The organism is Alloscardovia criceti DSM 17774 (assembly GCF_000376885.1).
In the GTDB taxonomy this organism is placed as follows: Bacteria; Actinomycetota; Actinomycetes; order Actinomycetales; family Bifidobacteriaceae; genus Alloscardovia; species Alloscardovia criceti.
In genome coordinates, this window is record NZ_AQXR01000011.1 from 1 (window position 1) to 56783 (window position 56783).

Annotated in this window: 62 protein-coding genes and 5 tRNA genes (1 of these 67 running past the window's edge); 60 read left to right on the forward strand and 7 right to left on the reverse strand. The window is 50.3% G+C overall.

All coding sequences use genetic code 11. The features are described from left to right. Positions 1–164 precede the first annotated feature (164 nt). Positions 165–956, forward strand: a complete 792-nt coding sequence (locus D570_RS0105380; protein ID WP_018142449.1) for a hypothetical protein — start codon at positions 165–167, stop codon at positions 954–956. A 474-nt stretch (positions 957–1430) separates the two neighbouring features. Here D570_RS0105380 and D570_RS09550 read toward each other — a convergent pair whose 3' ends face one another. The 3 genes from D570_RS09550 to D570_RS0105395 form a co-directional block, all read right to left on the reverse strand. After that, positions 1431–1658 (reverse strand): hypothetical protein, encoded by a 228-nt coding sequence (locus D570_RS09550; protein ID WP_018142448.1) that lies wholly within the window; start codon positions 1656–1658, stop codon positions 1431–1433. After that, on the reverse strand, positions 1655–1876 hold the full coding sequence (locus D570_RS08580) for a ClbS/DfsB family four-helix bundle protein (protein ID WP_018142447.1): 222 nt from the start codon (positions 1874–1876) through the stop codon (positions 1655–1657). The genes D570_RS09550 and D570_RS08580 overlap by 4 nt, the downstream gene beginning before the upstream one ends. Before the next feature lie 251 nt (positions 1877–2127). Beyond that, positions 2128–2201, reverse strand: a tRNA-Gly gene (locus D570_RS0105395). Between the two features lie 76 nt (positions 2202–2277). Here D570_RS0105395 and D570_RS0105400 point away from each other — a divergent pair. From D570_RS0105400 to D570_RS0105485, 18 genes are all read left to right on the forward strand, one after another. Then, positions 2278–3528: a DUF1972 domain-containing protein gene (locus D570_RS0105400; RefSeq protein ID WP_018143373.1), complete on the forward strand. Its 1251-nt coding sequence runs from the start codon at positions 2278–2280 to the stop codon at positions 3526–3528. Between the two features lie 48 nt (positions 3529–3576). Continuing rightward, the gene (locus D570_RS0105405; protein WP_018143374.1) at positions 3577–4203 is read left to right on the forward strand and encodes a hypothetical protein; all 627 of its coding nucleotides are present in this window, start codon (positions 3577–3579) and stop codon (positions 4201–4203) included. A gap of 228 nt (positions 4204–4431) precedes the next feature. Beyond that, positions 4432–4842 (forward strand): large conductance mechanosensitive channel protein MscL, encoded by a 411-nt coding sequence (gene mscL / locus D570_RS0105410; protein WP_018143375.1) that lies wholly within the window; start codon positions 4432–4434, stop codon positions 4840–4842. A 240-nt stretch (positions 4843–5082) separates the two neighbouring features. Further along, a complete protein-coding gene (gene rpsO / locus D570_RS0105415; RefSeq protein WP_018143376.1) occupies positions 5083–5352 on the forward strand; it encodes a 30S ribosomal protein S15 in 270 nt (89 codons plus the stop codon). Between the two features lie 134 nt (positions 5353–5486). Beyond that, entirely contained in the window at positions 5487–8186 is a 2700-nt protein-coding gene (locus D570_RS0105420) for a polyribonucleotide nucleotidyltransferase (protein ID WP_018143377.1), read from the forward strand. 193 nt (positions 8187–8379) lie between these two features. Next, positions 8380–9252: an aldo/keto reductase gene (locus D570_RS0105425; RefSeq protein ID WP_018143378.1), complete on the forward strand. Its 873-nt coding sequence runs from the start codon at positions 8380–8382 to the stop codon at positions 9250–9252. A 69-nt stretch (positions 9253–9321) separates the two neighbouring features. Then, positions 9322–10305: a polyphenol oxidase family protein gene (locus D570_RS0105430; protein WP_156812253.1), complete on the forward strand. Its 984-nt coding sequence runs from the start codon at positions 9322–9324 to the stop codon at positions 10303–10305. A gap of 58 nt (positions 10306–10363) precedes the next feature. Then, a complete protein-coding gene (locus D570_RS0105435) occupies positions 10364–11011 on the forward strand; it encodes a pyroglutamyl-peptidase I (RefSeq protein WP_018143380.1) in 648 nt (215 codons plus the stop codon). Positions 11012–11144: 133 nt separating this feature from the next. Further along, on the forward strand, positions 11145–12596 hold the full coding sequence (locus D570_RS08585; protein WP_018143381.1) for a hypothetical protein: 1452 nt from the start codon (positions 11145–11147) through the stop codon (positions 12594–12596). Between the two features lie 130 nt (positions 12597–12726). Further along, positions 12727–14058: a C1 family peptidase gene (locus D570_RS0105445; RefSeq protein WP_018143382.1), complete on the forward strand. Its 1332-nt coding sequence runs from the start codon at positions 12727–12729 to the stop codon at positions 14056–14058. A gap of 97 nt (positions 14059–14155) precedes the next feature. Further along, positions 14156–15289 carry a 3-deoxy-7-phosphoheptulonate synthase gene (locus D570_RS0105450; RefSeq protein ID WP_018143383.1) on the forward strand — a complete coding sequence of 378 codons (1134 nt, stop codon included), beginning with the start codon at positions 14156–14158 and terminating at the stop codon, positions 15287–15289. 5 nt (positions 15290–15294) lie between these two features. Then, positions 15295–16575, forward strand: coding sequence for a 3-deoxy-7-phosphoheptulonate synthase (locus D570_RS0105455; protein ID WP_018143384.1), 1281 nt, complete (start codon positions 15295–15297; stop codon positions 16573–16575). 43 nt (positions 16576–16618) lie between these two features. Further along, positions 16619–17305 carry a 5'-methylthioadenosine/S-adenosylhomocysteine nucleosidase gene (gene mtnN / locus D570_RS0105460; RefSeq protein ID WP_018143385.1) on the forward strand — a complete coding sequence of 229 codons (687 nt, stop codon included), beginning with the start codon at positions 16619–16621 and terminating at the stop codon, positions 17303–17305. A gap of 274 nt (positions 17306–17579) precedes the next feature. Beyond that, positions 17580–18101 carry a 50S ribosomal protein L10 gene (gene rplJ / locus D570_RS0105465; protein WP_018143386.1) on the forward strand — a complete coding sequence of 174 codons (522 nt, stop codon included), beginning with the start codon at positions 17580–17582 and terminating at the stop codon, positions 18099–18101. Positions 18102–18192: 91 nt separating this feature from the next. Then, positions 18193–18576 (forward strand): 50S ribosomal protein L7/L12, encoded by a 384-nt coding sequence (gene rplL / locus D570_RS0105470; RefSeq protein WP_018143387.1) that lies wholly within the window; start codon positions 18193–18195, stop codon positions 18574–18576. A 248-nt stretch (positions 18577–18824) separates the two neighbouring features. Then, positions 18825–20000, forward strand: a complete 1176-nt coding sequence (locus D570_RS0105475; protein ID WP_156812254.1) for an FHA domain-containing protein — start codon at positions 18825–18827, stop codon at positions 19998–20000. Continuing rightward, a complete protein-coding gene (locus D570_RS0105480; protein WP_018143389.1) occupies positions 20000–23608 on the forward strand; it encodes a hypothetical protein in 3609 nt (1202 codons plus the stop codon). The genes D570_RS0105475 and D570_RS0105480 overlap by 1 nt, the downstream gene beginning before the upstream one ends. Beyond that, complete coding sequence (locus tag D570_RS0105485) at positions 23608–23802, forward strand: hypothetical protein (RefSeq protein WP_018143390.1); 195 nt, start codon at positions 23608–23610, stop codon at positions 23800–23802. Before D570_RS0105480 ends, D570_RS0105485 begins: the two co-directional genes overlap by 1 nt. Positions 23803–23845: 43 nt before the next feature. Here the strand turns inward: D570_RS0105485 and D570_RS0105490 are convergent, their stop codons facing one another. Further along, positions 23846–24415, reverse strand: coding sequence for an SAF domain-containing protein (locus tag D570_RS0105490; RefSeq protein WP_156812255.1), 570 nt, complete (start codon positions 24413–24415; stop codon positions 23846–23848). Positions 24416–24874: 459 nt separating this feature from the next. After that, positions 24875–25069 carry an FmdB family zinc ribbon protein gene (locus D570_RS0105495; protein WP_026181916.1) on the reverse strand — a complete coding sequence of 65 codons (195 nt, stop codon included), beginning with the start codon at positions 25067–25069 and terminating at the stop codon, positions 24875–24877. A 181-nt stretch (positions 25070–25250) separates the two neighbouring features. Here D570_RS0105495 and D570_RS0105500 point away from each other — a divergent pair, with 181 nt between their 5' ends. The 11 genes from D570_RS0105500 (at position 25251) to fdxA (ending at position 33599) form a co-directional block, all read left to right on the forward strand. Further along, positions 25251–26390 carry a hypothetical protein gene (locus D570_RS0105500; RefSeq protein ID WP_018143393.1) on the forward strand — a complete coding sequence of 380 codons (1140 nt, stop codon included), beginning with the start codon at positions 25251–25253 and terminating at the stop codon, positions 26388–26390. A 94-nt stretch (positions 26391–26484) separates the two neighbouring features. Then, positions 26485–26778 carry a co-chaperone GroES gene (gene groES / locus D570_RS0105505; RefSeq protein ID WP_018143394.1) on the forward strand — a complete coding sequence of 98 codons (294 nt, stop codon included), beginning with the start codon at positions 26485–26487 and terminating at the stop codon, positions 26776–26778. Between the two features lie 382 nt (positions 26779–27160). Next, on the forward strand, positions 27161–27649 hold the full coding sequence (gene nrdI / locus D570_RS0105510; RefSeq protein ID WP_018143395.1) for a class Ib ribonucleoside-diphosphate reductase assembly flavoprotein NrdI: 489 nt from the start codon (positions 27161–27163) through the stop codon (positions 27647–27649). Positions 27650–27842: 193 nt separating this feature from the next. Further along, a complete protein-coding gene (gene nrdE, locus D570_RS0105515) occupies positions 27843–29993 on the forward strand; it encodes a class 1b ribonucleoside-diphosphate reductase subunit alpha (protein ID WP_018143396.1) in 2151 nt (716 codons plus the stop codon). 240 nt (positions 29994–30233) lie between these two features. Next, entirely contained in the window at positions 30234–31232 is a 999-nt protein-coding gene (nrdF, locus tag D570_RS0105520; protein ID WP_018143397.1) for a class 1b ribonucleoside-diphosphate reductase subunit beta, read from the forward strand. A 184-nt stretch (positions 31233–31416) separates the two neighbouring features. After that, a tRNA-Tyr gene (locus D570_RS0105525) sits at positions 31417–31498 on the forward strand. A 1-nt stretch (position 31499) separates the two neighbouring features. Continuing rightward, positions 31500–31574: transfer RNA gene (locus tag D570_RS0105530), tRNA-Thr, on the forward strand. Position 31575: 1 nt separating this feature from the next. Then, a tRNA-Met gene (locus D570_RS0105535) sits at positions 31576–31649 on the forward strand. A 39-nt stretch (positions 31650–31688) separates the two neighbouring features. Beyond that, the gene (gene rpmG / locus D570_RS0105540) at positions 31689–31856 is read left to right on the forward strand and encodes a 50S ribosomal protein L33 (protein ID WP_018143398.1); all 168 of its coding nucleotides are present in this window, start codon (positions 31689–31691) and stop codon (positions 31854–31856) included. Positions 31857–32026: 170 nt separating this feature from the next. After that, the gene (locus tag D570_RS0105545; protein WP_018143399.1) at positions 32027–33232 is read left to right on the forward strand and encodes an FAD-binding protein; all 1206 of its coding nucleotides are present in this window, start codon (positions 32027–32029) and stop codon (positions 33230–33232) included. Between the two features lie 22 nt (positions 33233–33254). Continuing rightward, a complete protein-coding gene (gene fdxA / locus D570_RS0105550; RefSeq protein ID WP_018143400.1) occupies positions 33255–33599 on the forward strand; it encodes a ferredoxin in 345 nt (114 codons plus the stop codon). 59 nt (positions 33600–33658) lie between these two features. Here fdxA and dinB read toward each other — a convergent pair whose 3' ends face one another. Further along, positions 33659–34939 (reverse strand): DNA polymerase IV, encoded by a 1281-nt coding sequence (dinB, locus tag D570_RS0105555; RefSeq protein ID WP_018143401.1) that lies wholly within the window; start codon positions 34937–34939, stop codon positions 33659–33661. A 150-nt stretch (positions 34940–35089) separates the two neighbouring features. Here dinB and D570_RS08590 point away from each other — a divergent pair, with 150 nt between their 5' ends. The 3 genes from D570_RS08590 (at position 35090) to D570_RS08595 (ending at position 37701) form a co-directional block, all read left to right on the forward strand. Beyond that, positions 35090–36100 (forward strand): EamA family transporter, encoded by a 1011-nt coding sequence (locus D570_RS08590; protein WP_156812256.1) that lies wholly within the window; start codon positions 35090–35092, stop codon positions 36098–36100. Positions 36101–36205: 105 nt separating this feature from the next. Further along, positions 36206–36292: transfer RNA gene (locus D570_RS0105565), tRNA-Ser, on the forward strand. Positions 36293–36867: 575 nt separating this feature from the next. Then, on the forward strand, positions 36868–37701 hold the full coding sequence (locus tag D570_RS08595) for a TMEM175 family protein (RefSeq protein ID WP_018143403.1): 834 nt from the start codon (positions 36868–36870) through the stop codon (positions 37699–37701). An 11-nt stretch (positions 37702–37712) separates the two neighbouring features. On the opposite strand, the gene D570_RS0105575 is transcribed toward D570_RS08595, so the two are convergent. Next, a complete protein-coding gene (locus D570_RS0105575) occupies positions 37713–39332 on the reverse strand; it encodes a DHH family phosphoesterase (RefSeq protein WP_018143404.1) in 1620 nt (539 codons plus the stop codon). Positions 39333–39450: 118 nt separating this feature from the next. Between D570_RS0105575 and D570_RS09090 the strand changes: the two genes are divergently transcribed. From D570_RS09090 to rplF, 27 genes are all read left to right on the forward strand, one after another. Continuing rightward, positions 39451–40926, forward strand: a complete 1476-nt coding sequence (locus D570_RS09090) for an Mbeg1-like protein (protein ID WP_018143405.1) — start codon at positions 39451–39453, stop codon at positions 40924–40926. Next, positions 40927–41559: a YigZ family protein gene (locus tag D570_RS0105585; protein WP_018143406.1), complete on the forward strand. Its 633-nt coding sequence runs from the start codon at positions 40927–40929 to the stop codon at positions 41557–41559. It abuts the gene before it with no gap. A gap of 18 nt (positions 41560–41577) precedes the next feature. Then, positions 41578–42171 carry a hypothetical protein gene (locus tag D570_RS0105590; RefSeq protein WP_018143407.1) on the forward strand — a complete coding sequence of 198 codons (594 nt, stop codon included), beginning with the start codon at positions 41578–41580 and terminating at the stop codon, positions 42169–42171. Between the two features lie 257 nt (positions 42172–42428). Then, positions 42429–42878, forward strand: coding sequence for a 50S ribosomal protein L13 (gene rplM, locus D570_RS0105595; protein WP_026181919.1), 450 nt, complete (start codon positions 42429–42431; stop codon positions 42876–42878). Positions 42879–42898: 20 nt separating this feature from the next. Further along, positions 42899–43387: a 30S ribosomal protein S9 gene (gene rpsI / locus D570_RS0105600; RefSeq protein ID WP_018143409.1), complete on the forward strand. Its 489-nt coding sequence runs from the start codon at positions 42899–42901 to the stop codon at positions 43385–43387. Between the two features lie 97 nt (positions 43388–43484). Continuing rightward, positions 43485–44372: a TM2 domain-containing protein gene (locus D570_RS09655; RefSeq protein ID WP_018143410.1), complete on the forward strand. Its 888-nt coding sequence runs from the start codon at positions 43485–43487 to the stop codon at positions 44370–44372. A 219-nt stretch (positions 44373–44591) separates the two neighbouring features. Further along, complete coding sequence (adhE, locus tag D570_RS0105610; RefSeq protein WP_018143411.1) at positions 44592–47309, forward strand: bifunctional acetaldehyde-CoA/alcohol dehydrogenase; 2718 nt, start codon at positions 44592–44594, stop codon at positions 47307–47309. Positions 47310–47500: 191 nt separating this feature from the next. Beyond that, complete coding sequence (locus tag D570_RS09745) at positions 47501–47821, forward strand: TetR/AcrR family transcriptional regulator (RefSeq protein ID WP_083907407.1); 321 nt, start codon at positions 47501–47503, stop codon at positions 47819–47821. After that, complete coding sequence (locus tag D570_RS08905; protein ID WP_018143412.1) at positions 47739–48599, forward strand: hypothetical protein; 861 nt, start codon at positions 47739–47741, stop codon at positions 48597–48599. The genes D570_RS09745 and D570_RS08905 overlap by 83 nt, the downstream gene beginning before the upstream one ends. Before the next feature lie 147 nt (positions 48600–48746). Continuing rightward, positions 48747–48872: a hypothetical protein gene (locus tag D570_RS09705; RefSeq protein WP_306718441.1), complete on the forward strand. Its 126-nt coding sequence runs from the start codon at positions 48747–48749 to the stop codon at positions 48870–48872. A gap of 421 nt (positions 48873–49293) precedes the next feature. Then, a complete protein-coding gene (rpsJ, locus tag D570_RS0105620; RefSeq protein WP_018143413.1) occupies positions 49294–49602 on the forward strand; it encodes a 30S ribosomal protein S10 in 309 nt (102 codons plus the stop codon). Positions 49603–49613: 11 nt separating this feature from the next. Next, the gene (gene rplC, locus D570_RS0105625) at positions 49614–50264 is read left to right on the forward strand and encodes a 50S ribosomal protein L3 (protein WP_018143414.1); all 651 of its coding nucleotides are present in this window, start codon (positions 49614–49616) and stop codon (positions 50262–50264) included. Positions 50265–50268: 4 nt separating this feature from the next. After that, a complete protein-coding gene (rplD, locus tag D570_RS0105630; protein WP_018143415.1) occupies positions 50269–50925 on the forward strand; it encodes a 50S ribosomal protein L4 in 657 nt (218 codons plus the stop codon). 5 nt (positions 50926–50930) lie between these two features. Beyond that, a complete protein-coding gene (gene rplW / locus D570_RS0105635; RefSeq protein ID WP_018143416.1) occupies positions 50931–51227 on the forward strand; it encodes a 50S ribosomal protein L23 in 297 nt (98 codons plus the stop codon). A 31-nt stretch (positions 51228–51258) separates the two neighbouring features. Further along, on the forward strand, positions 51259–52089 hold the full coding sequence (gene rplB, locus D570_RS0105640; protein ID WP_018143417.1) for a 50S ribosomal protein L2: 831 nt from the start codon (positions 51259–51261) through the stop codon (positions 52087–52089). 15 nt (positions 52090–52104) lie between these two features. Further along, complete coding sequence (gene rpsS, locus D570_RS0105645; protein WP_018143418.1) at positions 52105–52383, forward strand: 30S ribosomal protein S19; 279 nt, start codon at positions 52105–52107, stop codon at positions 52381–52383. After that, positions 52384–52743: a 50S ribosomal protein L22 gene (gene rplV / locus D570_RS0105650; protein ID WP_018143419.1), complete on the forward strand. Its 360-nt coding sequence runs from the start codon at positions 52384–52386 to the stop codon at positions 52741–52743. Beyond that, the gene (gene rpsC / locus D570_RS0105655) at positions 52743–53555 is read left to right on the forward strand and encodes a 30S ribosomal protein S3 (protein WP_018143420.1); all 813 of its coding nucleotides are present in this window, start codon (positions 52743–52745) and stop codon (positions 53553–53555) included. Before rplV ends, rpsC begins: the two co-directional genes overlap by 1 nt. Positions 53556–53561: 6 nt before the next feature. Beyond that, positions 53562–53981 carry a 50S ribosomal protein L16 gene (gene rplP / locus D570_RS0105660; RefSeq protein WP_018143421.1) on the forward strand — a complete coding sequence of 140 codons (420 nt, stop codon included), beginning with the start codon at positions 53562–53564 and terminating at the stop codon, positions 53979–53981. Next, positions 53982–54215: a 50S ribosomal protein L29 gene (gene rpmC / locus D570_RS0105665; protein ID WP_018143422.1), complete on the forward strand. Its 234-nt coding sequence runs from the start codon at positions 53982–53984 to the stop codon at positions 54213–54215. Between the two features lie 19 nt (positions 54216–54234). Beyond that, positions 54235–54501, forward strand: a complete 267-nt coding sequence (gene rpsQ / locus D570_RS0105670) for a 30S ribosomal protein S17 (RefSeq protein ID WP_018143423.1) — start codon at positions 54235–54237, stop codon at positions 54499–54501. A 116-nt stretch (positions 54502–54617) separates the two neighbouring features. Continuing rightward, a complete protein-coding gene (gene rplN / locus D570_RS0105675; RefSeq protein ID WP_018143424.1) occupies positions 54618–54986 on the forward strand; it encodes a 50S ribosomal protein L14 in 369 nt (122 codons plus the stop codon). Beyond that, on the forward strand, positions 54986–55318 hold the full coding sequence (gene rplX / locus D570_RS0105680; RefSeq protein ID WP_018143425.1) for a 50S ribosomal protein L24: 333 nt from the start codon (positions 54986–54988) through the stop codon (positions 55316–55318). The genes rplN and rplX overlap by 1 nt, the downstream gene beginning before the upstream one ends. After that, entirely contained in the window at positions 55318–55890 is a 573-nt protein-coding gene (rplE, locus tag D570_RS0105685; RefSeq protein ID WP_018143426.1) for a 50S ribosomal protein L5, read from the forward strand. Before rplX ends, rplE begins: the two co-directional genes overlap by 1 nt. 3 nt (positions 55891–55893) lie before the next feature. Then, positions 55894–56079, forward strand: coding sequence for a type Z 30S ribosomal protein S14 (locus tag D570_RS0105690; protein ID WP_018143427.1), 186 nt, complete (start codon positions 55894–55896; stop codon positions 56077–56079). Positions 56080–56144: 65 nt separating this feature from the next. Then, positions 56145–56543, forward strand: a complete 399-nt coding sequence (gene rpsH / locus D570_RS0105695; protein ID WP_018143428.1) for a 30S ribosomal protein S8 — start codon at positions 56145–56147, stop codon at positions 56541–56543. A 14-nt stretch (positions 56544–56557) separates the two neighbouring features. Further along, positions 56558–56783, forward strand: partial view of a 50S ribosomal protein L6 gene (gene rplF, locus D570_RS0105700; RefSeq protein ID WP_018143429.1) — the start only. Its footprint extends 314 nt past the window's final position; only the first 226 of its 540 coding nucleotides appear in the window; its start codon is at positions 56558–56560; its stop codon lies beyond the right edge, outside the window.

Here is a 56783-nt window from a genome sequence, read left to right on the forward strand (position 1 = left end):
CGGGTGGCGTCCTTGCCGGCGTTCATCTTTTCGACCAACGGCTGGGGTTTCGCGCCTGAACGTACGCGTCGTCCGCCCCCTGTGGGTTCCGTCTTTGGCCATAGGTCACCTCCCGTTTGTATAATAATCGTGCTTTTCGGTTCTGGGGTCTATGTGAGGTGCGGGTGGTTGGGTCTTTCAAACTGTTTATTCGTACCTATGTGTATTGGGTAGGGTTCATCCTCGGCTTTGCGATATTTCCCGGTTATCTGCTCTTCGCTACCGGACTCACCTTGGTGAACCCTTCATTGTGGCTTGCACCTCTGGCCGGGCTGCTTCTCCTTGTCATTGATCGACCATCAGCATGGGAGACGCCGCAGTGGCGATCATGGCTGATCCGAGTGCTTGGTGCAGGATTCGCGACCGCCGTGCTCGTCGCGTATGTATCCGTTTCTGCCCGCTACGGTTCTCGCCACTGGTTTGAAACGTCCCTATCTCTCGGTCTGGGTTGGGTTGTCTTCGCTGTCGTGTCAGGACACATGCTTAAGGGCCGCTCCGCCCGACTCGACGTTCCCGCCCGCATGGGAAGGGATGCGCTCCGTGCATACGCGGCATGGGGCGGGATCGCTTTCGGGATTTTCTATATCCCGGCTACGGGTCTGTCTGCGGCCGGCACCCTTTGGATGATTCTTCCCCTTTTGGGCACGTTCTTCGTCGGTATCGTCCTTTTGGCGGCCGACCCGCCACGTCGATGGCCGCAACCCCGATTCGTGTCGCTGTGGATACGACTTCTTGCTAGCGGGGCCGCGGCATTCCTATTCACCGTAACGAGCTCGGTGTATTGCGATGCGCGCACACACGAGGTCTACATCGGCGACTGGCAGGAAAACCTGGTCTTCTGCATGGGCGCTTGGGGACTTTATGCTGCAATGGCTACGATAGTATCGCTTATGCGGAATGTCAGCCAGAAACCATAGGCAACCTCAGTAGATGAATTCGGCCAAGGCTTGGCACGCTGCCTTCTTGACTTCTTCGCTGGGTTTAACGCCCGAGTAGCCGTATGTACCCCTGAAGCCACCTGTAAGAAGATCGACATACCTGTCATCCAACGGACCTTCAAGTTCTTGTAGAGCCTGTTTTTTGCGGTTCCTTTATCGCTTGCACCGATGCTCTCCGGGATTGCCTTGAATCGCTGGGATAGCGAAACGAGATTGTTGTAGTAACCCCTCAGCGTACGGGACAGAAGGTTCGAGTCATCGGCTCTTGAGCCTTTCAGCATCGCAGTCAGTCTGATTGACTCCCTGTCGCTACATAGGTCGGAGTAGTTACAGTTGTTCGGCAGATTATCGGGGATGGTCAAACCGCGAAGTCCGGTATGGTTCCTGTCGTCCTCCCTTGGCCAACGAGCGCCCGAGCGATTGCGACGGCATTTGAACCCGGATTCGGGTCGACTACCCTTGAATCGGGCCGAGTGCCGACGCCAAATCGCTTGCCCAGCCAGTCCATTTATCTGGAACAAACGGGTTAACATTGATGTAGCCCAGAGTGGTCACGCTCATATGCGCGACGTCTACTGCGCCACCCGCAGGATCTGTCCAATCCTTTCGATCAGAGCCAATCCACTTATTCAAGGCTGAGATTATCGGGAGCGCTTGAGCATCTTCTTCCAGCCTTTTCACGTCCTCCTCCCGATATGCTTCAGCCGACGCAGACCATTTTGAGTTTCCCGTTCCATCCATTCAAGCTGGTATGCGATCATCTGACATGGTGTACGGTCAACACCATAGACGAGGAAATCCCAAGTTCCTTCGGGCATGTCCGCAAATTCATCGATAAACAAGCCGCCAGACTTAGCAATTTGTTCAGCTAACGCCGCACCGGATTCATATGATCTCACCTGATATTCCTCCCTCACAATAGAGGGCTACCGAGATAGATCTCCGAGCACTTTTTAACGCAAGCCCGATGTCAGTGATCTTGGCTATGTAGAAAGGGTATGACCTAGGCATCTATAGCCCAGCCACGGCACAAACGGGATGCTCTCAGAAGCTCTGAGCTACGAACAAAACCTCGCTATTTCAACGAAAAACACCCATTCGAACCTCCGCCCTCAGTCCTGAGAGCTTTGTATCCAAATGGGTGTCTAAGTGGAGCGGATGACGGGAATCGAACCCGCGTAATCAGTTTGGAAGACTGAGGCTCTACCATTGAGCTACATCCGCAGACAAATGACCATTATATGCATGAACATTGTGAAGTGCAAGTCTGACACGCATGAGTGTTGCTATGCTATGGACTATGAATCAGCATGTTTTTATTATTGGAAATCATGAATCGGTTAATACCACGCAGGCGCCAGCCCGATACTCTGGACTTGTAGAAAACCTCGTTAAAAACCGCGCAAATACAGCGATTTCCTATCATATTGCATGCTTAACTACGGATGAATCGCACACACATTTCAGCAATTTTGGTGCGGACTATTTTACGGTTGCTGTTTCCCGCTGGATGCCGTTAAGACAACTTGTGGGCGACATATCTTCCTTGCGTTATGCTCTGGAAATGGTCAAAGAGCAGGCTATAGCCTCGCCTATTTTCTTGCTGATTTCCGATGCTTTGGGCATTCTTACCGCGTATTTCGCGCAGAAAATTCATGAAGTGGGCGGACGATTGATCGTCAAGCCCCGTGTATCTATGGCTCAGCCATCTTCCTCGTGGATGTCGCGCGTGGCGGGCTCCGTCAGGCAGCACATTGAAAAACAAAAAATCACACATGCGGACATCGCGTTAACGGACAATCCATCGGTTCGTGACTATTTACGGCAGAAATATCCAAAAGTGAGCAGCGCGTATATTCCGCTGGGCACTGCGCCAATTCAGGTTAAAATGGAGGAGAATAATAGCATTCGCCAGTTTTTTGCTGCGCACGGCATCGAAGATTATTCCTATTATTTACTTGTGGTCCATCCTCACATTCACGATAATTTCGCGATGATTCTGCATGAATTTATGCAATCGAAAACCTCGCATAAATTGGTCGTGCTCGCAGACCGTGCGCAGCTTGCAGAATTCAAAAATCTGCGTGAGAAGACCAGCTATCAGACGGATGAGCGCATCATTTTCGCCGATATGGCAGAAAACGAAACGGTACTCGGCTATCTGAGGCAGAAGGCATTCGCCAGCATTATAGACGGTCATGCGGTTGAGCCCAATGCAGAATTGCTTCAATCCCTATCGTCCACGGATTTAAACCTCGTTCTGCGCACGGATGCAAACCAAAGCATGGCTCAGGATGCATGTCTGTACTGGGACCTTCCAACTATCGACACTACTGGCGTCGAGAGCGATACAGAGCAACCACATGACGCAGCACATCCACACGCCACGGCACTGCACACGGTGATAAACAAGGCTGACGAGCTCAGTCACATCGAACGTCAAACCTACGGCGCGCAAGCGCAGTACATCGTGGACCGTGAGTTTGTGTGGAGCAAGATCGTGCCCCAGTATGAAGCCCTGTATCAGGAAATTTTCACGCACCACGATTAAAATATGTACAGCAAGCATGCGTAGAGCGAGCTCAACTGGGAGGACAATTTGGTAGCAGAAAACAAAGTAGCAGTAGATGCAATCGTTGCTACCTCCACCTATGATCAAATATCCATTGCAGACGCTCAGCGATCCAAGCGCATCAAGCCATGGAAATACGTGCTGGTGGGCATTGCGCTTCTTCTCGTGCTGACCGTGCCGTACGGCATTGGCCGCCACAGTGTTTTCTCTGATACGCCGTGGACGATTTGGTTCCTCAGTCAGTTTCAACCTATCGGCTGGGCGCTCATTAGTTGGAGCTTAACCGTGCTAACCATGCTGGCCTTGGCGCTTGCTGTCATCGAGTCTGCATGGAAAACATGGGGTGTGGTGTCTTACCTCGCCTTTGCTGGTGTGGAGTATTTGTCCGGGTTATCTATTTTGCGCGTCAATTATTGGTGGAGTACCAAGGTGATTTTTGGCTCCAGTGATGTGTATGCAAATGGCATTAATGCCGGCATTATCTGTGCGGTCTGGGCATTAGGCGTTTTCGTGGCCTTTTATATCACCACTTTGGTTTTTGTAAAAAAGACCTCGCCGCTCAATATTTTGACCCGCAGTTGGGTTGCGTTCTGCGGCTTCTTTCTTATTGAAGTCGGCGGTTTAATTGTCGCTATGTTTGGTGGCATGATTTAAGTAGCGCCGGATTGTTCCGCGTGCATCACCTGCGTGCATCACGTCAGCACCGCAGACACGCGCAAACAGAACGGTATGTGTTCTTTCTCACGTGAAAAATTCAAGCCAAATCAAGGAATTAAAGCTAAAATAAGACTAGGTGCGCGCTTTATACGCTAATTTTTACAGTTTGCGCGCGTTTATAGACTTCATAACCAGAAATTCTTGGTTAATAGAGAAGGGAAAACAATGTTAAAGGGTTTTAGAGATTTTATTTCTCGTGGGAATGTCGTGGATATGGCAGTCGGTGTCGTTATGGGCGGTGCGGTGACGGCTGTAGTCACATCTATTGTGCAGAATTTCATCAATCCATTGGTTGCTATGATTTTCGGCAAGCCAGATATGTCAGATTTGCTGACCTTCACCTTCAACGGTGCCACCATTTCCTTTGGTGCAATTTTAACAGCGCTGATTAATTTCCTCATCATCGCTATCGCCGTATACTTCTGCATCGTGATTCCTATGAACAAGGTCAAGGATATGGCAGAAAAGCGTGCAAAGAAGGAAGAAGCAGAAGAGGAAAAGAAGCCTTCGACAGAAGAAATTCAGCTTGAAACCTTGAAGGAAATTCGCGATCTTCTGCAAAAGCAGCAGAATTAATCTCTGTATTTTCTGAGCTATAAAGTTCCAAGAGTTACAAAGTTCAAACAAGGATTGAAATAGTGCCTTGTTTGAACTTTTTTATGAGTGTTCTTTGATAGCGCAACACAAAACACGTAAAAGAGCTCGATAAATAGTGACCTCATGCTACACTGAATAACTGGCGTGTTTCGCCCGCGGATAGAGAGCGCTTCATCACAGGGATGAATGCACCGCGCAGCTGAATGTAAGGAGAAAGCTATGGCACTTTCTAAGGATGAAAAGAAGGCAATCATTGCAGAGTACGCAACTCACGAGGGTGACACAGGTTCCCCAGAAGTTCAGGTTGCATTGCTCACCAAGCGCATTAACGATTTGACAGCTCACATGAAGGAGCACAAGCATGATCACCACTCCGGTCGTGGTCTTTTGCTCATGGTTGGTGATCGCCGTCGTCTGCTTGGCTATTTGCGTAGCATTGACATTGACCGTTACCGCTCCTTAATTGAGCGTCTCGGTTTGCGTCACTAAAGTCTTCTGTGCCCAGGTTATTTCAACCTGGGCTCTTTTTGCATATAGACGTAGGTACCATCGGGGAGAGGGTCTCCCCACTGTATGCAGAAGAAGGAAGCAAGTAGGTAGTTGAAATAAATAAGGAGGAACCCTTGCAGGGTCCCGAAATTAAAGCAGTAGAAGCCGTCATTGATAACGGCTCTTTTGGCAAGCGTACACTGCGCTTCGAGACGGGACGTCTCGCCCAGCAGGCTGATGGGGCAGTAGCAGCTTATCTCGATGGAGAAACCATGATTCTGTCTACCACGACAGCGGGTAGCAGCCCAAAGGAGAATTATGATTTCTTCCCACTTACCGTTGATGTTGAAGAAAAAATGTATGCAGCCGGTAAGATTCCAGGATCCTTCTTCCGTCGTGAAGGACGTCCATCCACAGAGGCTACATTGGCAGCACGTATTATCGACCGCCCATTGCGCCCACTTTTCCCACACACTTTGCGTAACGAAGTGCAGGTTGTAGAAACTGTACTCGCCATTCATCCGGATGATGCATATGACATGGTTGCTATGAACGCCGCTTCTGCATCTACGATGATTTCCGGTTTGCCATTTAGCGGCCCAGTATCCGGTTTGCGTTTGGCTTTGATTGACGGCCAGTGGGTGGCATTCCCACGCTGGTCCGAGCGTGAAAAGGCTGTATTCGAGCTCGTTGTAGCCGGTCGCGTCGTCGAAAATGGCGATGTAGCTATCGCAATGATTGAAGCAGGCGCGGGTAAGAATGCATGGCAGCTCATTTACTCGGAAGGTCAGGCGAAGCCAGACGAGGAAGTCGTCGCAGGCGGTTTGGAAGCAGCAAAGCCATTTATCAAGGTTATTTGCGAAGCTCAGAATGAGTTGAAGGCTTTGGCAGCTAAGGATACCAAGGAATTCCAGCTCTTCCCAGAGTATACGGACGAACTGTATGCACGCATCGACGAAATTGCCCATGCAGATTTGAATGAGGCTTTGTCCATTGCAGAAAAGCTGCCACGTCAAGACCGTATTGCGGAAATTAAGCAGGTCGTCAAGGACACCTTGGCTTCTGAATTTACCGATATGGACGAGGCTGAGAAGGACAAGGAAATTGGCAATGCATTCAAGGAATTGCAGCGTCAAATTGTGCGTCGTCGTATCTTGACTGAGGATTACCGCATCGATGGTCGTGGTCTGCGCGATATTCGTACCCTTTCTGCAGAGGTAGACATTGTACCTCGCGTGCATGGTTCCGCATTATTCCAGCGCGGTGAAACCCAGATTTTGGGCGTAACTACTTTGAATATGCTCAAGATGGAGCAGATTACGGATGCATTGTCGGGTCCAAATACCAAGACTTACATGCACAATTATGAGATGCCTCCATACTCCACGGGTGAAACAGGTCGTGTAGGCTCTCCAAAGCGTCGTGAAATTGGCCACGGTGCTCTGGCTGAGCGTGCTTTGGTGCCTGTACTGCCAAGCCGCGAAGAGTTCCCATATGCTATTCGTCAGGTGTCTGAGGCCATCGGTTCCAACGGTTCCACCTCTATGGGTTCCGTCTGCGCATCCACACTGTCCTTGATGGCTGCGGGTGTGCCAATTAAGTCACCTGTGGCGGGTATTGCTATGGGTCTGGTGTCCGGAGACGTTGAGGGCGTACACACCTTCAAGACTTTGACCGATATCTTGGGTGCGGAAGATGCATTCGGCGATATGGACTTCAAGGTAGCCGGTACTTCTGAATTCATCACCGCTTTGCAGCTCGATACCAAGCTGGATGGCATTCCTGCAGATGTGTTGGCTTCTGCTTTGCAGCAGGCGAAGGAAGCACGCATGACCATCCTCGATGTCATCACCGAATGCATCGATGGTATTGCAGAGATGAGCCCATACGCTCCACGCATTATCACCACTGTGGTGCCTGCGGAAAAGATTGGCGAAGTTATCGGCCCTAAGGGCAAGATGATCAACCAGATTCAGGAAGAAACCGGTGCTGAAATCACTATTGAAGATGATGGTACTGTTTACATCGCTTCCGAGAATGGTGACTCTGCTCAGGCAGCTAAGGATATGATTGATCAAATCGCAAATCCTCATGTGCCAGAAGCCGGCGAAACCTTTAACGGTACGGTTGTGAAGACCACCAGCTTCGGTGCTTTTGTGAACCTGTTGCCAGGCACGGATGGTTTGCTCCACATCTCCCAGATTCGTAACCTCACCAATGGTGAGCGCATCGATGCTGTGGATGATGTGCTGAAGGAGAACGACACGGTTGAAGTGGTCGTGCAGTCCGTAGATGATCGCGGCAAGATTTCCTTGGCTATCCCAGGTTTTGAAGATCAGGACAATGGTTCGGATCGCGCAGAACGTTCCGAGCGTCCTAGCCGCGAACGTCGTCCACGTCGTGATCGCGATGATCGCAGGGATGACCGTCGCGAGGATCGTCGTGAGCGCGATGACCGCCGCGATAACCGTGAGGACCGCCGTGATCGTGAAGATCGCTACGATCGTGAGGATCGTCGCGAAGACCGCCGCGGAGATCGCCGTGATAGCTACCGTTCCCGCCGCAATCGCGAGGACCGCTATGACCGCGACGACCGTGAGGATCGCCGTGATCGTGAAGATCGTCGCTACCGCCGCGACGACCGTGATGAGCGTTATGACCGCAATGATCGCGAGGATCGTGGTGAGCGCAACGAGCGCCGTTCCCGCCGCGAAAACCCACGCTACGCGGTAGACGATTCTTACGATGATTACCGTGCAGAACGTGCAGAGCGTTCCGAACGCCCACGCCGCCGCGTACGCCGTGACTTCGATCCATTTGAGGATGAAGAGTAAAGCGCACAGGACGCAGCTCATACGTTAACAGCGTAAAAATACAGAGGGCGTAGCACACAGAGGCAGATTCGAAAGGGTCTGCCTCTTTTTATGCTTAAACGGGAGTAAGGGGGGGGCAACTTGAGCAACGCAGCTTGCATTGAGGGCGGTGTAGGATAAGAAGTATTACCGTAGAACGTGCGAAGGAGCGAAAATGTCAGCACTGATGCGTCATATCGGACCATACACCACCACTGCAATAGGTCTCGGAGCCATGGGCTTATCCATTGAAAAAAGGCCAGAGCGCAAGGATGCTATCCAAGTTATCCACGATGCTCTGGACGCCGGGTGCCGCCATATCGACACCGCATGGGCGTATTACATGTCTGGTGGAGAAACGGAGCATAACGAAAAGCTCATTCGCGAAGCCTTGGACACATGGAAGAGGCCTCGTGAGGAAGTGTTTGTGGCTACCAAGGCTGGTCATTTCCGCAATTTCACGGATGGTGTGCCTACCTGGGATGTGAACGGTGCGCCTGAGGCTTTGATTGAGTACGGAAAGCAGTCCGCAGTAGCTTTGGGCGTCGATGCCATCGATTTGCTGTACTTCCATCGCCCAGATCCTAAGGTGGAGTATCGTGCTTCAATCGAAGGTATGAAGGCGTTGCTGGATCAAGGTGTAGCCAAGAAAATTGGTATTTCCAATGCCAGTGTGGAGCAGATTGATATTGCACGTGAAATTTTGGGTGAAGATCTCATTGCCGTACAAAATCAGTTGTCACCAATCTATAAGGACAGCTTGGATACGGTAGAATACACCGCAAAATTAGGTCTCGCTTTCGTATCGTGGAGTCCCTTGGGCGGGTTTAGAAAGCCAAAGGATGAAAGCAAATATGATGTGTTCAAGGAAGTCGCTCAGGAGCATGGCGTGAGTTACCAGCAGATTGTGCTGGCGTGGGAGCTTCAGATGGGCGAGCACATGTTTGTGCTTCCGGGCGCTCATCGCAGTGCGACTATTCTCGACTCACTGCAGGCAGACCGCATCACTTTAAGCGATGAAGAAGTAGCAAAGCTGAACCGCGGATAGTGCAATCGCCGGGGTAAACACAGGCTCGCAGGCTCGCAAGAAGGTCTCTGAATTGTTACAATGCCTGATATGACAAACGATCACGCATATGAGGACCGTGCACGTGAGGACTACACTCAAGCAGCAGAAACAGGTGAGATGATGGAATCATCGATGTGCGATGAGGAAAAAATTCCAGCCGTTATCCCTATCGACATCGCCGAAGGATACCGCGTGTGGTACTCCACGCGTTTAGGTGGGTATTCTTCTGCCGAGTACGGCTATGCCAATATGAGTGCCCGGCAAAATGATGATGCCTATGCGGTAGTGCGCAATAGACAGGCGTTGCAAGATGTCATTGGTGCGCTTGTGCGCACCGTGCATCAGGTGCATTCCGGGGAGGTCGTTTTTGCGGACGAAGTAGACAATGATGCTGAGTTGGATACTTTAGAAGCCGATGGCATTGTCACCGCGCGCGGCGATATGGTGGGCGTTTTTGGAGCGGACTGTCTGCCGGTGCTACTTGTGGATCCAGTGCATCACATCAGTGCGGCCGCGCATTGCGGACGCAAGGGCCTGATGAATGACATCATTGGCCAAACCGTGGCAGCCATGGAATTCAAAGGCGCCAAGCGAAACGACATCCTAGCGACCTTAGGCCCGTGTATTTGCGGTCAATGCTATGAAGTCGGCAACGAAATCGCTATGGAATTCGAAGCACGTTTTCCTGCCACGGCCACGATTACGCGTTTTGGCGGAGCAGGCATTGACTTAGAAAAAGCGGCGCTAATAGCCTTGCACGAAGCAGGTATCCGTCCAGAGCATCTGGTGGATTCCCTACCGCGCATCGCTGCAGCCACGGAGTACTTGGCTCCTGATGACGAGCTGCGTGCATTGTGCGAAAACGATGGCGAAGGCGAGAGTTTCGATGAGCGTTTTGCAGCGATGACAAATGCTTTGTGCACGCTGGAAAATCCATTGTGGCATTCGCATAGGCGTGCAGTGCTTGCTGGAAAGAAGGTTTCGGGCAGGCACTTGGCAAGCATTGGGGCATTTGACGGTCCGAAGTATTAATCCTGAGCACGTTTGAGGGTACACAGCGGGCAGACACATGTATAAGGAGGAGGACACTATGGAAAACTACCGCGTCGTAGTGTGTGGCTTTGAAAAGTACGAAGGCGTAGAGCAAAATCCTTCACGTCTGGTGGCAGAAACTCTTGCTGACGAGGGCATAAGCCTCGATAATGCAACGGTTTCTATCACCTGTGTGCTCCTGCCGTTGAGCTTTGCGCACGCGTGGCCCACGCTGAAAGCTGCATTGGATCAGGTCAAGCCGCATATGGTGCTCGCCAGCGGCCTTAAAACACATGCCCGCACCATCGCACTCGAGAGATGCGCTACAAATATCATCGATGCCTCGCGCCCAGATGCCGATAATGTACAGCCGAAGGATACACGCATTTTGGAATCCGGTCCTGCAGCATACTGGACAGGCCTGCCCCTGCGTGCTGTGAGTGAGCAATTTGCGGCTCATGATATACCTGTGACCTTCAGCTCGGATGCGGGAACTTTTGTCTGCAATTCTCTCTTCTATGAATTGCTGGATTGGTCCTCACATCAAGAAAACGCCTACGCGGGTTTTGTCTCCTTCCCACATGTGGAGAAGCAGGTCGGATACACGCAAGGCATGAAATTATATGTGATGGTCAATGCTGCGCGCGATATTATTACCACCACGCTGAATTTTCGGAAAAACAATATGACACAGCAGGATGAGTAAGCTATTCGACTTCACCCTGCATATGTAGAATCCTGTAATTAATATGCGAAAAACACGACGATTTCTCGCGCTTTGAGAAGTATTCGTGATAGCGTTTTGTATCGGTTGAGTTCATCTATTTAGTGGGGTAGCAATGGCTGACAATTTCCCAATTGTGCTTCGTGGTTATGATAAAGAAAGAGTAGACGACGCCTTTCTGCGTGCTCAGGAAAATACAGCACGTCTTCGTGAACAAATTAAGATTTATGATGCTCGCATCCTCGAGCTAGACGCCCAGCTGCAGGAAGAAAAAGAAAAGAACAGCGGACAGCAGCAAAATTCGTTTACGGCCTTAGGCGCGAACGCCCAGCAGTTACTGGCCTCTGCCGAGCAAACAAGCCGTGAATTGCTGGCACGTGCAAAGCAGGATGCACAAACCGTGCACGATAATGCCAATAATGAGGCACACACCTTGCTCAATAATGCGAAGCTCGATGCAGATAATATGCGTGCCGACGCGCGCAAGGAAGCCGATGCGGCCATTGCTCAGGCGCACGAGCAGGCAGATAAGCTGCGTGCAACCGCACAAAACGAAAGCGCACAGCTCGTAGCTTCCGCAAAGCGCGAAAGTGAAGACCAGCGCCGTACCTTGGATTTGGAGCTGACCGCAAAGAGCGAAGAGCACAGCAAGCGTTTGAATGCTCAAATGTCCGAGCAGTCCGCACAGCTCGCGCAAATTCGCGCACAGGCAGCCGATGAAATCGCGCAGCAGCGCAAGCAGGCCGACGACGAAATCGCTACGAAGAAGAGCGAAGCAAACGATCAAATTCAAAAGGCTTTGGATACCGCAAATCAGAAGTTGGCTGATGTGCGCGAACAGGTGAGCAAGCTCTTGTCCGATGCTAAGCGTCAGGCGGATGAAATTACCGATGCAGCGCATGCCAAGGCTCGTCAGATTACGGATTCCGCAGATGTGGAGCGTGCCAAGACCCTCGCAAAGGTTGCACAGGAAGCAGAAAAGGTTCGTAAGGATATTTCTGCAAGCCAGGAAGACGCAAATGTGAAGGTAGCGGACATGCTTGCCGACTTGGCTCAGCGTCGTACAACTGTGGAGGAAGAGTCCACGCAGCTGCTCAACGATGCCAAGGACGTGCGCAAGAAGGCTGACGAATATGCCACCTCCAGCCGTGAAAAGGCTCAGGCAGAGGCTGAAAACATTATCGAAGAAGCCAAGCAGCGTGCAGAGCAGCTAGTCAACGACCGCCGCGATGCTGCGCAGGACGAAATCGAAGGCCTGCAAAACCGCATTGCAGCCCTTCAAGAGCGTGAGGCCTCCATTACCGCTCGCGTGGACGAATTGCGCTCCATCTTCTCGAATGCTTTCGGCGGATCACTGTTTGCAAATGACGACCAGTCCAAGAATGCAGCTCCAGCAGAAGCACAGAACGCTGCTGCGCAGAGTGCTACGGATGACGCCGATAATGGAGATGCTGTGGCTCAGAATGCTTCAGTTGCGGGCGATAAGGCAGAAGCCTCTTCCGCAGGCGCCAGCGATAATGCTGAAGATCACGCCAATGCAGCCACACCAGCAGAGGCTCACGAATAAACTCAGTCTCAAAAATTGTAAGAGAAGCACTTTCGCTTTCCACTAGAGTGCCGAATAAAACGTTGAACCGTGCAGTGTTTAGGCTGCACGGTTTAATTGTAAGAAACAATCTCAAACGAAAGGGTATACCATGTCTTTCGAACCATTGAGTGCTCAAACATTGGAAGGTTTGCGCTCAAACTTCGATCAACGAGAAGCTAACCGTATTGCAATGAATGCAGTCACCGCTGCTGGAATCGATGGCGTGGCCAAGAATTTTGACCGCGCTCGCTATCTTCAGCGCCGTTTTAGCACCGTGATCGACAATGGTGAGGCTACAAGTCAGAAGCGTTCTGGACGTTGCTGGCTCTTCAGCTCTTTAAACGTTGCACGTTTCGTGGCTAAGCGCGAAATGAATATGAAGGGAACGGATTTCGAGTTCAGCCAGTCCTATGCGATGTATTTCGATAAGCTCGAGCGTGCAAACTACTTTATGCAGGATATGCAGGCTTTGATTGCCGCAGGCGAAAAGTCTGATTCCCGTTTGGTGCAGTTCTTGCTCCACGATCTCATGGGTGATGGTGGACAGTGGACCATGGCTATGAATATTTACACGAAGTATGGCGCCGTGCCAAAGGACTTCTTCCCTGAAACTGCATCCAGCCAGAACACCGGTGAAATGAACACTCAGTTGCGTTCCGCATTGCGTCAGGCCGTTGCTCATATGTATGCACACCCTGAGAATGCAGTAGACATTGCTCAGGAAGCAGTGGAGCAGGTTCACCGCATTTTGACCATTCATTTGGGCACCCCTCCAACCTCCTTCGATTGGGAATACTACGATAAGGACGGCGAATTCCACCGTGTGGGCACTATTACGCCTGTGGAATTCTGGCAGAAGTACGTCACTGCTGGTTTGGAAGATTACGTCTGCTTGGTGGACGATCCGCGTACGGAGCATCCAAAGGGCAAGATGATTGGCATTGAGCATTTGGGCAACGTCGCCGGTGGCACACCAACGGCTTATCTCAATGTGGACACCGCCTTTATGAAGAAGTGCGTCCGTACTATCCTCGAAGAACAAGGCATTCCAGTATGGTTTGGTGCAGACTGCCACCCAATGATGGATCGCAAGGAAGGCGCGTGGGCAACGGACTTGTTCGAATACGGTCGCGTATACAATATCGACTTCGATTTGAACAAGGAAGATCGCGTACGCTTTGCGGACTCAGCTATGAATCACGCTATGGCATTTGCTGGCGTCGATGCAGAGGGTGAGACCACGAATCGTTGGCGTGTAGAAAACTCTTGGGGCACAGACATCGCAGACAAGGGCTTCTTCACCATGGATGATGCGTGGTTCGATGAATTCGTCTACGAAGTAGCCGTTCCAAAGTCCATGCTTCCTCAGGAGTACCAGGCGGCATTGGAGGAAGAACCAATTATGCTGCCAGCATGGGATCCAATGGGAGCTCTTGCTTAAGCTATAAACAACAGGGTTTTCGCACAAGCACACGCCATCTGTGCGGCATAAACACGTGCGGTGAGAGAAACCCGAAACTGAAATATTCAGGAGAATAATGAGTCGTTTGCGTGGTCCTTTCGAAGATGCCAACAGCGTGCATCTCGGACATGAGGCAGTGCTTCCGGAAACAGTGGACGTCAATATTCGTCAGCTGGATCCTATCCCTGCTCCTCGCGCTTTCATCAGCGAAATTCCTCTCGATGCTCAGCTTGTACGCCGAGTACAAGAATCTCGCGCAGCCATTCGGGACATCCTTCATGGGCGTGACGATAGGCTAGTGGTGATTGTGGGACCATGCTCGATTCATGACCCTCAAGCAGCGCACGACTATGCACAGCGTTTGCACACAGTGGCCACAGAGCTGGACGACGATATTCTCGTAGTCATGCGCGTGTACTTTGAAAAGCCTCGCACGACCATCGGATGGAAGGGACTCATTAACGATCCCGACCTCGATGGTAGTTTTAATATCCGTAAGGGTATGTGGCTGGCGCGCAAGATTTTGGTGGACACGGTGGAAATTGGGTTGCCTACGGCTACCGAATTTTTAGATCCGATTACACCGCAGTATATTTCGGATGCCATCAGTTGGGGCGCTATCGGTGCGCGCAATACGGAAAGTCAGGTTCATCGTCAGCTGGCTTCCGGTTTATCTATGCCGGTGGGCTTTAAAAATTCAACGGATGGCAATGTGAAAGTTGCGGCGGATTCTTGCTTTACCGCAGCTCAAGAGCATCATTTCTTGTCCGTGAACGTGGATGGTGCGGTTATTTCTGCAGAAACGCTGGGTAACCCAGACTGTCACGTCATTTTGCGCGGTTCCATTCACGGGCCGAATTATGATGCCCAATCCGTGGCAGATGCGTTGCAATATTTACAAGAGTCTAATGCACCTGAGGCTGCATCTCGCGGAATCATCATCGATGCAGCGCACGGCAACAGCGGCAAAAACGAGGTACGCGAGGCCCAAGTCGTAGAAGACATCGCCGCGCGCATTGCCGCAGGTGAGCAAGGCATTTCGGGCGTGATGATGGAAAGCTTTATCGAAGCAGGCAATCAATCACCTGCACCGCTCAGCGAGCTCGTCTATGGCAAGTCCATTACCGACCGCTGCATTTCTTGGGAACGCACCGATGAATTACTTCACACTTTAAGCGCTGCCGTTCGCCAACGCCGTGCGTTAAACTAAAATGTATGTCCGACATTGACTCATGGAGTAGCTCCATTTCCGATAATTCTTCTGCAGAAGCCTCTAGCGTTGAATTCAATAGCACTGAGGCCTTGGAGCGTCATGCTCAAGAGGCTGCACGCCACAGGGCTGCTTTGCACGCCCAACTGGCGCAATCAAGCGAGCAAAATCCTCTGGACAGCGTCAGTCGCTGGGAGGATGAGGTCGGACTGGCACGCATTCTGAATCGTCGTGTGCTGGAGCTTGATGCACTGCCATCACCAGCCACGGTTTTACATAATTTCCCTTTGAGCGATTTTGCCCGCCAGCTCGTGGTGGAGTCTCGCGAAGAAACACGCGCCGTTTTGGCAGGTGAGGATGACCGACTCTTGGTACTAGTGGGCCCTTGCTCCATCCACGATCCTCAGGCTGCCGTCGATTATGCGCAGCGTTTAAGCGTGGTGCGCAAGGAATTGGGCGAGGATTTGCTCATCATTATGCGTGTCTACTTCGAAAAGCCGCGGACCACCATCGGGTGGAAGGGGTTGATTAACGACCCAGATTTGGATGGTACGCATAAGATCAATAAAGGTCTGCTATTGGCACGTCAAACCCTGCTCGATGTGCTGGATGCGGGGGTAGCGGCGGCTACTGAATTTTTGGAACCTACCTCGCCGCAATATATTTCCGATGCCATTACGTGGGGTGCCATCGGTGCGCGCAATACGGAGAGCCAGGTCCATCGCCAGTTGGCGTCCGGTTTATCTATGCCGGTGGGCTTTAAAAATGCCACCGATGGTTCTGTTTCTGTGGCAGTAGACAGCGTTTTCACCGCGGCTCAGCAGCACACCTTCTTCGGCATCGACCATCAAGGAAGAGCCGCAGCGGTGGAAACATTGGGCAATCCGGACTGCCATGTGGTGTTGCGCGGTTCCAGTACAGGCCCTAATTATGACGCTCAGTCCGTGGCTTCGGCTTTGAAGGTGGCTCGAGATAAGCTCGATCCGGCATCTATCGGTGCACAGGGTTTGATTATCGATGCCTCGCATGGGAACTCCGGCAAGGATGAAATCGAGCAGGCGCGTGTGGTGCGCAATATTGCTCACCGCATCGCCGCCGGGGAGCAAGGCATTTCTGGCATTATGATGGAAAGCTTTATCCAAGGCGGAAATCAGCCTGCGGCACCATTGAATCAACTGGAATACGGCAAATCGGTGACGGATAAATGCATCTCGTGGGAGGAAACAGAGCGTTTGCTACACGAATTGGCAGAAGCGGTTTCCCAGCGCCGGACTACTCGTCATTAGTAATGTGCTAAACTCGCTAATCTTCGAACGAAAAGGATAAAGCATGACTACAACAATTGCCGTCATTGGTGCCATGGATGTGGAAGTGGACTTGGTAGCTAAGTCCTTGGAAGACGTGCGTGAGAATTCCCAGGCTGGGTTCACGGTTTTCGATGGAAATCTACCGGGTGCGGATGTGCGTGTGGTTGCCACCGTTGCAGGCATGGGCACGGTGAACGCAGCTGCTACCACGCAGCATTTGATTGATGCTTACCAGCCAGATTACGTGCTGTTTTCTGGCATTGCAGGAAATTTGACGGATCATTTGCATATCAACGATGTGGTTTTGGGTAAAACATTGGTCTATTTGGATACGGATATGCGCATGATTTCGCAGTCCAGCCCCTTCTTGAATGCGTATCATTCGGATGACCAGCTGCTATCCGTTGCGGATGCTGTACTGGCTGATATGGGTATCGAGCATATCCAAGGAACCATCGCCACAGGAAATACCTTTGTCGAAGGCGAAGCTGCTGCAGAAGTCAAAAAACTTACACACGCCGATGCCGTCGAAATGGAAGGTGCTGCGGTGGCTCATGTGGCTATGCGTAACGAGGTGCCGGTGCTTATCATTCGTGCGCTGAGTGATAATGCGGATACGGAATACGAAACATTTAGAGAATTCGATGTCCGTGAATACGCGGATAACGCAGCTCGGATCGTACTCTCGATTATGCAAAAATTAGCTTAATATCCGGCGAAAGCGGGAGAAGTGAGGAGTACCACAGAAAGAATTCTTCATTTCGCCACGCTGAATGTAGACAAAATCCGTACCGTATTGTATATTATTCATTTGTAAACCACAGACCGTTGGTTGGGATGTTCCCAGTAAAGCGTAAAAACGCCATCGCAGGTTGAGTCGAAAGCTTATTAGCTTTATTATGTTGTGCTCTGCTTGCGTGCAGGGCTTTTTTTTTACTTACTGTGGACATGTCAACGAAGCGGTTCCATAGGAAGGAATGCCAATGAGAAGGCCAGAAAAGGCAGAGGCAATCGCACAGCTCACTGACAAGTTCCGTGAAGCTGACGCAGTGCTCCTCACCGAGTATCGTGGCCTTAGCGTTCCACAGATCTCTGATCTGCGTGAAAAGCTTGGCACCGATACAACCTACAATGTGGCGAAGAATACGCTTGCTCGTATCGCAGCTAAGGAAGCTGGTATCGAAGGTCTTGACGACATGCTCGCAGGTCCAACCGCTATCACTTTCGTTAAGGGCGATTACGTAGCAGCCGCTAAGGTTTTGCGTGACTTCACCGCAGCAAATAAGCAGCTCGTCATCAAGGGCGGCTTTGCAGATGGTTCCCTCTACGATGCTGCTGGCGTCAACACGCTTGCAGATCTCGAGCCACGCGAAGTTCTCCTCGCAAAGGCAGCAGGTGCTCTCAAGGGTACCATGGCCAAGGCAGCATTCGCATTTGCAGCATTGCCAACCAAGGCAGTACGCACATTCGATGCATTGCGCGAAAAGCAGGAAAAGGCTGCATAGTTATTTCGTTAGCTCGCTAACAATAACTGCATAATATTAAAGATTTCGGCACGCAAAACACAGTGCAGTGCCACAACGAAAGGAAGCCATTATGGCAAAGCTCAACGCTGATGAGCTCATTGAAGCTTTCAAGGAAATGACACTCGTAGAGCTTTCTGACTTCGTCAAGAAGTTCGAAGAAGAGTTCGACGTAGAAGCTGCAGCTCCAGTAGCTGCTGTTGCTGCTGCTCCAGCTGCTGGTGCAGCTGCTGCTGAGGAAGAGAAGGATGAGTTCGACGTCATCCTCACCGCAGCAGGCGACAAGAAGATTGCTGTTATCAAGGCAGTTCGCGGCTTGACCAGCCTCGGCCTTGCTGAAGCAAAGGCACTCGTAGACGGCGCTCCAAAGCCAGTTCTCGAAGGTGCAAACAAGGAAGATGCAGAGAAGGCAAAGGCAGAGCTCGAAGCTGCTGGCGCATCTGTAGAACTCAAGTAGTTTCTTCCTCACATTTATTTAGGTTTACACTAATCCTGCCGTCCTCGCGATGGCAGGATTTTTTTGTTTATCTGCGCCTATTGTGCTGTTCGCTCAGAGTCACGGCTGCGGGCGTTTGGACAAGATACGGCGGTTCTTTGTATAAAATGTTTATTTATCCACGCGGTGTAGAGAAAATCGGCGAGGGGAACGTACAATAAAAACAGTATGCCTGTTTCTCTCAGGCTGTAGGAGTGAAGGATATAACGGTGACTGATCCAGTAAGGCATGGAACAACCTGGGTAATTTCTGTCCACGATCAGAAGGTCAGAGTAAGTGCGCCTGCACAGGTGTTTATCGGCCGAAAACCCATGCGTCCAGTACAAGTTCCTGATAATGCAATGCGCATGGATGTGGTGGATGCGTCGAAATCGATGTCCAAAAATCATGCCAAGCTTACGGTTGAACGCAACGGTAATATTGAGCTCAGTGACCTCAACTCCACGAACGGTACCTACGTTATAGGTGCGCAGGGCAAGCTTTTACGTGTGCCTGCAGAAAATCCTTTTGCTATTTCGCCTGAAGGTATCCAAGGCCAGTTCGGTGATGTGAAATTTGAGATTCTTCCTCTCGATAAGGTAGAAGAGCAGGAAGATACGACTGGTGAATCGCAAGTAACCAATCTATTCGATTACCAGTCCCAAGCCTCGGATGATGCGCCACACAGCAATATGTCCGTGGATGACATTTTGGACTTGCGTGCAGGCGAGCCAACCAGCATTTTCGCCATGCAAGAACCGGCTAGTGAGCAGAAGAACGCAGATAATGTGGACGATACCTTTACGCCACTGTTTAGCCATGCCTTGAGGAATTCTGCGCAGGCACAGTCTGAATCTGTGCAGCCTGAAGCAGTGCAGGGTGATACTGCACAGGATGAACCAGTACAGACTACGCTCGACCATCTCTCCCACGAACAACACGAGGCTCAAGTTGAAAATCCAGTTGAAAATGCGCAGTCAGCCGAAACGCCGGAGCAGACTGAGAGAACCCAGACTGGTAGCGAGGAAAACCCAACGGGCCTCGACTTCGGTAAGCCTCATGTGGATGTAGCGGCGACCTCCTTAGCTGCCGTCACAGAAGATTCCGGATACATGCCTGCATACGAGGCGGGATCCGTATTTGACAGGTTATCGCGCGGCGATTTCGATCATCCAGAAAATATGGTGGAAATTTCTGGCCATACCAGTGTGGAAGCGAAAAGTACGCGAGACTTCAATACGCAATTTGAAATTGCGCAGATTCCCGAACTTCTGCCTTTCCTTGGACTCAATCCATTCTTGTATGACGACTTATATGCGTGGCTTGTAGCACAAAATAGCCCGAATATTAACTCTGCTTTGGAATCTAACGAGGGTTACTTGGCATGGAAGGCGAGTAACAAGTAATGAATGACGATATGAATGACAAGATGAACACAATTAAGACATGGTATAAGGATTACCGTGCCAACCATGGTAGTGCACCGGTAGAAGATACCAATCAGTTATCTGCACGCCTGGAACTGAACCATGCGCACCCGTCGGGCATTGCACAGCTCTTTTCCACCGGACACGCCCACTTGGACTCCCTGTATCGTGAAAACGGCATGCTGAAAGCCACCGAGCGTAAGCTTGCGCGAGTACTTGATGATAAGGCAAATAAGGAGCATGCCGAAGGCACGGCACATTTGTCCTTAAGCATCGGCTTAGCCGTATGGCCGGGCAAGAACATGCCCGTCTTGCTCTACCCTGTGCGTGTAGAGTCGGATGATGAAAAATCCTTAGCACACAGCCAAATCCGCATTACCGGCCCAGCCACGGTGAATGATGCCTTGCTGGGTGCGTTGCGTTCATTGGGCATGAATATCACCGCTCAAGATTTGCTGGATGGCGCGCATACAGATGGCATTAGCGTGGACAGTGATGTCGTCTTTAATAATCTTAAACTTCGCGTAGGCGCCAAAATCGAGAATTTTAGTGTCAACAACACGATGATTATCGGATGTTTTATCCGCTCATCCACACTGATGCTGGCTGATGCCGATCATATTATTACCCAACTCGAGCAAGGTCCAACGGGCAACGATCTCATCGATGTGTTTGCAGATCCTGAGCACGCGGGCGAAAACCTACGCAATCAGGAGATTCTGGAGTATCGTCCATTCGACAATGATCCTCATGAAGAGGTGGAAGTGGGCGATGTGGATAATGTCACACGCCATGCTGCTCGCGTTGTCACCGCGGGAAAGAGTATTTTCATCAATCTGCCTGTGGCATACAATAGCGTGCAGCAAGCAGCAGCCATCGCCTCACATGCAGCGCTGTCAGGTAAAAGTGTGCTCTATGCGCCAGGCGTATCCGAGCAGAAGCGTAACTTTATGCTCAACATGCGCGACAACAAGCTAGTCGGATTTGTGCTGGATCTGGCAGACCCTCAGTCGGGCTCCTCTATCGACAAGCAGCTGATCTCCGCCGTGAGTTTCCAGCCAGGTATGGCACACAACACGTTTAATCAGCTTGCCGATGAGCTCGTGGGCGTCAGAGGACGACTGACAAAGTACCTCAGTGACCTCCATGGTAAGAATGAAACGTGGAATGTGAGCGCATACGAGACCATCGAAAATCTCGCGCGCATTTCTGCACTGCCTACGCATCCATCCACACATGTGCGACTGACGCCAGATACCGCTCGTGCCTTAGTGGGTCATGAAGGCGAATGGGGACACAAGCTCGTGCGTGCCGGAGAACTGGGCGAGTACACCATTACGGAGAACGATACGCCATGGTACAAGGCAAGCTTGTATACCAAGGACGAAGCGCTGACCGCATATCAGCGCGTTGAACGCCTTCTTGACTCCATCCTGCCTGCTACCGTCAAGCAAATTGCGAGTACCTCTCAAACCTGCGGCTTCTCGGTGCCTCCAAACGCACGCCAGTGGAATAGACAAGTACACGTTCTACGCAATCTGCGCAAGGTACTCGATGTCTTCCAGCCTGCCATTTTTGAGCGTGATATCGACTCCATGATCGAAGCCACTGCATCTAAGCAGGAGCGCAAGGAGAGCAATAGTTCCATGGGCTTCTGGGAGAGGCGTCGTCACACGAAGGAAGCAAAGAGCTTACTGCGTGCGGGTGCGCAACCAGAAAACCTGCGTGACGCGCTGATTATCGTACGCCAGCAAGCCGAACTATGGCGCGAATTCGTTCCACGTGGCGGCTGGCCAGTATTACCTCCACGTTTGGATGACATCATCGAAACTCAGGAGAACCTCGAACGTGATATTACCGCCTTATCGCATGTGCTCACACGCACACCGGTGGGTGGAGACCTCGAAAACACGGATTTCGAAGTACTCGAAAAGAACCTACGACGCTTGTATAACGATCGCAAGGCTCTGGAAATCCTTCCAGAACGTTCCACCCTTGAAGTGGAATTTAGCAATGCCGGTTTGGATGAGCTCATTGCGGATTTGCGCGCTCGCAAGGTAGATGCACAGGCAGCGCCAGATGAGCTGACCTTGGCATGGTGGACTACGGTGTTTGAAAGCATCGTACAGTCATCTCCTATCATTTCAAATCAGGATGGTTCCGTGCTCTCCTCTGCTACGGAACGCTTCATCCAAGTAGATAAAGAGCATGTGCGCTCCATCGGGCCTTTAGTCAATGATGAGCTGATGAAGCGCCTATCCGAGATTGTGTATGCACACTCCCAGGACGCCAATGCTGCACATGCTGCGCTCACCTTGCAACCATCCATGCATTACAGCACGATTGTGGACATGTATCCGGGCATTGTACGCGGTGCAAAACCAATCGTCGTAGGCATGCCGGTAGCAGTGGCCTCCGAAACGCCGGCAGGGGTAAAGCTGGCGGATATTGCCATTATCGATGCGTGTGCTCACATTGAGCCTATTGAGCTCTTCAGTATCCTTTCCAGAGTGGATACAGCAGTGGTTATCGCTCACGAGGAAACCATTTCTTCTCCATCGCTGAAAACGCTCATCGAGTATCTTCCGCGTATCGACGCATCTGTGCGTTTAGATAAGCGCGATTCCCGTCTGTCCTCCTTCCTTATCGAGGCTGGATTTGGTCGTTTGCCATTGGGGGCATCCCCAAGCAGTGCGGATAATCTCATTACTTTCTCGCATGTTCCTGCAAACGGTGTGCCTTCCAGCACCAGCGGAATTGTAGAAACCAGTCGTCAAGAAATCGACTGCGTTGTGTCGCTTATCGAAGAACGTAGTCAACAGTTTGACTCGATTCCGCGTGCATATAAGCTTACGGTGGTCTGCTTAAACGATACGCATCGTCAGCGTGTAGGTGCAGAACTCAAGACCTTGGCAGGTAAGGATCCTAACATTCGGAAGTTCCTTCATCACGTATCTGTGGTTGCTATTAATGATGTCGCAGGAATGGACTCCACAGATGTGATTTTGACGATGGGCTTCGCAAAAACCACGCATGGACGCTTGATTCAGCAATTCGGCATGCTCGAAAACCCAGATGGTGAGGGTATGCTTTTGGATGCTTTGGCCTTGGCTCATTCACGACTAGACATCGTGACCTCCTTCCTCGACCATGAAATGGAAGATGAACGTTTGCATCAGCGTGGGCCACAGTTACTCAAGCAGCTACTCACCTGGGCACAAAACTTGGAAGAATCTTCTACGCATCCTTCTGAGCATGTGCATGCAGATGATATTTTGCTCAACGATCTGGCTGAGCGCATGCGCTCGCGTGGATTGAATGTAGCCGTGAATTATGGCTTTGACGGTGGTCAGAAGATCCCGCTGGCTGTGGGATTGCCAAAGCAACCATTCGCATTAGCCGTGTCCACCGATGATAAGCAATTCATGAATATCCCATCCACGAGGCAGCGTCATCGCTTTACGGTGGAGGATTTGGAGAATCTCGGCTGGTCTGTGATGTATGTCTGGTCCGTTGCTGCATTTGTCAATCCTGAAAAAGAAGTGGATAGAATCGTGGCCTATTTGGCTAGGTTAGGCAAAATGTAATGAAAACATTAGGAAAGGCAACGCGCCCGCCGCATCGTGTAACGCGTGAAGGGACAGAATTGTTTGATGCCGATGGGGTCAAGCTGGAACCCTCGGATATGCAAACAGATGCTGAGAGGAAATCGGATGATGATCAGCGCATTTTGAGTGAACTTCCGCCACATTTTGCGGTTTTCAGCGAGCGTGACGCTTAGCCATTACGAGGCTAAGACGAATCATTAAAATTATGTGTGCCCATTATTGTGGATCCTTCGACGAAGGTACTGCGATAATGGGCACAGTACTTTGCGCGCTGAGCACACGAACCGCATCTTCAGCGGGTAGTGCAATCGTCACTAGCGCAGATTGGGCATCAGTATCCTGCCATAACACATTCGAGCTTTTCGGCGTTTCTGGGATGTTCATGACGATGGCATCGTCGGAGATGCTTTCCTCCGAAGAAATCAACGCAATGTTATCGCCCACACGAATGGTGGATAAGGAGCTTGCAACTCTGATATCGATGCAGGCATACCCGCGGGGGAGTATAGGCACATCGGTGATAAGGGTCTTCGGAATCACGCTTCCCTTGCTGAGCGTCACAGGACTCATCTTCCCAACGATGCTGTGCGCATCGCTGACGAGGGTCTGCGTATCGATGCCAGAATTGATGGCAGTATACGAAAGATCATCCTCGGAAATAACCGTGCCTTGATACAGTGTGCGATTGAGCGCTACTACGTGGGTGCTTCTGTGTGATGCATGGAGTAACCCAGCGGTAATCAGTACACCCAGACCAGCACAGAGCAGGAAAAAGCTAACAAGCAACTGGTGGCTACGTCGCCGCTTGTGAGCGCTGGAGTAGAAACGCACATATATCCAGGTAATAATCCTTTGCCGTACAGTAGGACGTGAGATGGCGGAAGGTGTAGCTCTGTTTCTATGACGTTCGCGGGTGCGTGCGCGACGGGTATCGGGGCGTGCGTGTTCTGCAGTCGCAGCTGGGGGTGTGCGAGAGCGTCTGTGCTCTCCATATGGTGTGCGTGGAGTTTTCATACTTCTATGTAAACCTGCTCGAGGTCTGGAGCAAAGCAGTACGGAAGTTGTTGACGGATGTGGATAACACGCCTGAACTCAGAAAAATATCGCAGATTAGCTTACGGGCAGAAAAAATGAACTACAATGCCAAACAACAAAACTCCACACGAAAAGTTGTACGGGCAGGAGCAACTAGCGTGTGGTATCTTGCAAAAGAATTATTTGTGAGAAGAAAGGATGAAGAGACTTCTACTGTGCTGAGCTCGATGCCTTATCCGTGCGGTAGAAGCCAGATCCCTTAAATGTAATTCCCGCTACAGAATACACCTTGTGTACCTGTGGCTCGTGGCATTGTGGACACTGAGTAATAGGCTCATCGGAAAAAGACTGCACCTTTGTGAAATCATAACCACAATTCTTGCAACGATAATGATATGTAGGCACTGTTCCTCCTAAAAAAGCTAACGTGTCTATACTAATTGCACGCGTGACATACGAGGGTCTGCGCACCTGCTGTGAGTGAAAATTCACAAATGTGGCGAGATTCACACGGATGTCCAAAAAATTGCACAACACACCGAAAAATTGATACAAAATTCCATGCTTGTCATTTATTGTAGAAGTTATGGATATTCAATCTCTCAGTGGCATTGTGCTGATTGCTATAGCACTTGTGGTGCTTGTGGGCGTGATTCCGTCAAGAACGATGAAAAGCCTCAGAAATGCTTCACGCCACCTAGAGGATAAATACTCCACATCGCTACGTGTGCTCGACAATGACGATGCGTATGTGCGTGATGAATTGCGAGCGGTGATGCCAGTCAACGGCAAAATTCGCGATGTGAAACGCTTCCATCCACGCAATGTACAGCGTGTGCGTGAACAAAGAAAGAGGGGCATACGAAATCGGCAGATATTAGTAGCTCTGCTTACAGTCGGCACCCTTGCAACCGTAGCAGGCGCGTATGTCCTCCATTTCACTTACTGGTTTACGGCCATTCCTGGAGCTCTTCTGGGTATCGTGCTCATCTTGGGAGTGCGAACGAGCCGAGCTGCTGTACAGTGGGAAAAAGAATTCGAAGATTTTAAAAAACAATGTGAGCAGGAAGCGCTTTTCTCGGTGACTACTTATGTAGACACTCCTCAGGCGCAAAGTGCAACGGTGGGGAAGGAAGCAGAGGAAACGACTGAGCATCAGACGGTACCATCACAGCCACTGTTCGCTGTTGATACAGTGAAAACAATTGAGTTTGAGACAGTTAAACATCAGTTGAGTACACATGCAGCTCCGTTACACGGCGTGACGAGCACAGTGCGCGTAGCAGAAGACGATGTGCACAGCCGTGAAATTAAGTCGACGAAGCAGGTATCTGTGGCCGTTCCGCCACAGTATGACGTTTTTATCCCTGCAAGTGATACTGCAGCGGGCACGAGGAGCAAGTCCGATTTGACGCCTTCTGCGCGCCCTCAGGCTACGGTGGCACGCAACACTGTGCAAAGTCATGCTCAAACGCGTCCACTGATCCAGTCTGCTGCAGATACGCAGGCGCCGGGGAAAAATAAGCAGACGAAAAAGCAGCTCCCGCGTACTCTTGTGCAGCCTGCGCCGGTGCGGAACGTCCCTGCTCAGGACGCGGCTACACAGAAATCTACAGCACAGGATTTTGCCGACACATCGGCAGAATCCCAGAAAAAACCGGCATCTTCAGACCTGCACGGCTCCCAACTGAGCGTGGAAAGCATTTTCGAAATGCGCCGTCAGTAAAATAAATCAAAAAGTTGAGCCGGTAATTAGCAAGTTTTGCACATTTAGTGATAAATTTAATGCTGAGGTTAATAGCAAACGGAAAGGAGAAGCAATGGCATTTGCACTCACACCTTTGGAAGACAAGATTATCTTGAAGCAGGCTGCTGCTGAAACCACCACCGCTTCTGGTTTGGTCATCCCAGATAGCGCAAAGGAAAAGCCACAGCAGGGTGAGGTTCTTGCTGTAGGACCAGGACGTCGCAACGACGCTGGTGAGCGTATCCCAGTTGACGTAAAGGTAGGCGATAAGGTTCTGTATTCCAAGTATGGCGGCACCGAAGTAACCTACAAGGGTGAGGATTACTTGATTCTTGGTTCTCGTGACGTTCTTGCAATTTTGAACTAATTATGAACTAGGAATGTATTACGGTACATAAGTACTGGGTATTTTTACAACCGATTCTCCGTATGAGTAGATCATACGGAGAATTTTTTATGTCTGTGTGTTTAAAATATGCTCTCGCCTTTTCCGGGCGCGCATTTCGCAGAGTTTTTTTAAGCTTTCCTTGAGGTCACTGCAGTATCCTCCTCGAGTGTAGAAAGGGCAAGTCGTTTTGCTCACCGTGGAAAAAAGTGCGAAACGCCGAGCTGGAAAATTCCGCGTATGAAGTTTTTGGCTCAAACCCATGCGTGTTGTGAAAGCACTATATAACCCGTGTTTGAAAAGTAAGCATACGTATATATAGTAGTTGAGTACAGATTAATCGTAGATGAGGAGGCATCCCTCTATGGAGGATATTGCGCAAAAACGCGAGCTCAGCCAACCCGAATTAGCAGCGGCTGGCAACGCAATCGGTGCAGTCGTATATTTTTCTTCGGCTTCTGAAAACACCTCGCGTTTTATCCACAACTGTAAGCTTCAGGATCATGGAATTAACGTATATCGCATTCCACTTAAGCCTAAAGATCCTGCATTAAATGTCGATGAGCCCTATATCTTGGTGGTTCCTACCTACGGCGGAGGTACGGCGAAAAAAGCAGTACCCGTGCAAGTGAAAAAATTCCTCAACGATCCTGCAAATCGAGCAGGCATTCGAGGCGTTATTGCCAGCGGAAATACCAATTTTGGCGAAGCATTTTGCATGGCAGGAGACATGGTCGCAGCAAAATGTAAAGTTCCTTTCATGTATTACTTCGAATTGATGGGAACGCAGACGGACAGAAAGAAAGTAACCCAAGGCGTGGTGGATTTTTTCACCAACCGGGCGGCGGCTTAAAATATGAAGCCCACCAACATAACTAAAAAAACGAAAAACTAAAAATTCAATAAAAGCAAAACTTAATGACGAAGATACGGAAACGTGAAAAATACCACTGTGTTTTTCACGTCTCACCCCGTTATTCAGAGTAAAATCGACCAGAGTTATCGTACGGATACACATTCTTATCCGAGAAATTCAGGAGAAAAATATGGCAGAAACAGCCGTTTATGATGCATCGAAGGATTACCACGCGCTCAACGCGATGCTCAATCTTTACGATGAAAATCACCAAATCCAGTTTGACAAGGATATTGCTGCAGCAAAGCTTTTCGTAGAGGGCGAAGTTGCAGAAAAAACCAAGACCTTTGCATCCGTACAGGAACGTCTCAATTATCTGTTTGATAATTTGTACTACAACAAGGATGTTTTTGCGGCATATTCGCCGGAATTCTTGGATAAGATTTACGTTTTTGCCGACTCTTTCCACTTCAAATTCGAAACCTTCCTCGGTGCCTTCAAGTTCTACTCTTCGTACGCTTTGAAGAGCTTCGATGGAAAGCAATATCTCGAAAACTTTGAGCAGCGTACCGTAGCTGTGGCTTTGGAATTAGCCGCAGGTGATGAAACCAAGGCTATGGAATTCGTGGAAGAAATTATCACAGGTCGTTTCCAGCCAGCCACACCAACCTTCCTGAACCTTGGAAAGGCACAGCGCGGCGAGCCAGTATCCTGTTTCTTGGTGCGTATCGAGGACAATATGGAGTCCATTTCTCGCGCCATCAACGCATCCCTGCAGCTGTCCAAGCGCGGCGGCGGCGTAGCGCTGCTTCTGTCCAATTTGCGTGAGCAGGGTGCGCCAATTAAGCACATCGAAAACCAGTCTTCTGGTGTGGTTCCTGTGATGAAGCTGTTGGAGGATTCCTTCTCCTATGCAAACCAGCTGGGCGCACGCCAAGGTGCAGGTGCGGTGTATTTGAGTGCACACCACCCAGATATCCTCACTTTCATGGATACCAAGCGCGAAAATGCGGACGAAAAGATTCGTATTAAGACTCTGTCTTTGGGTGTGGTCATCCCAGACATTACCTTCGAATTGTCAAAGAAGAAAGAGCCAATGGCTCTGTTTAGCCCATACGATGTCGAACGTGAATACGGCAAGCCATTCGCAGATGTGCCTATTACCGAAAACTACTACGATATGGTCAATAATCCACGTATTAAGAAGACCTATATCAACCCACGTGACTTCTTCCGTACCATTGCGGAAATTCAGTTCGAGTCCGGCTATCCTTACATCGTGTTCGAAGACACGGTAAACAAGGCCAACCCAATCGACGGTCGTATTACCATGTCCAACCTGTGCTCGGAAATTCTGCAGGTCCAAGAGCCAAGCGTGCTCAACGAAGACCTCACCTTCGCACACGTAGGTCGCGATATTTCCTGCAATCTCGGATCCTTGAATATTGCCAAGGCTATGGACGGCGGACTGGCAGACACGGTTGAACGTGCAATTTACGCATTGACTTCCGTAGCGGACCACACCAGCATTGAATCCGTGCCTTCTATCAAGCGCGGAAATGAAGAAGGTCACGCTATTGGTCTGGGGCAGATGAATCTGCACGGCTTCCTTTCGCGTGAAAAGATGTTCTACGGCTCTCCAGAAGCTCTCGATTTCACGGATATGTACTTCATGACCGTGGCATACCACGCATACCGTGCCAGCCACAAGATTGCAGTCGAGCGTGGCAGTGCCTTCAAGAGCTTCAAGACCTCCGCATACGCCAAGCCAGCAGGACAGGGCAACTACTTCGACAAGTACACGGACGGTTCGCGCTCGCTGGAGCCAAAGACTCAGAAGGTCAAGGACTTGTTTGCACAGTTCGGCATCCGCATTCCAACCGTGGAAGACTGGGCAGAGCTGCGCGATGCAATCCTTAAGGATGGTATTTACAACCAGAACCTCCAGGCTGTGCCTCCAACCGGTTCTATTTCCTATATCAACCACTCCACTAGCTCCATCCACCCACTCGTATCGAAGATTGAAATTCGTAAGGAAGGAAAGCTGGGCCGCGTATACTACCCAGCGCCATACATGACGAATGACAATCTCGAGTACTACGATGATGCTTACGAAATTGGTTGGGAAAAGATTATCGATACCTATGCCGAGGCAACTCAGCACGTGGATCAGGGCCTGTCTTTGACGCTCTTCTTCCCAGATACCGCCACCACGCGTGACGTAAACAAGGCGCAGATTTACGCATGGCGCAAGGGCATTAAGACCTTGTACTACATTCGTATCCGTCAGGCCGCGCTTGAAGGTACGGAAGTAGAAGGCTGCGTATCCTGCATGCTCTAAGATTCGTGGAGAATCAATTCTCCGAAAGAATCTTGGTGACGTTTTGAGCTTCGTAACGTTTTCTTGCTAAGCTCGAAGAACGCTATCGGTCAGCTTGAATGACCATATTGGCAATTCATTCAAGCTGACCATACACATATCTTTTGATTTTATTTGCCAATTTTTCAGTCACACAGCAAAACTCACAATCTAGCCATTGCCACGCAAGCTAGATTTTAGATAACGAAGAGGAGCAGAGTCATGGTAACAGTACCAATTTCCGTGCCACGCAAGCCATTAAAACTGATTGATCGAGTCAGTGCTATCAATTGGAATCGTCTCGAAGACGAAAAGGATTTGGAAGTATGGGATCGCTTAACAGGAAACTTCTGGTTGCCTGAAAAGGTGCCAATTTCCAACGATTTGCCATCTTGGAACGCTATGACCGAAGAAGAGCATACATTGACCATGCGCGTCTTCACAGGCTTGACACTGCTCGATACGATTCAGGGCACGGTGGGTGCTGTGTCGTTGATTCCGGATGCCTTGACACCGCATGAAGAGGCTGTATATACCAATATTTCCTTTATGGAATCCGTGCATGCAAAGAGCTATTCTTCTATTTTCTCCACGCTGGCCAGCACTAAGCAGATTGACGAGGCGTTTGCATGGTCGGAAGAAAACGAGTACTTGCAGAAGAAGGCCAGCATCGTACTGGATTACTACGAAGGTGACGATCCTTTGAAGCGTAAGGTAGCGTCGACCTTGCTCGAATCCTTCCTCTTCTACTCAGGATTCTATTTGCCAATGTACTTCTCCAGCCACGCAAAGCTGACCAATACGGCAGATGTGATCCGTCTGATCATCCGTGATGAGGCTGTGCACGGCTACTACATTGGTTACAAGTATCAGAAGGGCTTGGAACGAGTCAGCGAAGAGAAGCGTCAAGAGCTCGAAGACTACACCTACGATTTGCTGAACGAATTGTACGACAACGAAGCAGAATACACCGAGTCTTTGTACTCCGGCGTGGGCTTGGTTGAGGATGTGGAGAAGTTCCTGCGCTACAACGCAAACAAGGCTTTGATGAATCTGGGCTACCCAGCATTGTTCCCAGCAGATGCCACAGATGTCAATCCTGCCATCATCGCTTCTTTGAGCCCGAATGCGGATGAAAATCACGACTTCTTCTCGGGCTCTGGCTCATCCTATGTCATGGGTAAGGCTGTGGAAACCGATGATGATGACTGGGACTTCTAAGGCTTTGTTATTCCTCGCATTTTGAGGTGTACAACGGCCGCATACTAAGGCTCATAGGAGCTCGTAAATGTGGTCTAGCTCATAATTGAAAATAAAACTTCGACACGCCGCAGGCGAACACTTGCGGCGTGTAGAAATTCGTGGCATACTATTCAAGTTGCCAATCGACAGATTAGGAAACCCTGGCGGATTTCCCAAGCGGTCAAAGGGAGCGGACTGTAAATCCGCCGGCTTCGCCTTCAGTGGTTCGAATCCACTATCCGCCACGCCTCGATAGCTCAGTGGTAGAGCACTTCCTTGGTAAGGAAGAGGTCGCGGGTCCAATTCCCGCTCGAGGCTCCATAGCGGGATAGCTCAGCTGGCTAGAGCGTACGACTCATAATCGTAAGGTCGAGAGTTCGAGTCTCTCTCTCGCTACAAAGGCAATTGTCTATTTTATTTTATGGAAGGTGAACAATGGCAAAAAGCGCCGATATTCGTCCAGGCATTACGCTGGCGTGCACCGAATGCAAGGAACGTAACTATCAGACGACCAAGAATCGTCGTAACACCCCAGATCGTTTGGAACTCATGAAGTTCTGCCCACGTGACGGTCGCATGACTCTTCACCGTGAGACACGATAAATCTTTTAGATTTTGCAAAGCCCGGTTTTCACCGGGTTTTTTTGTATCTTTTTTGAGTTCTGTGCCGTTTCGAGCGCTTATTGAGCTGACCGTGAAGAATAAAGTTCAGCAGAATTCTCGCCACCATCCAAACATTTCTCCCATTCGCATAGTGCCATGCTGAAAGTACAATGAACATTATGACTACATCTGATACACCACGTTTTGCAGACATTACGACCATGGCAGTGGGCGGAGCAATCGCCCAGTTTGTTGAGCCAGACTCTCGAGCCAGCTTTTTAGAAGCGATTATTATGGCGGATGTCGAAGGTAAATCGCTCTGTGTCATCGGTGGCGGATCAAATATGCTCGTCTCTGATAAGGATTTCGATGGGGTTGTTGTGCGCGATGCGCGCAGACAGATTTCTATTCTTGATGAAGCGGCGCCGGTAGAAGAGGGCGCTGCATCTCTTACTACTGTCAGTGCTACGGCGGGTGTGCATTGGGATGATTTTGTAGCCTACTGCGTGCGCATGGGGCTTGCGGGGGCGGAAGCATTATCTGGCATCCCAGGCACAGTGGGTGCAAGCGTGGTACAAAACATTGGCGCGTATGGTCAAGAAGTGGCGTCCATTGTCCACAGTGTAGAAGTCTGGGATCGCGAAACAAAAACCGTGCGCGTGCTCAACGTATCCGAGTTGGATTTTTCGTACCGTAATTCTGTGCTTAAGCAAAGCATGTACACCCATGGCGCTCACAGTGCGCCAAGCCAATACTTCCCATCGCCGCGTTATATCGTGCTGGAAGTGACCTTCCAGTTGCTGCATTCCGCGAAAAACACGGTGAATATGGCGCAACTGGCACACGCGTTAAACGTGGAAGTCGGTCAAGAATTCGATATTGCGCAAATTCGTACGGCGGTTTTGCACATTCGCGAGTCCAAGGGCGTGCTCGAAGATCTGCATCGTTATACCAATGCATGGATGCAGGGCACGCGTGACGCTCAGGAGGGGGATGCAGAAGCTCTTAAGGGCGCGGAGGACCGCAATAAATTCAGCTGTGGCTCCTTCTTTATGAATCCTATGATCAGCCCTGAGCAGGCTGCAAAGCTGCCGGAGGATGCGCCAAAATTCCCTGCGCAATTCGCCGATGGTAGTCCTGCAATAAAAACCTCGGCTGCATGGCTGATCGATCATGCTGGTTTTAAGCCAGGCTACAAGATATCCGAGGAGAGCAAAGCTGGCCTGTCTACAGTACATACGCTGGTGCTGTCTAACCGCGGGGGAGCTCAGACGGCGGATGTCATAGAGCTGGCACGCACAATCCGCGATGGTGTGCGCCGCACGTATGGTGTCACTCTCGTGCCGGAGCCGGTGTTTATCGGCGTGGAATTATAAAAGACGGAGTACAGTTACAAGTATGACTTATGTAATTGCTGAACCATGCGTGGATGTCAAAGATAGGGCATGCGTCGATGAATGCCCAGTCGATTGCATATACGAAGGCCCACGCACGTTATATATCAACCCTAATGAATGCGTCGATTGTGGGGCCTGCGAGCCTGTTTGCCCTACGGAGGCTATCTTCTATGAGGATGATTTGCCAGATGATTGGGCATGGTACAAGGCTGTAGCGGATGATTATTTCGCAGAAATTGGCGATTTTGGTGGTGCCATGAGTGCTGGTCCTATCGATCACGATCACGAGGATATTGCAAAGCTTCCATCGGATATCAATGCCGAGTATTTAAATAGTTTGAAATAATCCGGAACTTTTCTAGGGATGAGCTTGAGCTCATCCCTTTTTCGTGTTCTTTTCGCATGTTAAATGCCGAAATTAATCGAGGAATTGCCAAAACGCTGACGAATATCATCCAAGGTGCGTTCCGCGGCTAAATTCTGTTCCTTGGCTTTGCTGAGGGTGCGGTCCGCTGCTCTGGCGTCGTGGCCCTCCTCATCAAAGAGGTCATCAAAGCTAGGCTGAATCACGGTGGCTGTCGCATCGCTCAAATTGGATGTGCTGATGCCTGCGAGTCGGATGTATTGGGATAATTCTTCGTCTTCCGTGTCTCGGGGGAGCAGCTGCTGAAAAAGCCTTTTTGCATAGAAAAATAGGTCCGAAGCGGACTGTGTGGGCACATCCATGGTGCAAGCCTTGCTCACATAGCGTAGATTTGCGAAACGTAATTTCACGCTGACCGTTCGAGCCACTAAACCTTGAGCGCGCAGATGCGATGCCGTGGAATCGCAGCACTGGCGCAAAAGATTGAGCACGGTTCGCGCGTCTCGCGTGTCTTCAGCAAAAGTGCGTTCCGTACCGATAGATTTGGGTTCGTAATGTGTGGTCACGGCACGCTCATCCTCACCGTGAGAGGCGTTGTACAGCATGTGTCCAATCGCCTGCGAACCCACTGCGCGGACAATATCGGTCTCGCGCAGGGCAGCAAGCTCTTTTACGGTACGAATGCCATACTTTTCCAGAGCGTTCTGGGTGGCAGGACCCACACCGGGCAGCGAACGCACGGGCATCATCTGGATGAATTCAGCGTGCTGGTTGCGCGGTATGAGTAGCATGCCGTTGGGTTTTGCATTCGTCGATGCGATTTTTGCTATGAGTTTGTTGGATGCAATGCCTACTGAGCAGGTCAAACCCAAACGTTCAAACACGGTTTTACGAATCCACTGGGCGATAGTTACCGGAGATTTCCACAGAAGCAGGGCGGATTTGACATCCATATAGCATTCATCTACGCTGACACGTTCAATCTGATCCGTGACCTGGCTAAAAAGTTCAAAAACTTGAGCAGAAATATCGCGATAATACTTCATGTCCACCGGCAAAAATACACCTTGCGGGCACAGCTTGCGAGCGCGAGATACGGGCATGGCGGAGTTTACGCCAAAACGGCGCGCTTCGTAATTTGCCGCAGACACGACGGACCGTGCTCCTGTGCCGATGATAACGGGCTTGTCGTGGAGCTCCGGATGGCGGCGAATTTCGCACGATGCATAGAAGGCATCCATGTCAATGTGCAAAATTGTGCAGCCTGATGCGTCGTGACCCCAATCTTTTTTCACGGCTGCGTTTCTCGGTGCGGTGCTCATGCATCCATAGTAGCGAGAAGGCGGTGTAAAGGAAAAGATGTGTTGTGCGAGCCGAGGAAGTCGGGCAGGATGTTGTGGTGTTGGTGCGGGGAGGGGAAACAGAGAGGGAGAAGAAGGGCGGGTGTCCTGATATTTCCGTAGTGTGTTTGTGTGAAGAAGTGGATGTCCAATATGCTGAACACCTCGCCGGTGTTGGTAGTTCTAGCAATTCAAACCTTGTCGATTTCCTTTTCTAATGAAATCAGCACAGTAGCATTTACGCAGCTAGATCCCCTTTTGGTCTCCTGGTGGCGTATGGCTTTTGCCGTGGTCATTATGTTGATATGGCGCCGCCCATTTTCCGCAGAAAAACGCAAAAAGCTACCGCGTGACCTGAAAACGTGGATTATCTTCGCAGGACTTGGTGTGGCGGTCGTAGGCATGAGCGGCGTTTTTTATATCGCTATCGACACCTTGAATTCCGGTGTGGCCACAGCTATTGAATTCATCGGCCCATTATCCGTGGCAGTGTTTACCGGACGTACATGGCGTGAATACCTCGGCGCTTTCCTCGCTTTCGTTGGTCTTCTCACGCTGGCAGGCTCGTCACTTTTTAGTTTGGGACCGTCTTCCATTCCGGGGCTGATTGCCATTTGCGCCAGTGGTGCGCTGTGGGCGACGTACATCGTTTTGGGGCGTATGGTGGCGCATGGATCTTCGGGTTTGGATAATTTAACGGTTTCATTGACTTTAGGATGGATTATTCAAACGTGCCTCATCGGCTATCCTGCGGTAACGCAGGTTTTCCATCCGACTGCTCGAGCCACGTGGGCGCACGAAAACGGCGGAATTATTAAATTGCTGATCATTCTGCTCATTATCAGCGTGTGTTCCTCGATTATTTCGTATGTGCTCGATCAGGTGTTGATGCGCCGAGTTTCTGCAAACCGCTTCTCCGTCATGCAAGCCTTGCTGCCTGTGGTCAATCTGCTCGTAACTTTGCTTTTCGGAGCGCGACCAGGCGTGTTTGATTTCCTCGGAGTGGGCATTATTGTGCTGGCGGTAATGATTAGCTTCTCGAGCGATGCGGATCCGCTCCCAACGCATGAGTTGACCTCGCGCAAACATACGACGATGACGAATGAAGAAGGCAAAACCGAAGAAGTGAATGTCATCGATTAGGCCGAGCTCATTGGGTCGAGCGTTAGTGTACACACCGATTTGCTCTTGAGCAAAAAAATGATAAACTAGCAAAGTTGCATGTTTCGCAATCGTGAAATGAGCAACGGAGACGTGCCTGAGTGGCCGAAAGGGGCACCCTGCTAAGGTGTTAACTGCGTAAGCGGTTCAGGAGTTCGAATCTCCTCGTCTCCGCGGATACCGTTCTAAGACAATTCTTAGAACGGCTTTTTTATGCCAATTCCCTAGTGTTTTCAACGATTACAGCCCGTACATCCTCAACCGTGTAAACTGGTTATTAACGGTTATAGACGGGTAATGACGGTCATCTCGTAGGGGACCAGATAGGGGAAAAATCATGGTTGGGAGCACGGGGAATAGTTTTCCACTCTTCCGTGTCATCTACAATGCAGTAGGAGAGGATCAGCTTTGAGGAGCTGAGTTTGAAACTTTCCAATGAGCATGTTTGTGTTCATAGTTGTTATTTGCACGTAATTGATTATTATTCCGGTGTTCAACCAGCTCGATTTTCCGCATTTCTTGACTTTTGAAATGAATCACCACGCCCTGTATGTGAAAATAAGGCTGTTTCAGGCACCATCAGGTTTCGAAAATCGAAGGTGCGTCACAGGCACACAGCGGGGTTTTCGCACTAAATTTGATGATGACAATCCGCACTATTTTGTCTTAGGCAGGCTTAATGACCGCGTAAGGTGGAATGTATCCGGAACGATGTGGAAGTAGGAAAGAAGTAGGAAAAGAGGGAAGAGATGAAACCCCAAGGTAGAAACCGTTCAAAGACAGCACCTCAAAATCAATTCCAAGCTCAAACAACTACTACTACTACCACCACCAATCCCTTGCACAAGGAGACTTTCGATCGCGAATCCCAAGACGCCCTGCAAAGCAACCAGCAAGGTTTTATCCATGACCACATGAGCGCGCTCGCAGATGGGATCTTCGCCATCGCCATGACCATTTTGGTGCTCGAAATTTCCACTCCGGAAACAGCAGAGGGAGTAGGCACGTTTATCCGACAAATTTGCTTATTTGCCTTGAGCTTTTTAGTCATTTCGAATTTTTATTTTGAACGTGCTAGGCTCATGGCGATAGTGCACCATTCGAATGTTCCAATTATTACGTTGGATTTCGTTTTCTTCTTTGGTGTCTGCCTGATTCCGCTGTTTACCAAATTTATGTTTTCGTATCAAGATCCACGCGTTTCCGTGCCCGCATATGGTGTGCTGGTTCTTATCGTGGCAGAAATTGGTATGCGTATGCAGCAGCTCGTGCTGCGCTATCATCTTGTGGATTCGGAGTATATGGATTCGGCATACACGAGTGACTATGCGAAGCAGGTGATGCGTCGTGATTTCGTTATGCGTACCTTGTGGGACGCAGCTGCCGTCATTATTGCGTTTTTCCTGCCTCATGTGGGCATTATCATGTTCATTGTTATCCCGGTTTTGCAATTCGTTCGCCGATACCGTGTAGGTCTTTACCACGCACGCAATGGTTTAAAACAGCCAACGATTTATCACGAAATAATCCAGCGTTCATTTATGCGCCAACGACGTCGTAGAAATGATGGCGACCGAGGCTAGCCTCGGCAGGCCTAATTCTGTGCAATCATCTGCAAGGTTGTAAATCCTCGGAAAACGTTGTAATTAAAGCGTATCTGAATGCCATTGGCGGGAAGTTCATGCGTATTCCACACAAGCACAGGTGGGCAACCCGGAGCAGAAATTTTCATGTGCTGCTTTTCTTTGCCAATGTAGTCCACCTGAGCAGTGTAAGGGACGTGCAATTCGATGACTGGATACTCGAAATTTTTGCCAAAAGGTCCGATGGAGTCCAAAAAATCGGCAATCTCTTTGAGAGCATTCTCGTTATACCACGCCACGTCATTGTTTTCTGTGCCGATAATGAGTGCAGGTTCTTTCTCCCAATCATCAGGAATTTTTACATCCTGCAAAGCATCCAGCAGTGACTGCAACGGTCCTTTGACGCCGCCGGCACCTTGATGTCCTACGACCTCTAAACCGTGAACATTATTGAGACTGTCGACAATAGGATAATAGTCCGGCGAGCGCATAGAACCCTCAATGCTGTCTCCAGACTCGGAGGTGACATGCACTACGGCTGTAGGAAGCTGTGATTCATGCATAAGATGTCCTGCCAGTAAGCCCAGCATGCCCTGTGGAGCATCTGTTATATACACATAAGGCGCGTAAGTATCGTCGATTGTGTGCAAATAGTCTTGCACGGACTGCTTGCGTTGTGTGTTCGCTGCTATCAGATGGACGATGGCTTGGCGTCTTTCTTCCGCATCCTCAGACAAGAAAATATCGAAAGCATCCTGCATCGGCGTGCCTACGCGGCGCGGAGCATTAAACATGGGCGCTAGTGTGTAGCCATAAAAACTTTCACCCAGATTATTTTCGGCAATGCGCAGTTCCTGAAGCAGCTGATTGTACCCTTCAAAAGCGGTTAAAAATCGTGGGTGTACGGAAGGAGTGGACTGCAAAGCACGCAGGGCATGAGGGTTGTGTACTAATTCGCGGGATAGTTGCAAAGATTTGCGCACTAAGAAACGGTTATCATGAATCAGAGGCATAACGTCCGAAACCGTGCCAATGCCTGCAAAAAGTTGCAGTAAATCGAGAAACTTGCATTCCTCTGGCGATGCGTAGGTGCGCGCATACGCCACAACGAGCAAATATGCCACCGCAGCACCGCAAATGCCCGGCAGTGGGAATGTGGAATTAAATTGGCAAGGATTGATAAAAGCTTCGGCCGGGCAGTCAATTTCTTGCTCGTGATGATCCGTAACCAGCACCTGCATGCCCAGAGACTGCGCATATTTAATGCCTTCGGCAGAATTAATGCCACTATCGCAGGTCAAAATCACCTTTGTATTCGGAAAGCTGCCGACGATATCTTTCACATCTTCGATAGAAAAATCATGACCATAGGTGTAATCAGGAATATTGATATTGATATGAAACCCTAACTGGCTTAAACCCGCGTACAAAATAATCCCGGACGTGATGCCATCCATGTCAAAATCCGGCGAAATGGTGATTTCTTGGGACTTCACACCGTGGAGCGCGGCTACGAAGGTGTCCATATGGTCTAGCTGAGCTGCATATGGTGTATTAATGCGCTGGAGATAGTCCTGCGTAAAACCTGTGCGTTCGATGAGTGTGCGTAGAGCGGGTGAGATTTCAGACATGGTCACATTCTAAGGCAGCTTGAAGAAATCTAAAGCCCTTCGACTATGAGAGAAACGCATTTCAGCAGCCAGCGCACGCGAAACAGCGATGGGGATACCCTGTCCTTATGATAGAAGCATGGCTGATGACACGATTATTTCTTATGCAGAAAATATGCTGGAAACCTTTGATAAGGTGCCCTTTAATGACGTAGACGCCTCCATTTTAGCGCAACTGGCATATGCGCAACTTGAGGGCGATCACGTGCCTAGTCTTCAGCAAACGCGTGATGCGTACAAGCAGAAGTTGGAGGAATCTGCTACGCCTTCGATGAAGAAGATGTGGAAAGATTTGTCGCAAGCCTTTACGCGCAAGGCTACGCAAGATGTGAGCCTCAAGGACGATGAGCGTTTCGTGTCCTTATATGAGGCGATGTGGCGCAAAGAGGCATTCGAATCCATTTTTCCATCGCCTTCTACGCGTGACATGATGATAGAACTCGTGGGCGCGTTGATTTCCTCGCCGCGTTTTCGTGAGATTAAGGTGGGTGAATTCCAGTACGAATTTCATGAGGAACGCTACAATGATCAGCAGTTCGCTGCCATGACCTTCCTCCTGCCTACTGGAGAAGAGTACATCGCCTTTCGTGGCACCGAAACCTCCTTTGTGGGTTGGCGTGAGGATTTCGAGCTCGCCTTCCATCAGGAAATTCCATCCCAGATCTCCGCTGTCGAATATGTGACAGAGGTGTCTACGCATGGTCCTGCTGACCGTCCGCTGATGATTTCAGGGCATTCTAAGGGCGGGAATACGGCCGTTTTTGCGGCTTCTAAAATTCCTCCGGCACTCCAAAAGCGCATTTCGACCATTTATTCTTTCGATGGTCCAGGCTTCATCACAGATCTCATGGATTCTGAAGGCTACAAGCGTATCGAAACAAAACTGAAAAAGCTTGTACCGCAAGATTCCTTCGTTGGCATGATGTTTTCGGGACGCGAGCCTTATGAGGTTGTGCATAGCAATGCCATGTCCTTCTCGCAACACTTTATCTATAACTGGTTGGTCGATATAGAAAAACGCGATTTTGTCCGTGACGAAAGTATTACCGAAAATGCTCTGAATATCGCCAATTCATATGTCGACTGGACGAATTCACTGGATTTGGAAACACGGCGCCGCGTTATCGATACGGTGTTTAAGGTCTTCGAATCTACCGGATATTCTTCCTTTACCGAGCTTGCGGATAACATTACGTCTGCGGCTCCCGCCATGTGGGAGGCTATCCAAAATTCCGATTCTGCGGACAAAGAAGTGACGATGTCTGCATTTAAGAATCTTTTCTCTATGATTTTTGGATTTGAGCGTCCAAGTTTTCATTTCGATGATATTTTGCAGAACCTGCCTTTTGGTCTCGGCCAAACCTTCTCTAAAGCTGAGGAAGAAACAGAGAGCAGTGAAGAAAAATCTTCTGAGGAAGAACGTACGCACAGCGTGGAGACTGCAGTCGTAGAAGTCGCAAAAGCTCTGTCTGAGCACAGCGGCGAACAGGACGCCTCTGAGAATGAAGCGGAATCTAGCGATTCCAGCACAAGCGATGAAAATGATACACTCTAAATGCTGACTGTAGGTAACCCCTCCCACTCACCGGCGCACAGCGTCTATATCGAGAAAAAATCCGAATTTATCGCTGATGCGTGCCATATCAATTCGCTGGACGAGGCCGTATCCTTTGTGGAGAAGATACGATCCCAGCATCCCAAGGCCCGTCACGTGTGCTTCGCCGCCGTGGTGGGAGCTGAGGAAGCACAATTTCAAGAGCGTATGAGCGATGACGGAGAGCCCAGTGGCACCGCAGGCAAACCCATACTGCAGGTATTGAGACAGTCCGGTACCACGAATACGGTGATAGCCGTTACCCGATATTTTGGCGGAATTCTGCTGGGCGCTGGTGGCTTGGTTCGCGCATACTCTACGGCAGCTGCTGACGCGCTCAAAGCGGCTCAATTACGGGAAATCGTGCCAGCTCAGTACTTTTCCTGCACCGTGGATTATGCACAATATACCACCGTGCAGCATGTCATAGCCCAGAGTCAGGGCAAAATCACCTCAGAAGAATTTACTGATAAAATAGCTCTCGAATTTATGGTTCCCGTGCAGTGGGCCGACACGGTAGAAGAGAACATACAACAGACGTTTCATGCATCCATTCAGCCTGTGCGCACGCGTGTGGGCTCCATTATCCAGTAGGCGAAACGGGGGAAGATTATGACAGATCAAGATTCTTTAACGACGGAGTACGAATTCCTGCGCCATACTGAAGACGCGGAGGAACTCACGCGACGTTGCCATACGCCACTTCCAGATCCCAGTGATGCCGCTGCGTTCTCGCGTGCTACGGCTTTGCTCGAAGCTGTAGCAGGAAATCTGCATACACCGGAGGAGGACCGTATTTATTTGGCCACGCATATGCCGTACCCAAATATTTTGGTCAAACTGTCAACCGATCCTTCAGCTCAAGTGCGTGCGGCTGTGGCATCCAATACGGATTCTAAAGATTGGCTCGTGGGTAGGCTAACCAAGGATGAGGATGCTGAGGTGCGTGCACAGGCACTCATGAATCCTGTTACGACTTGGCGCATGCGCATGGAAGGTGCGGAGGATGAACGTACAGGCCAGGAGGTGCTCCGTCATCTTGCCGAGCTGGGCACCGAAGACGATAGCAAGGCGCCAACAGTGCTAGCGGCTATGGTACGGCGTGCGGTGGCACTCAATAGCAATACGGATGCGGATACCTTGCACAGGCTTGCGCAGGATGCGGTTCCGGATGTCGCGCACGCGGCGGCATCGAGACTGGGTTAAGCGTGAGGAATAAGCCTTTATAATCCATAAAATAGGCTATAATGATGGAACTTCAATACTAGAGAAAAGTATGCAAAAAATACATGCCCAGATTTTGACACTGGTCTTGCATATCCGCTATGATTGAAGATTGTTGTGTTTCCCTAATAGGGGTCCAGGAAAGCGCTTTCCCACTCGCTCACTAGGACTTTCAGGGAGCCCACGGATAAAGGATGCCATAAGGTATCTGGAACACAATGAAAGAAAAGGTTATTACAGTGAAGACTTTCACTCCAAAGCCAAGTGACTTGACACACGAATGGTACGTCGTTGACGCTACTGACGTAGTGCTCGGTCGTTTGTCGGTACAGGTAGCAAACTTGCTTCGCGGCAAGAACAAGCCAACTTTTGCTCCACATGCTGATGGTGGTAACTTCGTTATCGTTATCAATGCGGACAAGATTGCTTTGAGCGGCAATAAGCTGGCAAAGAACATCTACCACCACTCTGGATTCCCTAGCGGTTTGCGTGCGGACTCTTATGCAGAGCTCCTCGAAAAGGATCCAGAACGCATTATTCGCACAGCAGTCAAGGGCATGATGCCTAAGAACAAGCTTGTTAAGGTACAGCTTGGTCGCTTGCGCGTTTATGCAGGTGCAGAACATCCACATACCCCAAACAAGCCACAGGTTGTAGAGATCGCACAGGTCTCTCAGCAGGCTAAGTAGGACCGAAAGGAGAATCCACAATGGCTGAAAATGCAAGCTCCGCGGTTCTTGAGACCGAGGTAGAACTCACTTCTTATACTTCTGAAACCAATGCAGGTGCTGGCACCGGTACTTCTGCAATTGCTCCTGGCTACGGCACTGGTCGTCGTAAGGAAGCTGTTGCTCGCGTACGTTTGGTACCAGGCTCTGGTAAGTGGACTGTTAATGGTCGCACTCTTGAAGAGTACTTCCCAAGCCGTTTGCACCAGCGCGAGGTTAACTCACCAATCGTTTTGCTCAAGCTTGAAAACAAGTTCGATGTAATCGTTCTCGTTGATGGCGGCGGCGTAACTGGTCAGGCAGGTGCTATTCGCCTCGGCGTTGCACGTGCTTTGAACAGCATCGATCGTGATGCTAACCGCGCAGCTTTGAAGAAGGCAGGCTTCTTGACTCGCGACGCACGCGTTGTAGAGCGCAAGAAGGCTGGTTTGCACAAGGCACGCAAGGCTTCTCAGTACTCCAAGCGTTAATCTCATATTTCGCTTATTCAAATCCCCTGTATCCATTACGGAGCAGGGGATTTGTTATATTTGAACTACGTGTTCATTGTGCGAAAGAGAAAAGACTATGACCGAACTCAACCCGAATACACCGTCGTATCCTCAGGATAATGCCTCGCAAAACTCTGCTCATACCGAGAGTGCAGAAAATATCACCCCGCTGGATCAAACAGAAATGCCGGAATTGCCGACATATATCGCTGACGATAATGTGGCGCAGAATTCGCAAACATCGGTCAACTCCGTGCACGAAAATGCTCCCTCCGAATCCGCACAGTCTTATAGTAACCAGCCATACACGGGTCAGCAGGCAAATGCTCAGGCGGATTATGCTCAGCCTCAGGCCGTCAATGATACTTACAATTATCAGCAAAGCCAGCCATATCAGGCTCAGCAGTATCAGGGACAGCCTTACCAAGATTCGTCATACCAGACTCAGCAGACACCGACCCCACAAGCCGACTACGCTTATGCTGCTCCTCAAAACAATGCGGCTCCCCAAGAGCAGGTTCCTTACTTTAGCCGACCTTACGCTGATTATCCTTACAACCCGCAGCAAGAGCAGCAAGCTCAGGCAGCACAGACCGCTTCCACTGGTCCATATCAGAATATGCAAAACATGCCAGGTGGTGACTACTCCGTTTATAACTCTTACATCGGAGAATACGCCACGAATCCAATGGCAGACGGTCAACCACTCATCGTGGGAGACAAAAACAAGATTGTAGCTGCTTTGCTCGCATTCTTCCTGGGTGCTCTCGGCATTCACAATTTCTATCTGGGATACACGACTCGCGGCGTCATCCAGCTGTTGATGACTCTCGTGGGCTGGATTATAATCTTCCCTCCATTCGTGGCTGCAATTTGGGCTTTTGTAGAGTTTATTTTGATTCTCGTCTCGAGTCCAGGCTCTCGATATCACAAGGATGCAAAGGGCTACGAATTGCAGGATTAATATGCGCATACCCGTGGAATGCTGAGCATTTTTCTGAACAAATGCGGCTATTTGAGATGAAATCGTCCTCGAAAGAGGGCGATTTTTCTTATGTTAGACAACTTTTGTAAAACACCTTTATACAAGTGTGGCTGGAAATTTGTGGAAAGGGGAATACTTCCCTAAAGTGTGAGCTATAACACATTTTGAATTGTGATTTACGACCATAGGAGGTCACTCGTGGCAAAGGCAGCTACTACCGCTCAGACGCCGGTAAAGGAAACCGAACCAGAAATGTCTGATGCTCAGAAAGAAGTAGATGGTCTTGTTCAGCGTGCTCTTGTAGCCCTCGATGAGTACCAGAAGTTTGATCAGAAGACCATTGATTACATCGTGGCAAAGGCATCTTTGGATGCATTGCATGCTCATTTGACATTAGCAAAGCTGGCGGTAGAAGAAACCGGCCGCGGCATGGTGGAAGATAAGGCAACGAAGAATATCTTCGCATGTGAGCACATTACACACCACCTCGCAAACCAGCGCACCGTTGGCATCATCAGTGAAAACGAAGTGGATGGCATTACGGAAGTGGCGGAGCCAGTTGGCGTGGTTGCAGGTGTTACACCTGTGACAAACCCAACGTCTACCACCATTTTCAAGGCTCTTATTGCTTTGAAGACACGTTGCCCAATCATCTTCGGCTTCCACCCATTTGCTCAAGAGTGTTCTAAGGAAGCTGCACGCATCGTGCGCGATGCTGCTGTGGCTGCAGGCGCTCCAAAGGACTGCATTCAGTGGATTGAGCACCCATCCATCGAAGCCACTGGTGCTTTGATGAAGCACCCAGGCGTTGCTACCATTTTGGCAACGGGTGGTCCGGGCATGGTCAAGGCAGCATACACCTCTGGTAAGCCAGCACTTGGTGTAGGCGCTGGAAATGCTCCTGCATATGTGGATAGCGATGTCGATCTCGACCGCGCGGTCAACGATTTGGTGCTCTCCAAGCACTTCGATTACGGTATGATCTGCGCAACCGAGCAGGCAATTATTGCGCATACTGATATTTACGATGCATTAATCGAAAAGCTTAAGGCTCGTCACACCTATTTCGTCAAGGGTGAAGAAAAGGCGAAGCTCGAAAAGTTCATGTTTGGCACCACGGCGTACGCAAAGGATGGCACGAAGCCACAGCTGAACTCTAAGGTACCAGGCAAGTCCCCACAGTGGATTGCTGAGCAGGCGGGTATTACCATTCCTGAGGACACCGTTATCATTGCCGCAGAGTGCAAGGAAGTCAGCGAAAACGAGCCATTAACACTCGAAAAGCTTGCGCCAGTCCATGCTGTTTTGCGTGCGGATAATAAGGAAGACGCCTTCGTGATGTGTGAGCAGATGCTGGTACACGGTGAAGGTCACACCGCAGCTATTCACACAAATAATGAAGATCTGGTGCGCGAGTACGGTCTGCGCATGCACGCCTGCCGCATCATCTGGAACTCTCCATCCTCCTTAGGTGGTATCGGTGACATCTACAACGCCATCGCTCCATCCTTGACTCTGGGTTGCGGTTCTTACGGTGGAAACTCCGTGGCTGGAAACGTACAGGCAGTAAACCTTATCAATGTGAAGCGTGTAGCACGAAGGAACAATAATATGCAGTGGTTCAAGATTCCACCAAAGACGTACTTTGAGCCAAATGCGATTCGCTACCTGCGCGACATGGTGGGCGTGAACCGTGTAGTATTCGTTTGCGATAAGGTGATCCTCGATCTCGGCATCGTGGACAAGGCCATTGCTCAGCTGCAGCAGCGTTTGAACAAGGTGGAATGGCGCATTATCGACTATGTGGAGTCTGAGCCATCTATCGATACTGTGGAGCGTGGCGCAGCCATGATGCGTGACGAGTTCCAGCCAGATACGATTATCGCCATCGGTGGTGGTTCTCCAATGGATGCGGCCAAGATTATGTGGCTGCTCTACGAACACCCAGAAATCGAATTCCGTGATATTCGTGAAAAGTTCTTCGATATCCGCAAGCGTGCATTCCGTTTGCCAGAGCTGGGCAAGAAGGCAAAGCTGGTCTGCGTACCAACCACATCCGGAACTGGTTCCGAAGTTACGCCATACGCTGTGATTACGGATACCAAGACGGGCATTAAGTATCCAATTACGGATTACTCTTTGACCCCATCGGTTGCTGTCGTCGATCCAGTTTTGGCTCGCACGCAGCCTCGCCGCGTAGCATCCGATTCTGGCTTCGATGCCATTACGCACGCTATGGAAGCCTACGTATCTGCATATGCGAACGACTTCACCGACGGTATGGCGTTGCACTCCTTGAAGCTGCTGTGGGAGAACTTGGCTCCATCTGTCAACGAAGGTCAAGCAAATCCACAGGCTCAGGAGCGTGTACACAATGCAGCAACCATGGCGGGTATGGCATTCGGCTCTGCATTCTTGGGTATGTGCCACTCTATGGCTCACACGATTGGTGCTTTGTGCCACGTGGCTCACGGTCGTTGCAACTCTATCCTCCTGCCATACGTCATCCGCTACAATGGTCAGACGCCATTGGAGCCAACCTCCTGGCCAAAGTACAACAAGTACGTGGCTCCAGAACGTTACCAGGATATTGCAAAGCAGGTGGGCATCGATGCAAAGACCCCTGAAGAAGGCGTAGAAAAGCTGGCGCAGGCTGTAGAAGACTACCGTGACAACAAGCTTGGTATGGATGCATCCTTCAAGGCGGCAGGCGTAGACGAGAAGCACTTCTGGTCTGTGCTCGATCAGATTGGTATGCGCGCATACGAAGATCAGTGCACGCCTGCAAATCCTCGCATCCCACAGATTGAGGATATGAAGGATATCGCCATCGCAGCTTACTATGGCGTATCTCAGGCTGAAGGTAAGAAGATTCGCGCAGAACGTGAAGCGAAGGAAACACAGTCTGCACAGTAAGGGTAGACATGCGTGACACAAGTATTGAGTAACGCATAACACAAAAGAAGGCAACTCCACGCGGGTTGCCTTCTTTTGTATGTGGAGAGACCTGTGGAAGTAAATTCTGAATTGAATTCAGATTTCGAGGCAGCGGCCCGATAAACTAAGATAGGCTGAACCTAAGAACCACGTGAGAGAATGTGAAATCTATGGTGCAGAAGCAGCAAGCACCGCATCAATCGGACGATAAAACCCAAGAAAAGTCCTCTAAACGCGGGGAGTATGCACCTACTGTGCACCGCAAATCACTGATTGCACATGTAGTGCTAGAAGTCATTGATGCACAAGGGTATGAAGCCGTGAGCCTAGCGCGTATCTCCGAGATGACGGGCATAGGTCAAACCTCCATTTCGTGCCATTTTCCTAGCCGAGATCACTTGCTGGTGCGTGCAAGAGCTGCTCACGCGCAAACACGCAGAGGAGCTCGGGCTTATCCGCCCACGTACGGAGCAGAATGCTTCCGGCGTTGACCACGCATTTAAAAATGCGGACTTATCCGATGATTCCATTGTGGGATTTGTTATCGATCAGTCGGTGGAGGGTTTTGCGCTGGGCGGCGACTGCACCGTGTACACCACAGGAGAATCTTTCTTGCTGGACTCCATTCGCGGTACGTATGCATTGCTGAGCGAAAGCCTCACGAGTGTGCCGCAATTAAAGAGCGGAGACATCGTGCGCATGGACAACAGTGGCTTCTTGGCGATGCAGACCTATCACAGACATCAAGTGCCAGAAGCGGGTCAAGGCTACGATGTGTGGAATCAGTTTAGACAGCCGGATGGCAGTCCTATGTATCCACAGCGTCCTTTGCTGATCGGCCCACTCTTCACACAATCCACGGGTTGCGCTCAGACGGGCGATATCCACGGCAAAATGATTCTCCTTCCGTCCATTTTGGATCGTGAAGCCTTCCCGTGGCAGGCGGATTGGTACTGTCGCCGCGTCGCGAACCCAGAGAACGTGCGCTTGTGGTACACCGACAATGCGCTGCATGCCGATGAGGATATTCAGGAAGATCCGTTGCATACGGTGAGCTATCTCGGCGCTCTCCAAGAGGCGCTCCTCCAGCTCAGCGATTGGGTAGAAAAGGACGCACCTCCAAGTAATACGTCTGCCTACGATGTCCACGATGGGCAGGTGACCCTGAGTGCTGATGCAGATGAGCATACCTGCGGCGGTGTGCAAGCGCGCGTAGAGCTGACAGTGAATGGGGGGGGGAAAAAAATCTGTTTATGTGCATCCGGGTGAGGAGGTGCAATTAGAAGTGAGCGCTTTTGCTCCGGATAATGCGCCGCTCTTGGACACCGTTGAGTGGAGTTTTGGGGAACAGAAAACCGCTATGACGCGGTGGAAAAACTAGAGAATCCACTGCAGTATGTCGAATCGAGGAAGTCTATGTCCTATAGAACAACTGGCACATATTTTGCAACGGTTCGCGTCAGCGGTCAGCGTCCAGAGAGAAAGGGGAATATAGATACGCGCATCTACAATCTTTCGCGGGTCCGCGTCGTGGTGGAATAGTTTCGTTTCCTCCACGGTATGAGTGTGTTTCTGTGTGCGATTATGTGGTGAGCGTAATCGCACACTTATTTGTAAGTTATGCGTGTCGAATTCCTAGATGCGTGTATTGTATTCACGTACTCATAACACATCCTATTTTTCTATGTCCTGTGATTGCATATTTTTCAATCATTTTTTAGCCTTTCATCGGCGGGCGAAAATTCGACACGCCCGGATGAATTAGGACATGGGTTGTGCTTAAATATATGAGTTGCCTGTTTTAGGCTCGCATGTTTTTATGCTTAATATCTTAAATAGCGAGCGTGGCAGCGGTAAGTGCCGCTAGCTACGCACTGATGGGGATTCGTCCATGAGGCGAAGTGCCGGATAGTGCTCTAAACAGGTTGGAAATGTATCGATCGCAAGAAAGGGCGGACGGCGAATGGCGGGACAGAAAATCCGCATCAGGCTAAAGTCCTATGACCATGAGGTCATCGACCAGTCGGCAAAGAAGATTGTCGAGACGGTCACGAACGCAGGCGCAACTGTAGTTGGCCCAGTTCCACTTCCTACTGAGAAGAACGTGTTTGTTGTTATCCGTTCTCCTCATCAGTACAAGGATTCTCGCGAGCACTTCGAGATGCGCACTCACAAGCGTCTTATCGACATTGTAGATCCAACTCCTAAGGCAGTTGATTCTTTGATGCGTCTTGATTTGCCTGCAGATGTAAACATTGAGATTAAGCTGTAGGGAGGGGAGAAATGGTATCTAAGAACAATCGTCAGGCATTGTTGGGCAAGAAGCTCGGTATGTCTCAGGTTTGGGATGAGAACGGTTTCTTCGTTCCAGTAACTTTGGTAGAAGTTGACACCAACGTTGTAACAGCAGTAAAGAACGAGGAATCTGACGGCTACAAGGCTGTTCAGGTGGCATTCGGCGCAATTGACCCTACTAAGGTAACCAAGCCATTGGCTGGTCACTTTGCTAAGGCAGGTGTAACTCCACGCCGTCACCTCGTAGAATTCCGCACCGATGACGTAGAAAACTACGAATTGGGTCAGGAACTTACAGCAGAGATTTTCCCTGATGGCGCTGTTGTTGACGTAACAGGCACCACCAAGGGTAAGGGCTTCGCAGGTACAATCAAGCGTTGGGGCTTCAAGTCCTACCGTCGTACCCACGGTTCTCACAAGAATGAGCGTCGTCCAGGTTCTGTAGGCGCATGCGCAACTCCAAGCCGCATTCTTAAGGGCAAGCGCATGGCTGGTCGTATGGGCCACAACACTCACACCACACTCAATTTGACCGTTGTATCTTCTGATGTGGAAAACGGCATTATTGCAGTAAAGGGTGCTGTACCAGGACCAAAGGGTTCTCTCGTTGTAGTACGTACTGCTGTGAAGGGAGCATAAGGTTATGGCAAACGTAACTTTGAACATCACCGATGCTAACGGTAAGGCAGCTGGTACAGTCGAAGCTCCTGTAGAGCTCTTCGGCATTGAGCAGGATGTTGTGCGTGCACACGTTCCACTCGTACACCAAGTTGTTATCGCTCAGCTTGCAGCTGCTCGTCAGGGCACTCATGCTGTAAAGAATCGCGCACGCATCTCCGGCGGCGGCAAGAAGCCATGGAAGCAGAAGGGTACAGGCCGTGCTCGTCAGGGTTCCATTCGTGCTCCTCAGTTCGCAGGTGGTGCAGTAGTTCATGGTCCAGTGCCACGCGACTACTCCCAGCGCACACCAAAGAAGATGAAGGCAGCAGCACTGCGCTATGTGCTTTCTGATCGTTTCAACGCAGGTCGCGTACACGTAGTTGATTTCGGTTTGGGTGAAACTCCATCTACAAAGACTGCTAAGGCAGCTCTTTCTATCGTGGACAACCGCTTCACCACCGTTGTTGTTTCTCGTGACAACATCAACGAATGGCTTTCCGTTCGTAATCTCACCTACGTACACGTGCTCTTCGCAGATCAGTTGAACACCTATGACGTAGTTACCGCTGAAGATGTCGTCTTCACCAAGGAAGGCTTCGAAGCTTTCGTTGCTGCTAAGACTGCTGTTAAGGAGGCCTAAGTCACATGGTCGCAATTCATAAGCCAGCACATGACATCATCATCAAGCCTGTAGTTTCTGAAAAGGCTTATGCTAACTCTGATCGCGGTCAGTACACCTTCGTGGTGGCTCCATCCGCAAACAAGATTCAGATCAAGCAAGCTGTAGAAGAAATCTTCAAGGTTAAGGTTACCAACGTAAACACTCTGAACCGTGCAGGCAAGCGTCAGCGCACCCGCACCGGCTTTGGTCAGCGTGCTTCTCAGAAGCGTGCAATTGTTACCATCGCTGCAGGTCAGACTATTGACATTTTTGGTAACTAAGCAGTAGCCGAGAAAGTTAGGAAAACATATTATGGCTATCCGCGTATACAAGCCAACGACTGCAGGTCGTCGTAACGCATCTGTCTCAGACTTCTCTGAGATTACGCGTTCCACACCTGAAAAGTCTTTGCTACGCAAACTCAGTAAGACTGGTGGTCGTAACTCTTACGGCCGTATTACAAGCCGTCACCGTGGTGGCGGACACAAGCGTCAGTACCGTCTCATCGACTTCAAGCGTTGGGACAAGGACGGCATCCCAGCAAAGGTTGCACACATCGAGTACGATCCAAACCGTTCTGCTCGCATTGCTTTGCTCCACTTTGCAGATGGTGAAAAGCGCTACATCATAGCTCCTGAAGGTATCAAGCAGGGCGACACCATCGAAACCGGCGCACAGGCTGATATCAAGCCAGGAAACAATTTGCCACTGCGCAATATCCCAACAGGTACCATCGTTCATGCTATTGAACTTCGTCCATTGGGTGGCGCAAAGATTGCACGTTCTGCTGGTGCTTCTGTACAGCTCGTTGCAAAAGATGGTAACTTGGCTCAGCTGCGTATGCCATCTGGTGAAATCCGTAATGTCGATGCACGCTGCCGCGCAACTGTTGGCGAAGTAGGTAACTCCGAACACGCAAACATTGAGCTCGGTAAGGCAGGTCGTGCTCGTTGGATGGGTAAGCGTCCACATACTCGTGGTGAATCCATGAACCCAGTAGATCATCCACATGGTGGTCGTACACGCGGTGGTAAGCCACCAGTGTCTCCATGGGGTAAGGGTGAGGTTCGTACCCGTCGTCCTAAGAAGGCTTCGAACAAGATGATTGTTCGTCGTCGTCCTAACGGTAAGAACCGCAAGTAAGGGAGTGTCGAAGAGATGACTCGAAGCATCAAGAAGGGCCCATTCGTCGACGCCCACTTGCAGAAAAAAGTCGACGCTCAGAATGAAAAGGGTACTCACGACGTCATTAAGACTTGGTCTCGTCGTTCCATGATTACCCCTGACTTCATTGGTCACACCTTTGCAGTTCACGATGGACGCAAGCATGTACCAGTGTTTGTCACTGAATCGATGGTTGGTCACAAGCTCGGTGAGTTCGCTCCAACGCGTACTTTCCGTGGCCACATTAAGGATGATAAGAAGGGACGCCGCTAAATGGAAGCTAAGGCAATTGCACGTCACGTACGCGTGACGCCACGCAAGGCTCGCCGCGTCGTTGACCTCATCCGAGGCAAGAAGACCAGTGAAGCCGTCACCATTTTGAAGTTTGCCCCACAGGCTGCATCCACTCCAGTACTCAAGGTACTCGAGTCCGCAATTGCAAATGCTCGTGTGAAGGCAGAACAGGCAAACGAACCATTCCGTGAGAATGATTTGGTAGTTGCAGCTACTTATGTTGATGAAGGTGTAACTCTGAAGCGTTTCCGTGCTCGTGCACAGGGTCGCGCAGGCCGCATCAACAAGCGCACTTCCCACATCACGGTCATTGTTGCAGATAAGGAAGGTGCACGCTAATGGGCCAGAAGGTTAATCCATTTGGTTACCGCCTCGGCGTAACCGAGTACCATCGCTCCAAGTGGTTCTCTGATTCCAACAAGCAGGGTGAACGTTATCGTGACTTCGTGCTTGAAGATGACAAGATCCGCAAGGCAATGAACAAGGATCTCGAGCGTGCAGGCGTATCTCGCGTAGTAATCGAGCGTACCCGTGACCGCGTGCGTGTGGACATCCACACAGCCCGTCCAGGTATCGTTATCGGTCGTCGCGGTGCAGAAGCTGATCGCGTTCGCGCAAAGCTGGAAAAGATCACCGGCAAGCAGGTTCAGCTCAACATTTTCGAAGTAAAGAATGCTGCAATCGACGCTCAGCTCGTTGCACAGTCTATTGCTGAACAGTTGGCAAACCGCGTTACCTTCCGCCGCGCTATGCGCAAGGCACAGCAGGACGCTATGCGTGCTGGTGCAAAGGGTATTCGTATCAAGCTTTCCGGTCGCTTGGGTGGCGCAGAAATGTCCCGTTCCGAGTTCTACCGTGAAGGCCGCGTGCCACTGCAAACTCTTCGTGCATTGATTGACTATGGCTTCTTTGAAGCAAGCACAACTTATGGTCAGATCGGTGTGAAGGTGTGGATCTACAAGGGCGACATGACAGAGAAGGAATTCGAAGAGCAGCAGGCTCAGCAGAACAACCGTTCTCGTCGTGGTTCTAACGACCGTCGCTCACGTCGTAACAACCGTGGTGCAGCTGCACAGCGTGGCGCACAGGAAGCTCAGGCTAAGACCGAAGCTCCTGCAGCTCCAGCTGAAACTGCAGAAGTAAAGGAGTAAGTTCGAATGCTTATCCCAAAGAGAACTAAGTACCGTAAGCAGCACCGTCCTGTTCGCTCTGGTATGTCTAAGGGTGGAAACGAAATCGCTTTCGGTGATTATGGTATCCAGGCTCTTGCTCCTGCTTACATTACCAACCGTCAGATTGAAGCTGCACGTATTGCTATGACCCGCTACATCAAGCGTGGTGGCCGCGTGTGGATCACAATCTTCCCAGATCGTCCTTTGACGAAGCATGCTCTCGGCGCTCGAATGGGTTCCGGTAAGGGTGCACCTGAGTTCTGGGTTGCTAATGTTCGTCCAGGACGCGTAATGTTCGAAATTTCAGGCGTTTCTGAAGAAGTTGCTCGTGAAGCACTTCGCCGTGCAGTGGACAAGCTGCCTATGAAGTGCCGCATCATTGCACGTGAAGGCGGTGACAACTAAATGGCAAATGCATCAGAATACTCGATCAACAATTTGAACGAGAAGACTAACGCAGAAATTGAGGACTTCCTCAAGAAGTCGAAGGAAGAGCTTTTCAACCTTCGCTTCCAGAACGCTACTGGTCAGCTTGAGAATTCATCTCGCATTAAGGCTGTTAAGCGTGATATTGCCCGCATGTACACTGTTCTTCGCGAACGTGAACTCGGCATCACCGAGTCCCCAGTGCAGGAATAGGAAAGTCTGAGGAGTAAAAATGGCTGAAAAGCTGGAACGCAACGCGCGTAAGGTCCGTACAGGCTATGTAGTGTCTGATTCTATGGACAAGACGATTACCGTTGAGTTGGAGCAGCGTTCAACCCACCCACTGTATGGTAAGGTTGTACGCAGCAACAGCAAGGTCAAGGTCCATGACGAGAACAACGACGCACATGTCGGCGATCTTGTTACAATTATGGAGACAAGGCCTTTGAGCAAGACGAAGCGTTGGCGTCTCAACGCTATCGTTGAGCGTGCTAAGTAAATAAGTTCGGCAAGGCTCCGTGTACACCTTCAGGTCACTACTGTTCAGTTTTTTTGGACAGGGCAGTGGTGGCCTTTGAGGTGTGCAGGGAGGACCAGCTCGGCTAAGGAGAATCAATGATTCAGCAAGAATCGCGACTTCATGTCGCCGACAACACGGGTGCTAAGGAAATCCTTGCAATTCGCGTGCTCGGTGGATCGAAGCGACGCTATGCCGGAATCGGCGACGTTATTGTCGCTTCCGTCAAGGATGCAATTCCTGGCGGTTCGGTTAAGAAGGGTGACGTAGTTAAGGCTGTCGTCGTCCGTACTGTAAAGGAACGTCGTCGTGCAGACGGTTCCTACATCAAGTTTGATGAGAACGCTGCGGTTATTCTTGGTAGTGGCCGCGAACCAAAGGGCACACGTATCTTCGGACCAGTTGGTCGTGAATTGCGCGATAAGCGCTTCATGAAGATCGTTTCTTTGGCACCGGAGGTGATCTAATGGTAGCTAAGATCAAGAAGGGTGACCTCGTGAAGGTTATCCGTGGTAAGGATCGTGGCGCAGAAGGCACCGTTCAGCGTGTACTTCCAGATGATCGTTTGATCGTTGAAGGCGTTCAGATTGTAAAGAAGCACATCCGTGCAACAGTGCAGGGTCAGCAGTCCGGAATTGTTTCCGTTGAAGCACCTATTCACCGTTCTAACGTAATGCTCGTAGATCCTGAAACCAAGAAGCCAACCCGCGTTGGTGTTGTGGTGAAGGAAGAAGCACGTGATGGCAAGGTAAAGCGTGTACGTGTACGCGTGGCTAAGAAGTCTGGAAAGGAGCTGTAATGAGTGAAGTAAATATCGAGGCTCCTGCAACTCCACGTCTTAAGACTCGTTACAAGGAAGAGATCATCCCAGCTTTGGAGAAGGAATTCGGCATTTCTAACCCAATGCAGGTACCAGGTGTACAGAAGGTTGTTGTTTCCATGGGTGTAGGTGCCGCTGCTCGCGACTCCAAGCTCATCGAAGGCGCTGTACGCGATCTCACCGCTATTACTGGTCAGAAGCCAAAGATCACTCTCGCAAAGAAGTCTGTAGCACAGTTCCATTTGCGTGAAGGTCAGGCTATCGGTGCTTTCGTTACCTTGCGTGGCGATCGCATGTGGGAGTTCTTGGATCGTCTTCTGACTTTGGCATTGCCTCGTATCCGCGATTTCCGTGGTATCAACGGAAACCAGTTCGACGGCAACGGCAACTACAACTTCGGTCTTACTGAACAGTCTATGTTCCACGAGATTGATCCTGATTCCATCGATCACCGCCGTGGTATGGATATCACAGTTGTGACCTCAACCAAGAATGACGAGGAAGGCAAGGCATTGCTTAAGCACCTCGGCTTCCCATTCAAGGAGGACTAAGAGATGGCAAAGACAGCTCTTAAGAACAAGGCTGCTCGCAAGCCAAAGTTCGCAGTGCGTGCTTACACACGCTGCGAGGTTTGCGGACGTCCACATTCCGTTTATCGCAAGTTCGGTCTCTGCCGCGTTTGCCTTCGTGATAAGGCACACCGTGGCGAGCTTCCAGGCGTAACGAAGTCCAGTTGGTAAATCGACGTTGAAGGTCCGCGGCCTGACGGCGGCGGAAACCACGACGAGGAAGGGCATCAGCCCAAATGACAATGACAGATCCAATCGCAGATATGCTTACACGTCTGCGTAATGCGAGTGCGGCAAAACACGAAACCGTGGACATGCCATACTCGAAGTTTAAGGCACATATTGCCGAAATCCTCAAGCGTGAGGGTTATATCGCTGATTTCACAGCGAAGGAAGCTCGTGTAGGCCAGACTCTTGAGATCACTCTCAAGTATGGCAACCACGGCGAGCAGAGCATTCAGGGTATTAAGCGTATTTCTAAGCCAGGTTTGCGTCGTTACGCAAAGTCTGACGCTCTCCCAATGCCACTTGGCGGCTTGGGTATCGCTATTATCTCTACCAGCTCTGGTTTGATGACTCAGAAGGAATGCCTTGAAAAGGGCATCGGCGGCGAAATCGTCGCTTATGTGTGGTAAGGAGGGCTTAAATTATGGCATCACATATTGGTAAGCTCCCTATCGCTGTTCCAGCAGGAGTAGAAATTACAATTAATGGAAACATCTTCCAGGCGAAGGGTGCTAAGGGCACCGACTCTTTCGAAGTTCCTGAAGGTATTTCCGTAGCAGTAGAAGATGGTCAGGTTGTCTTCACCCCTGAAGATGATGCTCGTCCAACACGTGCAAAGCACGGTTTGGCTCGCTCTCTTGCAGCAGGCA

Excerpts from the sequence above, each read along its gene's own strand:
- D570_RS09745 (WP_083907407.1), top strand. The coding sequence starts at position 47,501 with ATGGTGCAGAAGCAGCAAGCACCGCATCAATCGGACGATAAAACCCAA.
- D570_RS09705 (WP_306718441.1), top strand. The coding sequence starts at position 48,747 with ATGTCCTATAGAACAACTGGCACATATTTTGCAACGGTTCGCGTCAGC.
- nrdI (WP_018143395.1), top strand. The coding sequence starts at position 27,161 with ATGGAGGATATTGCGCAAAAACGCGAGCTCAGCCAACCCGAATTAGCA.
- D570_RS0105585 (WP_018143406.1), top strand. The coding sequence starts at position 40,927 with ATGCTGACTGTAGGTAACCCCTCCCACTCACCGGCGCACAGCGTCTAT.
- nrdF (WP_018143397.1), top strand. The coding sequence starts at position 30,234 with ATGGTAACAGTACCAATTTCCGTGCCACGCAAGCCATTAAAACTGATT.
- fdxA (WP_018143400.1), top strand. The coding sequence starts at position 33,255 with ATGACTTATGTAATTGCTGAACCATGCGTGGATGTCAAAGATAGGGCA.
- rplN (WP_018143424.1), top strand. The coding sequence starts at position 54,618 with ATGATTCAGCAAGAATCGCGACTTCATGTCGCCGACAACACGGGTGCT.
- rpmC (WP_018143422.1), top strand. The coding sequence starts at position 53,982 with ATGGCAAATGCATCAGAATACTCGATCAACAATTTGAACGAGAAGACT.
- D570_RS0105480 (WP_018143389.1), top strand. The coding sequence starts at position 20,000 with ATGAATGACGATATGAATGACAAGATGAACACAATTAAGACATGGTAT.
- D570_RS0105545 (WP_018143399.1), top strand. The coding sequence starts at position 32,027 with ATGAACATTATGACTACATCTGATACACCACGTTTTGCAGACATTACG.
- rpmG (WP_018143398.1), top strand. The coding sequence starts at position 31,689 with ATGGCAAAAAGCGCCGATATTCGTCCAGGCATTACGCTGGCGTGCACC.
- mtnN (WP_018143385.1), top strand. The coding sequence starts at position 16,619 with ATGACTACAACAATTGCCGTCATTGGTGCCATGGATGTGGAAGTGGAC.
- D570_RS0105450 (WP_018143383.1), top strand. The coding sequence starts at position 14,156 with ATGAGTCGTTTGCGTGGTCCTTTCGAAGATGCCAACAGCGTGCATCTC.
- rplC (WP_018143414.1), top strand. The coding sequence starts at position 49,614 with ATGGTATCTAAGAACAATCGTCAGGCATTGTTGGGCAAGAAGCTCGGT.
- rplL (WP_018143387.1), top strand. The coding sequence starts at position 18,193 with ATGGCAAAGCTCAACGCTGATGAGCTCATTGAAGCTTTCAAGGAAATG.
- D570_RS08585 (WP_018143381.1), top strand. The coding sequence starts at position 11,145 with ATGGCTGACAATTTCCCAATTGTGCTTCGTGGTTATGATAAAGAAAGA.
- rplB (WP_018143417.1), top strand. The coding sequence starts at position 51,259 with ATGGCTATCCGCGTATACAAGCCAACGACTGCAGGTCGTCGTAACGCA.
- D570_RS0105400 (WP_018143373.1), top strand. The coding sequence starts at position 2,278 with ATGAATCAGCATGTTTTTATTATTGGAAATCATGAATCGGTTAATACC.
- D570_RS0105575 (WP_018143404.1), bottom strand. The coding sequence starts at position 39,332 with ATGTCTGAAATCTCACCCGCTCTACGCACACTCATCGAACGCACAGGT.
- rplP (WP_018143421.1), top strand. The coding sequence starts at position 53,562 with ATGCTTATCCCAAAGAGAACTAAGTACCGTAAGCAGCACCGTCCTGTT.
- D570_RS0105430 (WP_156812253.1), top strand. The coding sequence starts at position 9,322 with ATGACAAACGATCACGCATATGAGGACCGTGCACGTGAGGACTACACT.
- rpsH (WP_018143428.1), top strand. The coding sequence starts at position 56,145 with ATGACAATGACAGATCCAATCGCAGATATGCTTACACGTCTGCGTAAT.
- D570_RS0105590 (WP_018143407.1), top strand. The coding sequence starts at position 41,578 with ATGACAGATCAAGATTCTTTAACGACGGAGTACGAATTCCTGCGCCAT.
- D570_RS0105455 (WP_018143384.1), top strand. The coding sequence starts at position 15,295 with ATGTCCGACATTGACTCATGGAGTAGCTCCATTTCCGATAATTCTTCT.
- rpsJ (WP_018143413.1), top strand. The coding sequence starts at position 49,294 with ATGGCGGGACAGAAAATCCGCATCAGGCTAAAGTCCTATGACCATGAG.
- rpsC (WP_018143420.1), top strand. The coding sequence starts at position 52,743 with ATGGGCCAGAAGGTTAATCCATTTGGTTACCGCCTCGGCGTAACCGAG.
- rplX (WP_018143425.1), top strand. The coding sequence starts at position 54,986 with ATGGTAGCTAAGATCAAGAAGGGTGACCTCGTGAAGGTTATCCGTGGT.
- D570_RS09090 (WP_018143405.1), top strand. The coding sequence starts at position 39,451 with ATGGCTGATGACACGATTATTTCTTATGCAGAAAATATGCTGGAAACC.
- D570_RS0105500 (WP_018143393.1), top strand. The coding sequence starts at position 25,251 with ATGGATATTCAATCTCTCAGTGGCATTGTGCTGATTGCTATAGCACTT.
- D570_RS09655 (WP_018143410.1), top strand. The coding sequence starts at position 43,485 with ATGACCGAACTCAACCCGAATACACCGTCGTATCCTCAGGATAATGCC.
- D570_RS0105425 (WP_018143378.1), top strand. The coding sequence starts at position 8,380 with ATGTCAGCACTGATGCGTCATATCGGACCATACACCACCACTGCAATA.
- D570_RS0105435 (WP_018143380.1), top strand. The coding sequence starts at position 10,364 with ATGGAAAACTACCGCGTCGTAGTGTGTGGCTTTGAAAAGTACGAAGGC.
- D570_RS0105690 (WP_018143427.1), top strand. The coding sequence starts at position 55,894 with ATGGCAAAGACAGCTCTTAAGAACAAGGCTGCTCGCAAGCCAAAGTTC.
- D570_RS0105445 (WP_018143382.1), top strand. The coding sequence starts at position 12,727 with ATGTCTTTCGAACCATTGAGTGCTCAAACATTGGAAGGTTTGCGCTCA.
- mscL (WP_018143375.1), top strand. The coding sequence starts at position 4,432 with ATGTTAAAGGGTTTTAGAGATTTTATTTCTCGTGGGAATGTCGTGGAT.
- rplV (WP_018143419.1), top strand. The coding sequence starts at position 52,384 with ATGGAAGCTAAGGCAATTGCACGTCACGTACGCGTGACGCCACGCAAG.
- rplE (WP_018143426.1), top strand. The coding sequence starts at position 55,318 with ATGAGTGAAGTAAATATCGAGGCTCCTGCAACTCCACGTCTTAAGACT.
- rpsQ (WP_018143423.1), top strand. The coding sequence starts at position 54,235 with ATGGCTGAAAAGCTGGAACGCAACGCGCGTAAGGTCCGTACAGGCTAT.
- rplD (WP_018143415.1), top strand. The coding sequence starts at position 50,269 with ATGGCAAACGTAACTTTGAACATCACCGATGCTAACGGTAAGGCAGCT.
- rplJ (WP_018143386.1), top strand. The coding sequence starts at position 17,580 with ATGAGAAGGCCAGAAAAGGCAGAGGCAATCGCACAGCTCACTGACAAG.
- D570_RS08595 (WP_018143403.1), top strand. The coding sequence starts at position 36,868 with ATGAAACCCCAAGGTAGAAACCGTTCAAAGACAGCACCTCAAAATCAA.
- rplW (WP_018143416.1), top strand. The coding sequence starts at position 50,931 with ATGGTCGCAATTCATAAGCCAGCACATGACATCATCATCAAGCCTGTA.
- groES (WP_018143394.1), top strand. The coding sequence starts at position 26,485 with ATGGCATTTGCACTCACACCTTTGGAAGACAAGATTATCTTGAAGCAG.
- nrdE (WP_018143396.1), top strand. The coding sequence starts at position 27,843 with ATGGCAGAAACAGCCGTTTATGATGCATCGAAGGATTACCACGCGCTC.
- rpsS (WP_018143418.1), top strand. The coding sequence starts at position 52,105 with ATGACTCGAAGCATCAAGAAGGGCCCATTCGTCGACGCCCACTTGCAG.
- rpsI (WP_018143409.1), top strand. The coding sequence starts at position 42,899 with ATGGCTGAAAATGCAAGCTCCGCGGTTCTTGAGACCGAGGTAGAACTC.
- dinB (WP_018143401.1), bottom strand. The coding sequence starts at position 34,939 with ATGAGCACCGCACCGAGAAACGCAGCCGTGAAAAAAGATTGGGGTCAC.
- rpsO (WP_018143376.1), top strand. The coding sequence starts at position 5,083 with ATGGCACTTTCTAAGGATGAAAAGAAGGCAATCATTGCAGAGTACGCA.
- D570_RS0105485 (WP_018143390.1), top strand. The coding sequence starts at position 23,608 with ATGAAAACATTAGGAAAGGCAACGCGCCCGCCGCATCGTGTAACGCGT.